The following is a 57,671-nucleotide window of genomic DNA, read 5'->3' as shown; positions in this document are numbered from 1 at the left end:
GCCCAGCACCACGCCCTCGATCTCGCGCAGCCCCTCGACGATCTCGTCGGCATGCGCGGTCGAGGTGGCCGCGATCGTGACGTCGATCCGCAGCTTCTCGTGGCCGGAGGCGGTCACGTCGAGACCGGTCACCGACCCGCCGGAGGACTCCACGGCCGTGGTGAGCTGGCTGACCGCGGTCCCGCTCGCGGGGACCTCCAGCCGGACCGTCATCGAGTACGAGACGCTGGGCGCCGTTGCCATGGCCGACTTCCTCTGCTTTCCCTAGCTTCATTGCTACGCGGCCGCGGCTGATGCCCCGGCAACGCCTTCCGATGGTCGCACCTACCTGCGGGTAGCAGGTAATGCGGTCATTTTGTTTTCGGAAAGTGTTTTCCACCATACGAGAACCGCAGGTGAAACAGAAGAGGCCCGTGGTACCCGGGGGCACCACGGACCTCTTCTTTGTATGTATCTACGTATTCAGTGACACCGGCCCGCCATGCTCGCCTCGCGGCAAGTGGTCGCTCGTAGCGACTAAGGTTGGGCCCGGGGGCTTGGATCGAGCCGGTGCCACCCCCAGGCTAACAAACCACCCCGGCAAGTGACTCCCCTGCCGCGTGTTGACTTCGGCTCAGTCCCCCAGCAGTGCGGGGACCCCGTCCGGACCGGGCTTGTCGCGCTCCCCGGACACGACCGTGAGCTGCTGTGTCGCACGCGTCAGCGCCACGTACAGCACCCGCAGGCCCGCCGGGGACTCCTCCGCGATCTCGGCCGGCGCCACGACGACCGTCGCGTCGTACTCCAGCCCCTTCGCCTCCAGGCTGCCGAGCGCCACCACGCGCTCGCCGAGCGGCGCGAGCCACGTGCGGGCCTGCGCGCGCCGGTGCATCGCGACGACGACGCCGACGGTGCCGTCCACGCGGTCCAGGAGGCGCTGCGCCTCCTCCCGGGTGGTCCGGGCGAGGTCGTTGTCCCGTACGACGGCACTGTGCTCATTGTCCGTTGTCACAAAACGCGGCTCCACACCCGTGGAGCGGACCGCGGCGGGCGACTCCATGCCGGGCATGGCGCGCTGAAGGACCTTGGCCGCGAGGGCGGCGATCTCCGCCGGGTTGCGGTAGTTCACGGTGAGCGTGAAGCGGCGGCGCGGGCGGGCGCCGAGGGCCTCGTCGCGGGCCGCGGCCGCCTCGTCCGGGTCGGTCCAGGAGGACTGCGCCGCGTCGCCGACGATCGTCCAGGTGGCGTGCCGGCCGCGGCGGCCGACCATCCGCCACTGCATGGGCGTGAGGTCCTGGGCCTCGTCGACGATGACGTGCGCGTACTCCGTGCGCTCCTGCGCGAGCCGCTCGGCCCGCTCCCACTGCGTCTCCTCGCGCCGCGGCATCAGCTCCTCCAAGCCGCTGAGCTGGTCCAGAGGGTCGTACTCGCGCTTGCGCCTGGGACGGGCCGGGGCGCCGAGCAGCGTCTGGAGCTCGTCGAGGAGCGCCACGTCGTGCACGGACAGCGGGCCGTTGCCGTCCGCGTCCAGGCGGCGCAGGGAGCGGGCCAGCTGGCGGGTCTCGCGCGGGTTCAGCACGCGGCGGGCCCAGCGGCCCAGGCGCTTGTCGTCGGCCATGGCGGCGAGCACCCGGCGGGGGGTGAGCTCGGGCCACCAGGCGTCGAGGAACTCGATGAAGTCGGTCTCGGTGGAGATGTCCTCGTCGAAGCCGGAGCGGAGCTCGGCGATCAGCTCCTGGTCGCCCCCGAAGGAGGACGCGGCTCTGCCGCGGCCGCTGGACTTGGACCACAGGGCGTCCAGGAGGAGCTTGCGGGCGCGGGGGCGCAGCAGGTTGACGGGGGCGGTGCCGCTGAGGACGTTGTGGCGGATGCGCTTGAGGTCTTCGGCGTCCAGCTCCACGCGCTGGCCGAAGGCGACCACGCGCAGGCGGGTGGGGGTCTCGGTCTCGCCGGGTGCGTTCTCCTCCTCCTCGCCGAAGGACAGCTGGCCGTCCTCGGCGGGGGCCGCCGGGGCGGGCGGCGCGTCCAGGGCGCCGCGCGCGGCGTGGCGCAGCACCTTGAGCATGCGGGAGGAGCCCTTGATGCGGGCGATGTTCGGTTCGTCGTACGTCGACGCCTCCGCGCCGTCGACCAGCGAGCCCACCGCGCGGATCGCGACCTGGCCCTCCTCGCCGAGGGAGGGCAGGACGCCCTCGGTGTACGCGACGAGCAGGGGCGTGGGGGACACGACGAGGATGCCGCCCGCGTACCGCCGCCGGTCCTGGTAGAGCAGGTACGCGGCGCGGTGCAGGGCCACGGCGGTCTTGCCGGTGCCGGGACCGCCGGAGACCTCCGTGACGGAGGCGGCGGGGGCGCGGATGACCATGTCCTGCTCGGCCTGGATGGACGACACGATGTCGCGCATGGTGTGGCTGCGGGCCTGCCCGAGCGCCGCCATCAGGGCGCCGTCGCCGATGACGGGCAGCGGGGCGCCGTCGAGGGTGGCGGTCAGCTCCGGGCGCATCAGGTCGTCCTCGACGCCGAGCACCTTGCGGCCCTTGGAGCGGATGACCCGGCGGCGTACGACGCGGCCCGGCTCCTTGGGCGTGGAGCGGTAGAACGGCGCGGCGGCCGGGGCGCGCCAGTCGATGACCAGCGGGGAGTAGTCGGAGTCGAGTACGCCGATGCGCCCGATGTGCAGGGTCTCGGCGATCTCCGCGGTGAGGTCGGGGCGTACCGCGTCCTCGGCCGGCTCCACCGAGGTGTACGCGCCGTCCGGGCCCTTCTCGCCGTCCCTGCCCAGGAGCAGGTCGATGCGTCCGAAGAGGAAGTCCTCGAACTCGTTGTTGAGCCGGTTGAGGTGGATTCCGGCGCGGAAGACCTGCGCGTCGCGCTCGGCGAGCGCGCCGGGCGTGCCGACCTGGCCGCGCTGGGCGGCGTCGTTCATGAGGAATTCCGCCTCGTGGATCTTCTCCTCCAGACGGCGGTACACCTGATCCAGATGATCCTGTTCCACACCGATCTCACGTGTCCGCGCCGACTCCTGGACAGAGGAGTCGGACACGGAATTCACGGAATCGACAGCGGCATCCTGCGCGGCCACCGAGGCCCCCTTCTGACGTGCTGCGGGCAGCCGTCAACCGTACGCGACGGGGGGCCGCGACCGCACCTGCCAGGAGCGGGGAATTGCGCTGGTCTGTCAGGCTTCGACCTCGACCAGGCGCTTTCCGTCGAAGGTCCGGACCTCGAAGTGGTCGATCTCGCTGCGGTTCATCGCCGCGCCGCCGTGGACGTACAGCGGGTTCTTCGCCGCCTTGTGGGTGCTGCCCGGGATGCCGTAGCCCCACGCGGGGACGGCCCAGGTCGTCACCGTTTCTTCCGCGCCGTCCTTCGAGACGGCGATCAGGCTGCACTTCAGCGGGCCCTTGACGTTCTTGAGCTCCAGGACGGTGTGGGTGCCCCAGCCCTTCTTCTCCAGGCCGACGGCCGCGCTGACCTTGGTCGTGGCGTCGGTCGCGGTGACCTTCTCCTCCATGTGGTGGAAGAAGGCGTCCTCGGCCGGGCTGGTGGGGTGGACCCCTCCCGCGACGTTGCCGGACGGGCCTCCCCTGCCGTCCTTGCCGCCCGTGCCGTCGCCGTCCGAGGTGGCCAGGAGGGTGACCGCGGGGCCGCCGACGGCCAGTACCGCGGCGGCCGCGACCAGGTAGAGCCCGCGGCGGCGGCTCCGCGCGCGGCCCGCCCCGACCTCGTCGGTCAGCCGGCCGAGGAGCTGGGGGCTGGGACCGGTCAACCGCGGCGGCGGGCCCGGGGATTCGGCCAGGGCCGCCATCATCGGCTCCAGGCCCGCGAAGTCGTCGAGCCGGGCGGCGCAGTGGTCGCAGCCGGCCAGGTGGGCCTCGAAGGCGGTGGCGTCCGCGTCGTCCAGGATGCCGAGCACGTACGCACCGACGGCGTCGTGCCCGGAGTGCCGGTCGTACGTCGTCATACCGTCACCCCTCGTTCCTCCAGCGCGAGCTTCATCGAACGCAGTGCGTAGAAGACCCGGGACCTGACGGTCCCGCTGGGTATGCCCAGCACTTCCGCCGCCTCGTTGACCGTACGCCCTCTGAAGTACGTCTCGACCAGCGCTTCCCGGTGGGCGGGGGTCAGATCGTCGAGCGCGTCGGAGAGCGTCATCAGCCACAGCGCCTTGTCGATCTCGTCCTCCGCGGGCATGACCTCCAGCGGCGACGGATCGACCTCCTGCGGCCGGGCCTGCCGGCTGCGGTGGTTGTCGATGACGATGCGGCGCGCGACCGTCACCAGCCAGGGGCGGACGGAGCCGGTGGCCCGGTTGAGCCGGCCGGCGTTCTTCCAGGCGCGGATGAGCGTCTCCTGCACGACGTCCTCGGCGCGCTGGCGGTCGCCGGCGACGAGGCGCAGTACGTAGGCGAGCAGCGGCCCGGCGTGCTCGTGGTAGAGCGCTCGCATCAACTCCTCTTCGGGGCCCGGCCGTTGGGCGCGTGGACGGTCGCTGCGATGTCGAGCCCTGTGCTGACGGCTATCGGCCACGGCCGCATCCTCGCGCACCCGAACCTCCCGGTCGAGACCCTGTGTGGCTCTCTCCCCCCTCACTACGCAGGCGTGCGGCGATCGACTCAACGTGATCCGGGGAAACTTTCGGCGCGCGCCGCCGCCAGGGCTCGGCGCCGGTGCCGGGCGACCCGTTCCCGGTTTCCGCACACCGCGCTGGAGCACCAGCGCCTGCGGCGGCCCCTGGACGTGTCCAGGTACAGGCGGCGGCAGCTGTCGCCCTCGCACTCGCGCAGGCGGGCGCGGGCCACGGGGTCGGTCAGCAGGTCCACCGCGTCGCGGGCGACGGCGGCGAGCAGGGCCGCGCGTTCGGGGGCGTCGCCGGCGAGCGCCCTGGCCCAGGCGCCGTCCGGGGTGCGGACGGCCCTGACGGCGGGGGGCGGGGCGGCGGCCAGCGTGTTGATGCGGTCGAGGGCGTGGGGGGCGGGGCGGCCCTCCAGCTCCGCGCGGGTCAATGCGGTGATGTGGGCGCGTACTTCGGTGAAGCCGTGGAGCCACTCGTCGTCCACGGCCTCCAGGGGCGCGTCGTGGGGTACGAGCCGTGTGCCCACCAGCCACTCCCGGAGGCACCGCGGGTGGTTCAGCCGCTCGGTGGGGTCCGGGCCTGTCGCCACCAGGTCCAGGCAGACCCGGCCGGAAACGAACCGCGATCCGCAGGTGTCCGTGTTCGTCGCCATGCGTCTGTCACCGCCTCGGGGTCACCGGTGGGCTCCCCCCAGAGTGCCCGGGGCCGCGGTCGGCCGGAACCCCTCCTACCGGTGCAGGATGCGCTGGAAGAGCCGGTGGTCGCGCCACTCGCCGTCGATGTGCAGGTAGTGGGGGGCGATGCCGATCTCCTCGAAGCCGTTCTTGGCCAGGACGCGTTGCGATGCGGCGTTGGTGAGGACGGTGCCGGCCTCGACGCGGTGCAGGCCGAGGTCGTCGCGGGCCGCGCGGCACACTTCGGCGACGGCGGCGGTGGCGAGGCCGCGGCCGGTGCGGGTGACGTCGGTCCAGTAGCCGAGGTTGGCGCTGCGGAAGGGGCCGAGGACGATGGTGGAGAGGGTGAGGCCGCCGATGACGGCCGCGCCCCCGGTGAGGATCCACGGCACGGTGCGCCCCTCCGCCAGCTGCGCGGACAGCCGGTCGGCCTGGCCCTCGGGGGTGTAGAAGGCGTCCGGGCGGTCCGGCTCCCAGGGACGCATGGACGCGCGGCTGCGGGCCAGGGCCTCGGCGAGGGGGCGGGCGTCGTCGGGGGTGGCGGGGCGCAGGACGGTGCCGTCGGCGAGGGGGCGGGGGGCGGGGCTCATGTCCGTACGGTAGGCGCGGCCGGGAGGGGGAGGGAGCGGCGGGGCGCCGGGGGTGGGGCGAGGGGTCGGTGGCGCGTCGGGGCGTCTCCTCGGGCGCCGGACGTCCGGGTACGGGGATTTCTTCGGGGTGGTCGCGTTCGACACCCTGCGGGGAGCACCCCGGCACGCCCCCTCCCGCCACCGCGGAGGCGACGCGGGGGGGCGAGGGCGCCCCTTATGCGGCAGGCGTTACGCGTCCGCGTACTTCGTGTCCGCCGCCGGGTCCAGCGCCAGGCGGTAGCCGCGCTTGACCACCGTCTGGATGAGGTTGGGTGCGCCGAGGGAGGTGCGCAGGCGGGCCATCGCCGTTTCCACGGCGTGTTCGTCGCGGCCGGAACCCGGCAGCGCCCGGAGGAGGTCCGCCCGGGAGACGACCCAGCCCGGGCGGCGGACCAGCGCCCGCAGCAGGGACATGCCCGCGGGCGGCACGGGGCGCAGCTCGCCGTCGACCACGACGGCGTGGCCGCGGATCTCGACGCTGCGGCCCGCGACCGGCAGGGTGCGGGTGCGGTTCGGGAGTTCGCGGCAGAGCAGCTGGACCAGGGGGCCGAGGCGGAAGCGCTCGGGCTGCACCGTGTCGATGCCGTGCGCCTGGAGGGGGAGGGCTGTCACCGGGCCCACGCAGGCCGACAGCACGTCGTGGCCGAGGGCCGCCAGGAGGCCGGGGAGCATGCCGCGTTCCTCGGCCCGGGAGAGGAGGGAAGCGACGGCGGGGGCGCTGGTGAAGGCCAGCGCGTCCACGCCGTGGCCCACCGTGGCGTCGATCAGGCGGTCGAGCGGCGTGATGTCCTCGGGCGGCATCCAGCGGTAGACCGGTACGCCGACGACTTCCGCGCCCCCGGCCCGCAGCGCCTCGACGAAGCCGGGCAGCGGTTCGCCGTGCAGCTGGATCGCGATGCGGCGGCCCTCCACGCCTTCGGCGAGGAGGCGGTCGAGGACCTCGGCCATGGACTCGGAGGTGGGCGACCACTCCTCGGTGAGGCCGGCGGCGCGGATGGCGCCCTTCACCTTGGGGCCGCGGGCGAGGAGTTCGACGCCCTGGAGACGGGACAGGAGGGCCTCGCCCAGGCCCCAGCCGTCCGCCGCCTCCACCCAGCCGCGGAAGCCGATGGCCGTGGTGGCGATCACCACGTCGGGCGCGTGGTCGACGAGCTGTTCGGTGAGGGTGAGGAGTTCGCTGTCGTCGGCGAGCGGCACGATCCGCAGGGCGGGGGCGTGCAGGACCGCCGCGCCCCGCCGCGTCAGCAGCGTGCCCAGCTCGTCGGCGCGCCGGGCGGCGGTGACGCCGACGGTGAAGCCCGCGAGCGGGCCGTGCTCTGGTTCGTGCGTGGTGTTCTTCACGGACATCACTACCCGGCTCCTGTGCTGGTGGTGCGGAGGGCCGAGCCTGTCAACACCACGTGACAGGCTCGGTTCCTTCGTATTTCCCGGCCGTTAACGGAGCCGCGCGGCTCACACCTCGGCGTAGGTGAGCTGCGGCTTCGCCGGTGCGGCGACCGGACGTCGAAGGTATACCGCCCAGGTGACCGTGAAGCACACGGCGTAGAAGGCGAGGAAGGCGGCGAAGGCCGCCGTGCCCGTTCCCGCCGTCTGGAAGGACTGGCGGAAGGCGAGGTTGATCGCCAGTCCGCCGAGCGCGCCGACCGCGCCGATCAGGCCCATGGCGGCCCCCGAGAGCCGCCGTCCGTACGCCGCGGCCGCCTCGCCCTCCATGCCCTTCGCCAGCGCCTTCGCCTGGAAGATCGCGGGGATCATCTTGTACGTCGAGCCGTTGCCGAGGCCGGTGAGGACGAAGAGCGCGGTGAAGCCGGTGAGGAAGACGGGGAGCGACGCGGTCGTGGAGGCGTAGACGACGACGGTTGTCGCGGCCGCCATCGCGGCGAAGTTCCACAGCGTGATGCGGGCGCCGCCGAAGCGGTCGGCGAGGGAGCCGCCGAGGGGCCGGATCAGGGAGCCGAGCAGCGGGCCGATGAAGGTGAGCGAGGCCGCCTGGAGCGGCGTACGGCCGAACTGGGTCTGGAGGACCAGGCCGAACGCGAAGCTGTAGCCGATGAAGGAGCCGAACGTCCCGACGTAGAGGAAAGCCATGATCCAGGTGTGCGGGTCGCGGACGGCCGCCTTCGCCGCCCCGGTGTCGTTGCGTACGGGCGCCAGGTTGTCCATCCGCAGCGCGGCCCCCACGGCCGCGAGGACGATCAGCGGGATGTACGCGCCGAGCAGGACACGGGGGTGGCCCGCCCCGGCCACGGCGATGACCAGCAGGCCGGCCAGTTGCACGACGGGGACGCCGATGTTGCCGCCGCCCGCGTTGAGGCCGAGCGCCCAGCCCTTCTTGCGGAGCGGGAAGAAGGAGTTGATGTTGGTCATGGAGGAGGCGAAGTTGCCGCCGCCGACGCCGGTGAGGGCCGCGACCACCATGAAGGTGGTGTACGAGGTGCCCGGCTCCATCACGGCGTACGCCGCGCCCGTGGGCAGCAGGAGCATCAGCGCGCTGAAGACGGTCCAGTTGCGGCCGCCGAAGCGGGCCACGGCGAAGGTGTAGGGAATGCGGGCGACCGCCCCGACGAGGGTGGCCGTGCCGATCAGGAAGAACTTGCCGGCCGGGTCGATGCCGTACTCCGGCCCCATGAAGAGCACCATGACGGACCACAGGGTCCAGATGGAGAACCCGATGTGCTCGGAGATGACGGAGAACAGCAGGTTGCGGCGGGCGATCCGCTCACCCGTCCGCTTCCAGAAGGTGTCGTCCTCGGGGTCCCACTGTTCGATCCACCGGCCTGCCATGACGTGCCTCCACGAGTGATCGGGTCGTGGAGGCGACGTTAGGCACCGCGGATTTCAGGCCCGTGCCCTGAGGTGACCGGCGCGCAACCTTGCTCTCACCCGGCTGTCATCGCTCCTGTGAGCGCTTCCCTCCCCGAAACGGATCGGGGCGCGCACGCCATGGCAGGCGGGCTGTCGTGTCACCTGTCGTCGAGCATCAGGGACAGGTCGGCCCCGGGAAGCCACCCGTCGGCGGGCAGGTCCAGCCAGCCGTGACGTTCCACGAGCCCGTCGATTGTTCTTCCGAGCACGTCGAAACCCTTGTGCCGCAGCCCCTTTCGCCACACGAGTGAGATGGGCGACAGCGGTACGGGCTCCACGATCGGCCGCAGCTCCATGCCGGGCACCGCAATGAATTCGGTGCTCGCCAGCACTGACCAGCGCCGCCTGCGGACGAACCGGACGAACTCCTCGGCGCCCTCGATCTCCGGGAACGGCGCCGCCACCTCGATGCCCCGCCCGGCGAAGAGCCGTACCGCCAGATCGGTCCACTCCGCGGTGGCCGGATTGCCCGCCCCCGCGTAGAGGGTCTCCCCCGCGAGCGCGTCCAGCGGCACCTCGTCCAGCGCGGCCAGCGGATGGTCCTCGCGGAGCAGTACGGCCATCCGCTCGAAGCGCACCGGCCGGTGTTCCAGCTGGTCGAGCACCGCCGGGTCGAGCCCGGCGACCCGTCCCGACGAGACGTCCAGCCTGCCGCCGAGGATCGCGGCCGCCGCGCCCGTCAGACCGCTGTGGAAGCGCGCGACGAACTCGACGTCGGGCGCGGCCGCCCGGGCCTCCTCCAGCACGTGGTGGGCGGTGCCGACCGGCGCGCCGACATCGACGACCAGCGGCCGCTCGTCGCGCGCCCGGACCCCGCCCAGTTCGTCGTACGCCGCCAGCACACGTCGTACGTAGGGCAGGAGCCGCTCGCCGTCCGCCGTCAGCGACACACGGCGGGTGGACCGTACGAACAGCTGGGAGCCCACCTCCCGCTCCAGGCGCCGGATGTCACGGCTCAGCGCCTGCTGGGCCACGTAGAGTCTGGCCGCCGCGCGGGTGAAGTGCAGGTCCTCGGCGACCGCCTCGAAGGCGCGCAGCAGACGGGGTTCGATGTCATGGGGCACGCCGCGAACTTACAACGCAGGTGCGTGAATCGGCGCCCGGAAGGTGTTGGACCGCCGGAGCCGCCCGCCGTGAAGATCGGCCCATGCCCCTCCATGAATCCCCTTCCCCTCTCCTGGCCGTGTCCGGCGACGTACTGATCGCCGCGCCCCGCCCCGGTCACTGCCCGTACGCACCGCGCCGCCGCGGACCCGGCCGCCTCTCCCCCTACCGCCGTCTCCTCGCCACCCCCGGCGCCCGCGCCTTCACCGCGGGCAATCTCCTCGCCCGCCTCCCGATGGGCATGTTCAGCGTGAGCGCGGTCATGATGATCGCCGGTTCGCGCGGCTCGTACGCCCTGGCGGGCGCGGTCACCGCCGTCGGCCTCGGCGTCACCGCACTCGTCGCGCCCTGGACGGCCCGGCTCGTCGACCGGTACGGCCAGGCCCGCGTCGCGGTGCCCGCCACCGCCGTCGCCGTGCTCGGCTCGCTCGCCCTGCTGCTCTGCGTCCGTTACGACGCACCCGACTGGACGCTCTTCGCCGCGTACGCCGCGACCGCCACCACCCCCAACACGGGCGGCATGTCCCGCGCCCGCTGGGCCCACCTGCACCGCGACGACCCGGCGGCCCGGCACACCGCGAACTCCTTCGAACAGGCCGCCGACGAGCTGTGCTTCATGCTCGGCCCGGTCGCCGCCGCCTTCCTCTGCTCGGCGCTCTTCCCCGAGGCCGGCACCCTGACCGGCGCGGTCCTCCTGATGACCGGTGTCCTGATCTTCGCCGCCCAGCGCGCCACGGAACCGCCCGTCGCCCCCCGCGCCAGGACCGTCCGCTCGCCTCTGCGTCTGCCCGGCGTCCCCGCCCTGCTGGCCGTCTTCTTCGCCACCGGCGTGGTCTTCGGCTCCATGGAGATCGTCACTCTCGCCTTCGCCGACGGCCTGGGCCACGGCGCGGCCGCGGGTCCGGTCCTCGCTCTCCAGGCGGCCGGATCGTGCGTGGCGGGTCTGCTGTACGGGTCCGCGCGCCCGGCAGCCGACCCGCACCGCCGCCTGCTCGTCTGCGTCGTGGCGATGACGGCCCTGATGTCCCTGCCGCTGCTCGCGGCCTCCACCGGCTCGCTGGTCACCGTCGCGGGCACCCTGCTACTGGCGGGCGCGGCCACCGCCCCGACGATGGTCACCGGTATGTCCCTGGTCCAACGCGTCCTCCCCGACAGCCAGTTGAACGAGGGCATGACCCTGGCCGTCACCGCGATCCTGGGCGGCATAGCGGCGGGCTCGGCCACCGGCGGCCGGCTCGCGGAGCACCTGTCCCCGGCCTCGGCCTACCTGACGCCGGTCACGGCCGCGGCCCTGGCCGCGGTCCTCTGCGCCGCACTGCGCCGCCCCCGGTAGGAGGAGGTAGCGTTCCGCGCCCCGAGCACGACGAAGGCCCCGCCGTCACAAGGACGGCGGGGCCTTCGCCTCACATGGGAATTGTGGAGATGGCGGGAATCGAACCCGCGTCCAACGGTGCGGAGACAGGGCTTCTCCGAGTGCAGTCCGCTGCGCTTTTCTCGGCCCCGGAGATCACACGGACAAGTCTCCGACGGGCTCAGTCACTGTTTGATTTCCCACCCGATCCCGTGACCGGACCGAGTGGTTTAGTTCCCTTGATGATGCCAGGATCCGGGTCGGGAACACCCCCGGGCTGACACTTCGCTAAGTCGCTACTTAGGCAGCGAGGGCGAAGGAATCGCGCTTGGAATCGGCGATTATTGGTTGCGACATATGGTTAACGAGATCATTGCCGCTTCCTCGACTCGCTTCCCCTGCCTCGACATCCGCTGTCGAAACCGATCATCCCCATGTTTTTTTATCAAGGTGGTACCGCGCCCCGAGGGGCACAGGTGCCATCGTACGTGAACAACGCACGACCGTGCCAGCCCATTCCTCCCGGCCGGCCGGCCCGTACCGGCGGGACCTCAGAGCCGCCCGCGCTCCCTGCGCTTCACCGCCGAGATCGCCCGGTTCGTCTCGCGCAGGTCCTGCTTCTCGCGCAGCGTCTGCCGCTTGTCGTACTCCTTCTTGCCCTTGGCCAGCGCGATCTCGATCTTGGCCCGGCCGTCCTTGAAGTACATCGCCAGGGGCACGATCGTGTGACCCGTCTCCTGCGACTTGCTCGCGAGCTTGTCGATCTCCGCCCGGTTCAGCAGCAGCTTGCGCTTGCGGCGCGCGGAGTGGTTGGTCCAGGTCCCCTGCGTGTACTCCGGTACGTGCACGTTGTGCAGCCACGCCTCGCCCCCGTCGAGCTGCACGAAGCCGTCCACCAGCGAGGCGCGCCCCTGCCGCAGGGACTTCACCTCGGTGCCGGTCAGGACCATGCCGGCCTCGTAGGTGTCGATGATGAGGTAGTCGTGTCGCGCCTTCTTGTTCTGCGCGATCATCTTGCGCCCTTTTTCCTTAGCCATAGTGCGGCCATTTTCGCACTACGATCCTCCCCCGAGGCCACTCAATACTGTCCGGGCCCGCTCCTCGGCCCGCTCGCTCACCACGAGGTCCGGGTTGATGCCCCGGCCGTCGACGCTGTGGCCCGCCGGGGTCCGGTAATGGCCGACGGTGAGCTCCGCCACGGACCCGTCGGGCAGCCGGCTCGGCATCTGGACCGAGCCCTTTCCGAACGTGCGCGAACCCACGGTCACCGCGCGGCCACGGTCCTGGAGCGCGCCCGTGACGAGCTCCGCCGCGCTCATGGTGCCGCCGTCGACGAGCGCCACGACGGGTCGGGCGGTGTCCCCGCCCGGCTCCGCGTAGAGCACGCGCTGCTCGCCGCGCATGTCGTACGTCGCGACCAGGCCGCCGTCGAGGAAGGCGGACGCGGCGGTGACGGCCTCGGCGACGAGCCCGCCGCCGTTGCCGCGCAGATCGAGGAGGACGCCGTGGCCCTCGGGCGCGGCGCGGACCGCGTCCCGCACCCGCTCGCCCGAGCCCTTGGTGAAGGACGCCACCTTGATCAGCGTGGCACCGCCGTCCGCGAGCGGCTCGACGGTGACGGCCTCGGTGGTGAGACGCGCGCGGCGCAGCGTCTCGCTCCACTCGCGCGCACCGCGCTCCAGGCCGAGGACGACGGAACTGCCCGCCCGCGCCGGGCCGTCGCCGCGCAGGAGCCCGACGACTTCGGCGACGGGGCGGTTCGCCACCGGACGGCCGTCGATCGTACGGAGCCGGTCGCCCTGCCTGACTCCGGCCCGCCCGGCGGGGCCGCCGGACTGCACCCCGGCCACCTCGATACGGCCGCCGTGCGCGCGCTCGACCGACAGCCCGACGCCCGTGTACTCGCCGTCGAGTGCCTGCGTGAACTCCTCGTACTCCGCCGGGTCGTACACCGTGCCCCACCGGTCCCCGCTGCGGCTGACGACCTCTTCGGCCGCCTCCTTGCCGGACTTGCCGTCGGCCATTGCCCGGGCCGCGGCGGCGGCCACCTCGTCGCGGTCGGCGGTCGCCGCGACCGAACGGGCGGGGAGGGAAGGGGACTTCGCGTCGTCGCGCTGCCAGCAGTCGGTGGCTGCGGCAGTGGCGAGTACGGCCGCGAAAACCAGTGTCAGGGCAGCCCCGCGGCGAATTCCACGGGGACGGAGGGTGACTTCCGGACCTGGCATGGCGCCGAGTCTAGGACAAACGAAAGGCGCCGTACGGTCGGTTGACCGCACGGCGCCCGGGGCTCATGTCACACCTTGAGGTACTTGCGCAGCGCCACGAACCCGGCGAGCGCGGGCATCAGCAGCGCGATCGCGAGCACCAGCGGCAGCTTGGCCAGCACCGCGTCCCAGCCGATGAAGTTGACGAGGTTGAGCTTTTCGGACAGCGCCAGGCCGTGGTCGATCAGGAAGTACCGGCCGACGAGCAGCATCCCGCAGGCGAGCACGCCGCCGATCAGGCCCGCGAACGCGGCCTCCATGATGAACGGCATCTGGATGTAGAAGCTGGACGCGCCGACGAGCCGCATGATGCCCGTCTCGCGCCGCCGGCTGAAGGCGGACACGCGCACGGTGTTGACGATCAGCATCAGCGCGATGACGAGCATCAGGGCCATCACGCAGAGTGCGGCCACGTTCATGCCGTTCATCAGCTCGAAGAGGTTGTCGAGGATGCCGCGCTGGTCCTCGACGGAGTGCACGCCGTCCCGGCCCGCGAACGCGGTCGCGACCACCTTGTACTTCTCCGGGTCGTCGAGCTTGACCCGGTAGGACTCCTGCATCTGGTCCGGGGTGATGGTGTCGGCCAGCGAGGTGTCCCCGAACTGCTCCTTGTAGTGCTTGAACGCCTGGTCGGCCGACTCGTAGTGGACGTCCTTGACGATGTCCATCTTGCCGAGGTCGTCCTTGACCTGCTTCTTCTGCTCTGCGGTGACCGCGCCCTTGTCGCACGTGGCGGCGGTCTCCGCGTCGTTCTTGTTGCAGAAGTAGATCGAGACGTTGACCTTGTCGTACCAGTAGCCCTTCATCGTGCTCACCTGCTCGCGCATGAGCAGGGCCCCGCCGAAGAGGGCGAGGGAGAGAGCGACGGAGATGACCACCGCGAAGGTCATGGTGAGGTTCCGGCGGAGACCGACGCCGATCTCCGACAGGACGAACTGGGCGCGCATGGCGTCCTTTCAGTGCTGGTAGCCGTAGACGCCGCGAGACTGGTCGCGCACGAGGCGGCCCTTCTCAAGTTCGATGACGCGCTTGCGCATCTGGTCGACGATCTGCTGGTCGTGGGTCGCCATCACCACAGTGGTGCCGGTGCGGTTGATGCGGTCCAGCAGCTTCATGATGCCGACGGAGGTCTGCGGGTCGAGATTGCCCGTCGGCTCGTCCGCGATCAGCAGCATCGGGCGGTTGACGAACGCCCGCGCGATCGCCACGCGCTGCTGCTCACCGCCGGAGAGTTCGCCGGGCATCCGGCTCTCCTTGCCACCGAGGCCGACGAGATCGAGGACCTGGGGTACGGACTTGCGGATCTCGCCGCGCGACTTGCCGATGACTTCCTGAGCGAACGCGACGTTCTCCCCGACGGTCTTGTTGGGGAGAAGGCGGAAGTCCTGGAAGACGGTGCCGAGCTGGCGCCGCATCTGCGGCACCTTCCAGTTGGACAGGCGCGCGAGGTCCTTGCCCAGGACGTGCACCATGCCGTGGCTGGCGCGCTCCTCACGCAGCAGCAGCCGCAGGAAGGTTGACTTGCCGGAGCCGGAAGAGCCCACGAGGAAGACGAATTCGCCCTTCTCGATCTCCAGGGAGACATCCCTGAGGGCGGGGCGGCTCTGCTTCGGGTAGGTCTTGGAGACGTTGTCGAATCGGATCACGGGTGCACCACGGTCGCCGGGAGTAGGTGAGCGTGACCATACGCGACGCGGGCGGGCGCGCGCAGTCGGCGTCCGGCGATGGCCGTTTTATCACGGATCGCTCACGGTCCGGCGGCCCCGGTGACCGGTCCTGAGCGGAACGTGGCGGCCGTGTTCCGGCGGGACGCGCCGGAACACGTGGGAGCTGGCACAGTGGAAGGGGGAACGGTCGCGTTTCCCTGAGCGTTGGGCGGAGAGAACGCGTACAGGCGGATCCGCCGCGCGGGAGGAGGAAAGCGCATGACCTATGACCGACTGGTGTGCGCGAACTGCGCGGCCCCGGTGAACCAGGGCCGCTGCCCGGTCTGCCGGGCCAACAGGGCGAGGATGCAGCAGGGGGGCGGCCCGCTGGGCGGGCTGAGCCCCGCGGCACTGGTGGCGCTCTTGGTGCTGCTGGTGACGGTGATGGCCCTGGTGGCGCACCGGACCGCGTAGAGCCCGACCGTACGGCCCGGGGCACCCGGAAGGGCCCCTGCCGCCCGCAATCGCCTCTACGGCCCCTCTGAGGGCCGGGTACGGACCAATGGAGAAGGGCCCGGAGCGCGCAGTGCGCTCCGGGCCCTTCTCGTACGCCTAGGTGGTTCAGGCGGTGGTGCGGCCGCCACCGACCAGGCGCGGCAGCATGCGGAAGCCGATGCCGCCGGCGATCATCGTCGCGGCGCCGATCAGCAGGAACGAGGTCTCGGCGGCGCCCGTCTCGGCGAGCTCCTCCTTGGCCTTGCCCTGTGCCACCGGCTGGGAGCCGGCGCTGTCGGTGTCGGTGTTGTCCTCGCACTCGGCACCGTCGAGGTCGAGGGTGCAGGTGCCGGCGTCGCCGTCACCGCCACCGGTCGCGGTGGTGCCGGCTTCTTCGCCGCCGGTCACGGAGCCACCGGTGGTGCTGCCACCGTTGCCACCGGTGGTGCTGCCACCGTTGCCACCGGTCACGGAGCCGCCGGTGGTGCTGCCGCCGTTGCCGCCGGTCACGGAGCCGCCGTTGCCGCCGTTCCCGTTACCGCCGTTGCCGTTGCCCCCGTTCCCGTTGCCACCGTTCCCGTTGCCACCGTTGCCGTTACCGCCATTGCCGTTGCCGCCGTTGCCACCCGGGTCGGACGGAACGTCCGGGTCACCGGGAGTGCCCGGGTCGGACGGGACATCCGGGTCACCGGGAGTGCCCGGGTCGGACGGGACATCCGGGTCGCCCGGAGTGCCCGGGTCGGACGGAACGTCCGGGTCACCGGGAGTGCCCGGGTCGGACGGGACATCCGGGTCGCCCGGAGTGCCCGGGTCGGACGGGACATCCGGGTCGCCCGGAGTACCCGGGTCCGCCGGAGTACCCGGGTCGGCCGGGGTGCCCGGGTCCGCCGGAGTGCCCGGGTCCGCCGGGGTGCCCGGGTCCGCCGGAGTGCCCGGATCGGCCGGGGTGCCCGGGTCGGCCGCGAGGGAGATGTCGAGGCCCTCCTGGTCAACACTGGCGTCGGCGCTCAGGCCGGCCACGTCGACACCGATCCCGACGGCCGAAGCGGCCCCCGCGGCAGTCAGCGAAGCACCTGCGGCGATCACCGCACCGGCCGCTATGCGCGCAACGCGGATCCGCGTCATCTTGGTCATCTGGTTGCTACCCCCAGTAGCTGAATTCGTCAGTGGAGCAGCGCACAGGGCGAGAGACACTGGGGGTCTGTGAATTCCCCCCGGTCACACACGCCCCAGAGATACGCATGCCGCGCGCCAGCTTTGCCACTTTTAAAGGGGGCGTCAAGGTCGTTGCGTGCGCAATGCCCGAAATAGAGGCAGTTGCCTGACATACAGGAGTGCGACTGTGACACAAAAGGCAACTGCCGCCTCAAGGGCGGCAGTTGCCGTATCGACAAAGCGAGTTTTACTTCTCCTGCTGCTTGCGCCAGCGAATTCCGGCTTCCAGGAAACCGTCGATCTCGCCGTCGAGAACCGCCTGCGGGTTGCCGACCTCGAACTCCGTACGCAGGTCCTTGACCATCTGGTAAGGGTGCAGGACGTACGAACGCATCTGGTTGCCCCAGGAGTTGCCGCCGTCGCCCTTGAGCGAGTCCATCAGCGCCTGCTCCTCCTGGCGGCGGCGCTCGAGGAGCTTCGCCTGGAGGACGTTCATAGCGCTCGCCTTGTTCTGGATCTGGGAGCGCTCGTTCTGACAGGAGACGACGATGCCGGTCGGAATGTGCGTCAGACGGACCGCGGAGTCCGTGGTGTTGACGCCCTGGCCGCCGGGACCGGACGCACGGTAGACGTCGACCCGCAGCTCGGACTCGTCGATCTCGATGTGGTCGGTCTTCTCGACGACCGGCAGCACCTCGACGCCCGCGAAGGAGGTCTGGCGGCGGCCCTGGTTGTCGAAGGGGGAGATGCGGACGAGGCGGTGGGTGCCCTGCTCCACGGAGAGCGTTCCGTAGGCGTACGGCACCTTGACGACGAAGGTCGCCGACTTGATGCCGGCCTCTTCGGCGTACGACGTCTCGTAGACCTCGGTGGCGTACCCGTGGCGCTCGGCCCAGCGCAGGTACATCCGCATCAGCCGCTCGGCGAAGTCGGAGGCGTCGACGCCACCGGCCTCGGCGCGGATGTTGACCAGGGCCTCGCGCTCGTCGTACTTGCCGGAGAGGAGCGTACGCACCTCCATCTCGTCCAGCGCCTTGCGGACCGCGATCAGCTCGGACTCCGCCTCCGCGAGGGTGTCGGCGTCGTCCTCGAGCTCGGCGAGCTCGAAGAGCACCGAGAGATCGTCGATCCGGCTGCGGAGGGCCTCGGTCTTGCGCAGCTCGGCCTGGAGGTGGGAGAGCTTGCTCGTGATCTTCTGCGCGGCGTCCGGGTCGTCCCACAGGGACGGGGCCGCGGCCTGCTCCTCGAGCACGGCGATATCGGCCCTCATCCTGTCGAGGTCCAGGACGGCCTCGATCGACCCCATGGTCGAGGAGAGGGACTTGAGCTCTTCGGATACATCGACGACTGCCACGGGTCCAGCGTAACGGCTGGGCGGCCGTACGTTCCCCTCGCCCGGGAGCGCAGGCCGCCCGCCCGTGCTACGGCTGTGACGGAGACGACTGCCTCGTGTCCTGCGGAGCGGGGTCCGGGCCGGTGCCCGTCGCCGCCAGCCAGCCGCCCACGCCTATCGCGGCGGCGACCAGGACCGCCGCACCGCCGAGCAGGAAGCGCCGCCTGCGGACGGCACCCGGCTTGTTGCGGGCGGAGCCGGGGCGGCGCTGGCCCGCGGCCCGGGGGGCGCGGGCCGTGCCGCGGGCGCCGCCCGCCAGCTCGTCGGGGGCGGGGACGCGCATGCTCGTATGGGTGTCGCGGTTGGAGTCCGGGGCCGATCCGGGCACCAGGGGGACGGCGCCGCGCCGGCGCGGCGCGGCGGGCGTGAGGGGCTGCCGGGACGGTTCGTCGTACGCCTCGTACTGCGTCTGCTCGTTCTCCGAGCCCGGCTCGTCCACGTCCAGCGGCGCCATTCCGGCGAGGAGGGGGAGCTGGTCGCGGAGGCGGGCGGAGAGCTCGGAGGCGCGCAGACGGGACGCGGGAGCCTTCGCCAGGCACTGGACGAGGAGCTGCCACAGCTCCTCGGGGATGCCGGGGAGGGGGACGACGGTCTCGGTGACGTGGCGGCGCAGTACGGCGCCGGGGTGGCCGCCGCCGAAGGGGGTGAAGCCCGCCAGCAGCTCGTACAGCACGGTCGCCAGGGCGTAGATGTCGACGGCGGCGCGGGGCGGCAGGCCCTCGACGATCTCGGGGGCGAGGTAGTCGGGCGTACCGATGATCTTCGTCGCGCGGGTGCGGCGCGGGGTGTCGATCAGCTTGGCGACGCCGAAGTCGGTCAGCAGCGCGGGGTGCGCGCCGCCGGGCCCGAGCGGGCCCTCCATGTCCAGGAGGATGTTCTCGGGCTTCACGTCGCGGTGGACGACGCCGGCGGCGTGCGCGGCGGCGAGCCCGTCGGCGACATCCGCGGCGATGGCGACGGCCGCCTCGGGCGCCAGGCGGCGCTCGCGGTCGAGCCGGGTGCGCAGGTCCGTACCGCGTACGAGGTCCATGACGAGCGCGAGGTCGTTGCCGTCGACGACGAGGTCGCGGACGGCGACGACTCTGGGGTGGTCGAGTCCCAGCAGCGCGGTGCGCTCCTGGACGAAGCGCCCGACGAGCTCCTGGTCGGACGCGAGGTCCTCGCGCAGGAGCTTGATGGCGACGGGACCCTCGGGTCCGTCGCCGAGCCACACCGTTCCGGCACTGCCCCGTCCAAGGATCTGGTGGGCCGTGTACCGGCTGCCGATTTTCCGTGCCAAGACTGCTCCCTCAGCGGCCGACGGTCGCCCCGAGGCTACGCGGGTACCGGGGCGTCCTGCGCGCCGTATGGCACCAACCTTCACTTCTGGGGGCGAAATACACCCCCAGAAGTCGATAAATCAACTGACTCGTCTCAACCGACTCGGCGTATTCAGTTGCCGGCGGAGCCGCCGAGGTCGTTGAAGAACTTCGTGACCTCGTCGATCACGTCGCCGATCTGGGCGAAGAAGCCCTTCGTCGTGCCGATCCAGTCCTGGAGCGGGGTCAGTTCCCAGACCAGCCAGGACGCCACGAACAGCAGGAGGAGCGTGAACAGGCAGCCCTTGAGGCAGCCGAGTCCCGGAATCCGCATCGGACTGGCGCTGCGGCGGCGCGGCTCACGGGGCTCGCGCGGCGGGCGCGGGGCCTGCGGGGCGGGCTGCTGGGGCGGCGCGTACCGCTGTTGCGGGGGTGGCGCCTGGGGCTGCTGGTGCTGCGGCGGGGGCGGCGGTGCGTACCGCTGCGGCTGCTGCTGGGGGCGCTGTTGCTGCTGACGCTGCGGGGGCCGCTGGGGCTGAGCCCGAGGGGGCTGATGGGGCGGCTGCTGCGGCTGGCGCTGGGGACGGCGGCGCAGCGGGTCCTGGCTCGGGTCGAGGTACTGGACCTGCGTCTGCTCGTTGCGGTCGCGGGCCGCGCGCAGCTGGTTCTGCCAGGGGTGCGGGTCCTCGGGGCCCGGGGCGCCGGGCGCGCCGTCGGGGCGCGGCGGTACCGGCGGCATGACGGCGGTGGGGTCGGCGGCGCCGTACTGGGGCCGAGGTGCGCCGGTCGACGGCAGGACGCTGGTCGCGGCGGCCGGATCGTACGACCCGGCGTTGCCCGGCAGCACCTGGGTCGGGTCGGCGGCGCCGGGAGCGTCGGGGACCGGCGCGGGGGCCGGGTCGGGCGCGAGCAGCGCGCCGACGCCCATGGCCGCCTCGACCTGCGCGGACGTCGAGTGCACGCCGACGCCGGCCGCGACGGTGCGCAGGGCGCGGGCGAGGTTCTCGGCGCTGGGCCGCTCGTCCGGTTCCTTGCGCAGGCAGCGCTCTATGACCGTCCACAGCGGTTCGGGGACGGTGGTGGGACGGCGGGGCTCCTCGCTCAGGTGCCGGTGGAGCACCTCCAGCGCCGTACCGCCCGCGAACGGCGGGCGCCCCGTGACCAGCTCGTACAGCAGGATGCCGGCGCCGTAGATGTCGACGGCGGACGTCTGCGGACGGCCCTCGGCCGACTCCGGGGCGACGTACGCCGGCGTACCGACGAATTCATGCGTCCTCGTCAGTCCCGGGGAGTCCGCGAGGCGCGCGATGCCGAAGTCGGTGAGCATCGGGTGCATCCGGCCGTCGCGCTCGTCGAGCAGGACGTTCGCGGGCTTGAGGTCGCGGTGGACGACGCCGTCGGCGTGGCTGGCGGCCAGGGCGTCCGCGATCTGCGCGGTGAGCAAAGAAGCCGCGACCGGCGAGAACGGACCGTTCTCGCGCAGATAACGGTGCAGGTCCGGTCCGTCGACGAGATCCATCACCAGAGCGAGCAGATCGCCCTCGACGACGAGGTCGCGGGTCCGCACGATGTTGGGGTGGGTGAGACGCAGCAGCACGGACCGCTCGCGCAGGAAGCGCATCACCACGTCCGCGTCGTTCGCGAGCTCCTCCTTGAGGACCTTGATCGCGACGGTCTCACCGGGCTGACCGGCCACGGCTGCCTCGGCGCCCGCGGTCTCACGCTGGCGGGCCCGCCAGACGGTGCCCGTGGCGCCGCGCCCGAGCGGCTCCTCGAGCAGGTATTTACTGCCGACCGGCCGCACGTATGTGCTCCCTGCTGCTCGTGGTTCTCCGTCGTCCCGGGCGTCCGGGCCCGTGGTTCCGACCCACTGTAATGCCGCCCGCCCGCCTCCGAACGGGGCACGGCCGGGCCGTGTTCGGAGGGAAGACGCCCGTACCGCACGGATGGTTGCCGAACGCGTGTGCCACACGCGTCACTGACGGTCCCAAGCCGGCACTTTTGCGTTCACAGTCGACCATTCAAGATCACTTGGAGGTGGGTGGCGGGCGTGTTGTCAGTGGCAGGTGCGAGGATGCCTGCAGCACGGACTGTGGGGTCGGGAGCCTCGCGCCACGTGCCGACCTGTACCGGACGACGCGTCCGTGCCGGGTGGGGGGAATCACAGGGCGCCACCCCTGCCGGGCACTTCGCGCAGAAGGGACCGCTGACGCGATGCAGATCCGGCTGACCGTCCTCGCGCCGCGCAGCGGCCAGAGCCCGCACGGCGCGCATGCCGGCGCCCAGGACCTCCAGGGCGCCCCGGCCACCGGGCGCGCCTGCGACGTATTCGTCACCGCGCCCGCCGGGACCGCGCTGGCCGCGGTCGCCTCCGGCCTGGCCGCAGCCGTCTCCGGCCCCGGTTCCGGCCCGGAGAGCACCGGCGCCGTGGTGGTCTACGCGGGGCGGGAGCGGCTCGACACGCAGCGCTGCGCGCTCGGCGAGCCGCCGCTGGTCGACGGAGCGGTGCTGTCCCTCTACGCACCGGCGCCCGAGGCCGACGCCCTCCCCGACCAGACACCGGACCCCCCGGCCCAGCTGCACATCGTGGCGGGCCCGGACGCCGGAGGCGTCCACCTCCTGCACAGCGGCCGGATCCGTATCGGCCGCTCCGCGGACGCGGACGTGCCGCTGGACGACCCGGACGTGTCACGGCTGCACTGCGCGGTGACCCTGGCGGAGGACGGCCGGGTCACGGTGGCGGACCTGGGCTCCACCAACGGCACCGTGCTGAACGGCGAGGAACTCACCGACCGCCCGGTCCCGCTCCCCGCGGGCGCGCTGCTGCGCGTCGGCGAGTCGGCCCTGCGCCTGGTCCCCGGCCACCACCCCCCGTCCCTCCCGACCACCCCGGACGGCGAGGGCCACCTCCGCGTGACCCGCGCCCCGGACGCCCCGCACCGCAGCGCACCGCCCTCACAGGGCCCCACCCCCGAGCAGCACCACCCGAGCCCCGCGCCCAGCGCTCCGACGTCCTACACGACCGGCACGGGCCGCGCCGCCCTCCCCGGCGGCCGCCGGGTCTCCGGCCGCACGGGCGCGGTGCCGGGAGGGGACGCGCCGGAGCGCTCCCCGCAGGATGTCGAACACCACACGCCCGAACACTCCGCGTACGCGGACGTTCGGCACCCGGGGAGGCGCCCCGGGGAAGCACCGGCCCCGGAGCCCCCGCGACCGGAAGCCGCAGCCCCCGGGGCGCAGCCCGGCCCGTGGAGCGCCCGCCCCGCAGGAGACGCCACCCACGGCGGCGGACCGCAGCCCGGCGGATCGCAGCCCGGCGCCGCGCGCCGGCGGGGCGGCATAGGGAACTGGGCCCGGCGGCTCACCGGGGGCCGGACGGAGCCCGTGGACGAGTACGCGCCCGCCGAGGCCACCCCCCTCGGGATGCCGCCGGCCGGCCCGGGCGCCGGCGCGGCCCCCTCCCCCGCCACCCGGCCCGACGCCTGGCCCGACCCCGCCTCGCTGCTGCTGACCGCGCTCGGCCCCGGCCCCCGGCTGTGGGAGCGCGACCCCGGGCACCCCGAGGCACTCGTCCTGCGGCTGGGCACCGCCGACCGGGCCGCGCCCGGCGGCGGACGCCCGCTGCCCGCCGTGCCGGTGACCGTGGGGCTCCGGGAGGTCGGCTCCCTGGGGCTCGCCGGGCCCCGGGCCCGGCTGGCCGGGCTGGCCAGGTCCGTCGTGGCACAGCTCGCCGCGCTGCACTCCCCCGCCGACCTCGAAATCGTCCTGATCAGCACGGACCGGGCGAGGCCGCTGGAGGAGCGGACCGCCGAGTGGGGCTGGCTCGGCTGGCTTCCGCACCTGCGCCCCGCCCACGGCCAGGACTGCCGGCTGCTCCTCGCCCACGACCGGGACCAGGCCACTGCCCGGATCGCCGAGCTGGTGCGCCGGACCGACGAGGAGCAGCAGGGCCCGGACCACGGGCCGTACACCGTGGTCGTCGTCGACGGCGATCCCGGGTCCGTGGGCCTGCGCGAGGCCACCGCCCGGCTCGCCGCCACCGGCGCGGCGTCCGGCATCCACCTCCTCTGCCTCGTCGAGACGGCCGCCGCGTCGCCCCTCTCCCCGGTCACCGCGACCTACGAGGCCGCCTGCGCCGCCTCGCCCGCGTTCCGCGAATGCGGCGCCGCCGCCCTGCTCAGCGGCGACGTGGCCACCGCGCTGCGGTTGCTGCGCACAGCGGGCGGCGAGCCCGTGGGACACGGCACGCTCGCCGCGGTGGACGCGGTGTCCGCCGCCTGGGCGGAGCGTTTCGCGCGGGCGCTCGCCCCGCTGCGTACGGACGGACCCGCCGTCGGCCGGCCCGGCCGCGCGGCCGCCCTCCCCGCGTCCTCCCGCCTCCTGGACGAGCTGGGCCTGGCCAGGGCCACCCCCGCCTCCCTCATGGCCCGCTGGGCGGCGGCCGCCGACGACGGCCAGGCGCCCGGCGCCACCCGCGCGTGGGCGGTGCTGGGGGCGGGCCCGCGCGGCCCGCTCTGCGTGGACCTGACCGCCGAGGGCCCGCACCTGCTCGTCGAGGGCCCGGCGGGCAGCGGCCGCACCGAGCTGCTGCGCTCCGTCGCGGCGTCCCTCGCGGCCGCGGCCCGCCCCGACCGCCTCGGCCTCGTCCTGGTCGACGGCGCCGGCGGCGAGCGCGGCGAGGGCCTGCGCGCCTGCACCGAACTCCCGCACGTCTCCACGCACCTCGTCGCCTCCGACCCCGTCCGCATGCGGGAGTTCGCCCAGGCCCTGGGCGCGGAGCTCAAACGCCGCCACGAGCTGCTCGGCTCCACCGGCTTCGCCGAGTGGCACGCGCACCGCGAGGTGTCGGGCCGCATGGTCGGCCAGCGCCGCCCCAGCGCCGCCGAGCTCCACGGCGACCTGGACTCGCCCCCCAGCGGCACGCTGCGCCTGCGGACCACCGCGTCCCGGGAGCGCCAGGCCCGCGCCGACACCGGGCCCTCACCCCTCCCCCGCCTCGTCGTCCTGGTCGACGACTTCGACGCGCTGGTCGCCCCCGCCCTCGGCAGTACGGGCCGGCCCGCGGCCGGTTCCGTCGTACGGGCCCTGGAAGCGGTGGCCAGGGACGGCGAGCGGCTGGGCGTCCACCTGGTGGTCACGTCCGCCAGACCCGACCGTACGGCGGACACCGAGCTCGCGCGCGGCGCGCGGCTGCGCGTGGTGCTGGACGCCCCGCCGTCCGCGCCCGCCCCCGAGGAGCCCGCACCGGGCCGCGGCGGCCTGCACCGCGCGGACGGCACCGTGACCCCGTTCCAGGGCGGCCGGGTCACCGGCCGCATTCCGCGTACGGCGACGCTGCGCCCCACCGTCGTTCCCCTGGAGTGGGAGCGGATGGGCGATCCGCCGGCCCGCCGCCCGGTGCGCGAACTGGGCAACGGGCCGACCGACCTCGCCCTGCTGGCCAGCGCCCTGGACCGGGCCGCCCGCACGGTCGACGCGACCCCGCTGCCGCCCCTCGGCACCCCCGGGGACTCCTGACCCAACGTCACAGGCCCATTACGATCACCCGGTTGACACGGAAGGCGCTATTGCCGGGGCCGACAGCCGGGCGTAGGACTGACCCACGGAACAGCTAGACCGGCATCGGCGCCAGCGGTTCTCTCAAGGCTGCGCCGGTCCGTACGCGCACAGGAGAGACGGGGCAGGCATGCGCACAACTCTTCGCACACCCAGGGGACGCAGGGCTCGGAGGGCTGCCCTGGCGATGATCGCCGCGAGCACGCTCGCCCTCACCGCCTGCGGTGGTGACAAGGAGAAGGACAAGAACGAGGGCTCCGCGGGAAACACGAAGGATTCCGCGGCCACCGTCGAACTGCCCGAACTGAACGGCGAAGAGGTCCAGGTCGCCGCCGTCTGGACGGGCCCCGAACAGGAGAACTTCACCAAGGTCCTCACCGAGTTCGAGAAGCGCACCGGCGCGAAGGTCACCTTCGTCCCGGCCCAGGACCCGATCGTCAACTTCCTCGGCACGAAGATCGCGGGCGGTTCACCGCCCGACGTGGCGATGCTGCCGCAGGTCGGCGCGCTCCAGCAGGCCGTCGAGCGCAAGTGGGCCAAGCCGGTCGACGCGGCGACCCAGGCGCAGCTGGACAAGAACTACTCACAGGGCTGGAAGGACATCGGCGCTGTCGACGGCAACCAGTACGGCGTGTACTTCAAGGCCGCCAACAAGTCCCTGATCTGGTACAACGCCCAGGCATTCGAGGACGCGGGCGCCCAGGAGCCGAAGACCTGGAAGGACTTCCTCTCCACCGCCGAGACGATCTCCGCCTCCGGTGTCCCCCCGGTCTCGGTGGGCGGCGCGGACGGCTGGACCCTCACGGACTGGTTCGAGAACATCTACCTCTCCCAGGCGGGCCCCGAGAAGTACGACCAGCTGGCCCAGCACGAGATCAAGTGGACGGACCCGTCCGTGAAGGACGCGCTGACCACGCTCGCCGAGCTGTTCGGCAAGAAGGAGCTCATCGCGGGCGGCCAGGACGGGGCCCTGCAGACCGAGTTCCCCGCGTCCGTCACCCAGACGTTCGCCGACGAGCCCAAGGCCGCGATGGTCTTCGAGGGCGACTTCGTCGCGATCAACATCGCGCAGACGAAGGCGGAGATCGGGACCGATGCCAAGGTGTTCCCGTTCCCCGCGGTGGGCGACGCGTCCCCCGTGGTGACCGGCGGCGACGCGGCCGTGGCGCTCAAGGACTCGAAGGGCGCCAAGGCGCTGCTGACCTTCCTCGCCTCGACGGACGCGGCGGAGATCTGGGCCCGGGCGGGCGGGTTCGTATCGCCCAACAAGGCCCTGGACGTGGCGGCGTACCCCAATGACGTGCAGCGCGACATCGCGAAGGCGCTGATCGCGGCGGGCGACGACTTCCGCTTCGACATGTCGGACCAGGCCCCGCAGTCGTTCGGCGGCACGCCGGGCAAGGGCGAGTGGAAGGCGCTCCAGGACTTCCTGAAGAATCCGAAGGACATCGCGGGGACCCAGCAGCGGCTGGAGTCCGACGCGGCCAAGGCCTACAAGAGCTGACGGGTTGACGCGATGACGTCAGCGACCGCGGGGGGCGCCGCGAAGGTCACGCCGCCCCCCGCCGGCAACGGCACACGCAAGAGCGTGACGGGCACGCGCACAGCGATGGCGGCCGGTTTCCTGCTGCCCGCGTTGGTGCTGCTCGGCGCGCTCGTGGTCTACCCGATCGGGTACTCGGTCTACCGGTCCTTCTTCGACCAGTCGGGCGACAGCTTCGCCGGCCTCGACAACTTCGTCGAGATCTTCACCGACGACACCATCCTGACCGCCGTCAAGAACAACGCGGTCTGGGTGGTCGTCGCCCCGGCCGTCTCGACCGCGCTGGGCCTGATATTCGCCGTACTCACCGAACGCATCCGCTGGGGTACGGCGTTCAAGCTGCTGGTCTTCATGCCGATGGCGATCTCGATGCTCGCGGCGGGCATCATCTTCCGGCTGGTGTACGAACAGAATCCGGAGCGCGGGGTCGCCAACGCCGTCGCGGTGAGCGTCCACGACGTGTTCTCCGAGTCGGCCGGCTTCCCGAAGGCGCGCCCGCTGCCCGTCCATCCGCTGAAGGCGGGCGGCGGCGGATCCTTCGTCACCAAGGAGCCGGTCAGGGCGGGCGAGCAGGTCCTCCTCCCCCTGGTCGGCGTACCGCCCGCCAAGATGCCGGGCGACGCCGAGCTCGCCGCGCCCGCCGGGGCGGCGGCCGGCAAGGTCACCGGCACCGCCTGGCTGGACTTCACGAGGGGCGGCGGCGGCAAGCCCAACACCATCGACCCCAAGGAGTTCGGCCTCAAGGGCATCACGGTCGAGGCGGTCAAGGACGGCAAGGTCGTCGACTCCGCCACGGCCGGCGCCGACGGCACCTTCACGCTCTCCGCGAAGGCCGACGGGGCCGAGCTGCGCCTGCCCGCCTCGAACTTCCGGGAGCCGTACAACGGCGTCGACTGGCTCGGTCCGAGCCTGGTGACCCCGGCCATCATCGGCTCCTACGTCTGGATGTGGGCGGGCTTCGCGATGGTGCTGATCGCGGCCGGGCTCGCGGGGCTGCCGCGCGAGCTGCTGGAGGCGGCCCGGGTCGACGGCGCCAACGAGTGGCAGGTGTTCCGCCGCATCACGGTCCCGCTGCTCGCGCCCGTCCTCGCGGTGGTGCTGGTCACCTTGATGATCAACGTGCTGAAGATCTTCGACCTGGTGTTCATCATCGCGCCGGGGTCGTCCCAGGACGACGCGAACGTGCTGGCACTCCAGCTCTACCGCTCGTCGTTCGGCACGGACGCGGATCCCGGCGTCGGCAGCGCCATCGCCGTACTGCTCCTGCTGCTGGTCGTCCCGGTGATGCTCTTCAACATCCGCCGGATGCGAAAGGAGAGCCGCCGATGACCCTCACGAGTACGAAACCCAAGCAGTCCCTCCCGGCACGGATCGCGGCGCGTGCGGGCGGCGGCGCGGTGCGGGTCTTCCTGATCCTGGTCGCGCTGTTCTGGCTGATGCCGACGATCGGGCTGCTCTTCTCGTCGCTGCGCAGCCCCACCGACATCGCGGAGACGGGCTGGTGGAAGGTCTTCTCCGCACCCTCCGACCTCACCCTCGACAACTACGCCGCCCTCCTCGACAACAACACCGTCATCGACTCCCTGCTCAGTACGATCATGATCACCGTCCCGTCGACCGTCCTGGTCGTGGTGATCGGCTCACTGGCCGGGTACGCCTTCGCGTGGATGGACTTCCCGGGCCGCGACTGGTGGTTCCTGGTGGTCGTCGGCCTGCTGGTGGTGCCCGTCCAGGTCGCCCTCGTGCCCGTGTCCGAACTCTTCGGCAAGATCGGCATCTTCGAGACCACGGCGGGCGTGGTCCTCTTCCACGTCGCCTTCGGCCTGCCCTTCGCGATCTTCCTGCTCCGCAACTTCTTCGCGGAGATCCCCAAGGAGCTGCTGGAGGCGGCGCGCCTCGACGGGGCGGGCGAGATCAGGCTGTTCACGCGCGTCGTGATGCCGCTCGGCGGCCCGGCCATCGCCTCGCTCGGCATCTTCCAGTTCCTCTGGGTCTGGAACGACATGCTGGTCGCGCTGATCTTCGCCGACTCGGCCAGCCCGCCGATCACGGTGGCGCTCCAGCGCCAGGTACGGCAGTTCGGCAACAACATCGACATCCTGGCGCCCGGCGCCTTCATCTCGATGATCATCCCGCTGATCGTCTTCTTCGCGTTCCAGCGGCAGTTCGTGTCCGGCGTCATGGCCGGCGCGGTGAAGTAGACATACCCGCACATCCGCACCCACCACGGCGGCCCGGTCCCCACGACCGGGCCGCCGTCCGGCATCTCGGCCGGGCAGGCAGGCACGAAGAACGGGTCCGCGAAGGACGTCGCCGCCGCCCACGCGGCGCGCACCAAGGCATAGGAACAGCCCGGGGTGGCTAAAGTGCGCGTTGATGACGACGCAGCAGATCGCGGCCACCGACGCGAACACCGCCCCCGGCTCCCCCAACCCCGCGGCCGCCGCGCGCCGCTGCGGCCGCAGGCTCGGTGCCGTCTGGGCCGCCACCCGCCTCGCCATGCTCGCCCTGCTCGCGCAGCCCCTCGGCTTCTTCCAGGTGGGCACGGTCAACGGCGAGGTCCACCAGATCTACCACCGCTGGTACGAGCAGCTCGCCCGGGGCGGCTTCCCCCTGGACGACGTCATGTGGCAGTACCCGCCCGGCGCGGCCCTGGTGATCCTCGGGCCGGGCGCCCTGCCCTGGCTCACCTACTTCCAGGCGTTCCTCGTCCTCACCCTGGCCGCCGACGCGCTGCTCGCCGTCGCCCTCGCGCGCGCGGGCCGGCGCCCCGGCCGCTCCACGGCCGGTGCCTGGATGTGGGTGTGCGCCCTGCCGCTGCTCCTGCACCTGCCTCTCGTCCGGTACGACGTCCAGGTCACCGCCCTCGCCGCACTGGCCCTCCTCTGCATGCACCGCCGTCCGCGCGTCGGCGGTGTGCTCGCCGGGCTCGGTGCGACGGTGAAGCTCTGGCCGGTCCTCGTCCTGCTGGGCGCCCCCCGCGGACGTACCACCCGCCACGCCTGGCTGTCCGCCGCCGCCGGCGCGGCGGCGCTCCTCGCCGTCCTCGCGTCCACCTTCTCGCACACCTTCGACTTCCTGCGCCAGCAGGGCAGCAGGGGCGTGCAGATCGAATCGGTCGCCGGCACCGTGCTGTCCCTGGCGCGGCCGGCCGGCTGGCCGGGCAAGGTCGAGTACCGGTACGGCGCCATGGAGTTCACCGGACCGTACGTCTCCTCCTTCGCCCACGCCTCCCTCCTCGCCACGGCCGCCGCCTTCTGCTGGCTGCTGCTGTGGCGCGTCAGGGCCCGCCGCTGGACACCGGCCACCCCCTTCGACGCCGCGCTGGCCGCCGTGCTGCTCTTCACCGTCACCAGCCGGGTGATCAGCCCGCAGTACCTGGTCTGGCTGCTCGGCCTGGCCGCCGTCTGCCTCACCTCGCGCGCCACCACCCAGCGCCCGGTCGCGGCACTGCTGCTGCCCGCGACCGCCGTGAGCACGCTCGCCTACCCGGTGCTGTACGACGACGTGGTGACGGGCACGCCGCTGGGGTGCGCGCTCATGGTCGTACGCAACGGCCTGCTCGTCGCGGCGGCCCTGCTGTCCTGCCGCAGGCTGTGGGCCTCCGCGACGAGCAGTGCGTTGCCGGGGCAGGGGTAGGCAGGGGTAGGAACAGGAAAAGGGGGCGCCCCGCACCGGACATACCGGTGCGGGGCGCCCCCTGCGTACCGATCGGACTGCGTACCGATCAGGCCGCGTACCGGTCAGACGCGCGTACGCAGCATCGTCCGCATCGTGCGCATGGCCACCGACAGGTTCGCCAGGTCGAACGCGTCCGATCCCCGGATCTCGTCCAGCGTGGTCCGCGCGCGGCCCAGGATCGCCGCGTTCTTCTCCTCCCACGCCTTGAAGCGCTCCTCAGGCGTCGAGGCCCCGTCGCCCACGGAGAGCACGTCCTGCGTCAGGCCGGCGTGCACCGCGTACAGGTCCTCGCGGATGGAGGCGCGGGCCATGGACTGCCAGCGGTCGGCCCGCGGCAGCTCGATGATCCGGTCCATCAGCTGGGTGATGGAGAGGCGGTCGGCGAGGTCGTAGTACACCTCGGCGACCTCCATCGGCGCCTTGCCGGTGCGCTCGGCGATCGCGACGATGTCGAGCGTCGGGAAGGCCGACGAGAACCCGGCCACCCGCAGCGCGAGCTCCTCGGGAACGCCCGCCGTCGTCAGCTCGTCCAGGATGGACTGGTACCACTCCAGGTCCGCGCCGCGCAGCAGCTTCGGCAGCTCGTCCCAGACCCGCGCCACACCGTCGCTGAAGAACTCGATGGTCTCGGCGAGCTCCAGCGGCTGCGGCCGGTTGCCCAGCAGCCAGCGCGTACCGCGCTCGACGAGACGGCGCGAGTGCAGCCGGATCCGGGTCTGGACGTCGGCCGCGACCTTGTTGTCGAGCGCCTCGACGGCGTCCCAGACGTCGCTGAGCCCGAAGATCGCGCGGGCCGAGAACTGCGCCCGTACGATCTCCTCGACCGACGCCCCGGTCTCCTCCCGCAGGCGGTGCAGGAAGGTCGAGCCACCGGCGTTGACGGTGTCGTTGACCAGCACCGTCGTGATGATCTCGCGGCGCAGCGCGTGCGCGTCGATCTGCTCGGGGAACTTCTCGCGCAGCGCTTCGGGGAAGTACGCGTGCAGCAGGCCCCGCAGGCACGGGTCGTCCGGCAGGCCGGTGTGGATCAGCTCGTCCGCCACCGTGATCTTGGTGTACGCCATCAGGACGGCGAGCTCCGGCTGGCTCAGGCCGCGGCCCGCGCTCAGCAGTTCGCGGATCTGCCGGTCGGTGGGCAGGAACTCCAGGGCGCGGTTCAGGTGCCCGTCGCGCTCCAGCCGGCGCATGAAGCGCTGGTGGGCGTGGAGCAGGGAGGGCGCCTGGGTGACGGCGTTGGCCAGCGCGGTGTTCTGCGCGTAGTTGTTGCGCAGGACGAGCGTGCCGACCTCGTCGGTCATCGTGGCGAGCAGCTTGTTGCGCTGCTTGACGGTCATGTCGCCGTCCGCGACCAGGCCGTTCAGCAGGATCTTGATGTTCACCTCGTGGTCGGAGGTGTCCACGCCCGCGCTGTTGTCGATGGCGTCGGTGTTGATCCGGCCGCCGCTGCGCGCGAACTCGATGCGGCCGAGCTGGGTCGCGCCCAGGTTGCCGCCCTCGCCGACGACCTTGACCCGCAGGTCCTCGCCGTTGACGCGGATGGCGTCGTTCGCCTTGTCGCCGACGTCGGCGTTCGACTCCGCCGAGGACTTGACGTACGTACCGATGCCGCCGTTCCACAGCAGGTCGACCGGCGCCTTGAGGATCGCCTTCATCAGATCGGCCGGGGTCATCTTGGTGACGCCCCGTTCGATGCCGAGCGCCTCGCGGATGTGCGCGTTGACCGGGATCGCCTTGGCGCTGCGCGGGTGGACGCCGCCGCCCGCGGACAGCAGCGAGGTGTCGTAGTCGGCCCACGAGGAGCGCGGCAGCTCGAACAAGCGGCGGCGCTCGGCGTACGAGGTGGCCGCGTCCGGGTTCGGGTCGATGAAGATGTGGCGGTGGTCGAAGGCCGCGACGAGGCGGATGTGCTCGGAGAGCAGCATGCCGTTGCCGAAGACGTCGCCGGACATGTCACCGACGCCGACGACCGTGAAGTCCTCGTTCTGGGTGTCGTGGCCGAGCTCGCGGAAGTGCCGCTTGACGGACTCCCAGGCGCCGCGGGCCGTGATGCCCATGCCCTTGTGGTCGTAACCGACCGAGCCGCCGGACGCGAAGGCGTCACCGAGCCAGAAGTTGTACGCGACCGCGATCTCGTTGGCGATGTCGGAGAAGGTCGCGGTGCCCTTGTCGGCGGCGACGACGAGGTACGTGTCGTCCTCGTCGTGGCGCACGACGTCCTTCGGCGGCACGACCTCGCCCGCCACCATGTTGTCGGTGATGTCGAGCAGCGCCGAGATGAAGGTCTTGTACGAGGCGATGCCCTCGGCCATCCACGCGTCGCGGTCGACGGACGGATCGGGGAGGTTCTTCGCGACGAAGCCGCCCTTGGCGCCGACCGGCACGATGACGGTGTTCTTCACCATCTGCGCCTTGACCAGGCCGAGCACCTCGGTACGGAAGTCCTCCCGCCGGTCCGACCAGCGCAGACCGCCGCGGGCGACCTTGCCGAAGCGCAGGTGGACGCCCTCGACGCGCGGCGAGTACACCCAGATCTCGAACGCCGGGCGGGGCGCGGGGAGGTCCGGGATGGCCTGCGGGTCGAACTTCATCGACACGTAGGAGTGCGGCTCGCCGGTCGCGGTCTTCTGGAAGAAGCTGGTGCGCAGCGTCGCCTTGATGACGGTCAGGAAGGACCGCAGGATCCGGTCCTCGTCGAGGGAGGCGACCTGGTCGAGCGCGCCGTCGAGCTCTTCGAGCAGCCCGTCGGTCAGCTCGGTGCCCGCGCTCTGGCGCTCCGGCGACATCCGCGCCTCGAAGAGCGAGATCAGCAGCCGGGTGGTGTGGACGTTGTTGCGGAGGGTGTCCTCCATGTAGTCCTGGCTGAAGGTCGACCCGGCCTGGCGCAGGTACTTCGCGTACGCGCGCAGCACCATCGCCTGGCGCCAGTTCAGGCCGGCGCTCAGGACGAGGGCGTTGAAGCCGTCGTTCTCGGCCTGCCCGGTCCACACGGCGGCGAAGGTGTCCTGGAAGCGCTCGCGCGCGTCGTCGGCGAGGTAGTCGCCGTTGCCGTTCGACTTGGGCATGCGCAGGCCGAAGTCGTAGATCCAGGCGTGCGTGCGGTCGGCGCAGCGCAGCTCGTACGGACGCTCGTCGACGACCTCGACGCCGAGCCGCTGGAGCACCGGCAGGACCGCGGACAGGGAGACCTGCTCGCCGATCCGGTAGATCTTGAAGCGGCGCTCGTTCGGTCCGGCGCCCACCGGCTCGTACAGGGACAGCGCGAAGCTGTTGCGGCCGTGCGTCAGCTGCTCCAGGTGGACCAGGTCGGCGACGGCGGCGCGCGGCGAGTGGTCGGCCTTGTAGCCCTCGGGGAAGGCGTGCCCGTAGCGGCGCAGCAGCTCGGCGGCGCGCTCCTCGCCGCACTCGGCGTTCAGGGCCTCGGAGAAGCCGTCGGCCCAGGAGCGGGCGGCCTCGACCAGGCGGGCCTCGATGCGCTCGGTGTCGGCGTCGGTGAGGTCGGGCAGCTCGGTGCCCGGCGGGACGCGGACGACGAAGTGCAGACGGGAGAGGATCGACTCGGTGTTCCAGGCGGTGAAGTCGACGCTGATGCCGCCGAGCTCCTCCTTGAGGATGTCGATGAGCCGCAGCCGCACCGCGGTGGTGTAGCGGTCGCGGGGCAGGTAGATCAGGGCCGAGTAGTAGCGCCCGTACTCGTCCTTGCGCAGGTACAGGCGCAGCCGGCGCCGCTCCTGGAGGTAGAGCACGCTCGTCACGATCGACGTCAGCTGGTCGACGGGCGTCTGGAAGAGCTCGTCGCGCGGGTACGTCTCCAGGATCTGGAGCAGGTCGCGGCCGTCGTGGCTGTTGGGCGAGAAGCCCGCCGTCTCCAGGACCTCGGCGACCTTGCGGCGGATGACGGGGACGCGGCGTACGGACTCGGTGTACGCGGCCGAGGAGAACAGTCCGAGGAAGCGGCGCTCGCCGACCACGTTGCCGTCGGCGTCGAACTTCTTCACGCCGACGTAGTCGAGGTAGCTGGGCCGGTGCACGGTCGAGCGGCTGTTGGCCTTCGTCAGTACGAGCAGCTTGTGCTCGCGGGCCTTGGCACGGGCGTCGGCGGGCAGCCGGCTGAAGGACGGGCTCACCGGGTGTGCCTCGTCACCGCTGTGGTGCGGGTCGGAGCGGAGGATGCCGAGTCCGGTGCCGGGGACGGCGGCGAGCGCGTCGTCGTCGGTCAGCTGGTACTCGCGGTAGCCGAGGAAGGTGAAGTGGTCGGCGGCCAGCCAGCGCAGCAGCTCGCGGGCCTCGTCGACCTCCTGGTCGCGCAGGTCGTCGGCGGTGGGCTCGCTCGGCAGCTCGTCGGCGATGCGCAGCGCGGAGTCGCGCATCTTCTCCCAGTCCTCGACGGCCTCGCGGACGTCGGACAGGACGCGCAGCAGGTCGGCGGTGATCTGCTTGAGGTCGGAGCGGTCGGTCTCACGGTCGATCTCGACGTGGATCCAGGACTCCACGCACGCGTCGTGCGGCAGCTCCTGATTGCCGACGCGCGCTCCGTCGGTGGGCAGGACCTCGATCAGCTTGCCGGCGACATCGCGCCGCACGGTGACCTGCGGGTGGATCACGACATGGATGCCGCGGCCCTGGCGGGACAGTTCGTTGGTGACCGAGTCGACCAGGAACGGCATGTCGTCGGTGACCACCTCGACGACGGAGTGGCTGCAGGTCCAGCCGTTCTCCTCGACGGTCGGGGTGTGGACCCGGACGCTGGCGGTGCCCTGCGGACGGCTCTCCGCCAGCCGGAAGTGCGAGAGGGCCGCGCCGAACACGTCGACCGGGTCGCGGTCGGCGAGGTCTTCGGGGGCCGTGTGCAGGTAGTAGCGCTGGAGGTACGCGAGGAGTGTGTCCCGGTCGGGAATGCCTTCGCTCGTGGACCCGGACGAAGGTTGCCCCCCGGCCGGGCTGTTCTCAGCTACCCGGGCCGCCCGTACGAGCAGCTCGGCCTTGGCTTCGTCCAGCTTGGTCTGCATGTCCTCTGGCTCCTGTCGCGCGCCATTGCGTGACGTAGGTGAAGAAAGATGGCACAACGCCACGACACGGAGTGTCCGATCGGGTCGACGCCATGCCGCGATGAGAGATACCCCACGACGTTACTGGCCATTTCTGACGGCCGGTCCGGGTTTCGGGGACCAGCGATCGCCCGGGCACGGTGGTGCTCCGGGCGGATGCCGGGGGCCTCACTGCCCCGAGGGCTATCGCGCTGATCACGGCACCAGGCTATCCCCCCGCACCGGGGCGCCGTCATGTCCGGTCGGTGTACAAAACCGGCCCGCAAGTTTGACACTCTGGACAGCGCAGCGCGCGCCACTTCGTGGCAGGCACCGCCCGGCGGTCCCTCGGCCGCCGGATCCGGCGGGGCGCCTTGGCAAACGCCGCCCGCCGGTGCAGGTTGAACCGGACGGCACGGCACAGGCCGCCCGAGGGGAGCACCCTGCCATGGCACCCAAGATCCTCATCGTCACCGGCGACGCAGCGGAGTCGCTGGAGGTCCTCTACCCGTACCAACGCCTGCGTGAGGAAGGGTACGACGTCCATATCGCCGCCCCGACCCGCAAGAAGCTCCAGTTCGTGGTCCACGACTTCGAGCCCGGCTTCGACACGTACACGGAGAAGCCCGGCTACACCTGGCCCGCCGATCTCGCATTCTCCGAGGTGGAAGCCGGCCAGTACGCCGCCGTGGTGATCCCCGGCGGGCGGGCACCGGAGTACCTGCGCAACGACCCGGAACTCCGCAAGATCCTCAAGGCGTTCTTCGACTCGGACAAGCCGGTGGCCCAGATCTGCCACGGCCCGCTCCTGACGGCGGCCGTCGACGGGCTCGCCGGCCGCCGGGTCACCGCGTATCCGGCCCTGGAACTCGACATGCAGTCCGCCGGGGCGACCTTCCAGGACGCCGAGACGGTGGTCGACGGCACCCTGGTCTCGGCCCGCGCGTGGCCGGACCACCCGAGCTGGATGCGTGAGTTCCTCACGGTGCTGCGCGCGAAGAGCCCGGTGACCTGAGCGCGCGGCGGGGCGGGACGCGCCGAAGCGGGGCGGCGCGAGCCCGAACCGGGGCGGTGGCGGTGCGGGGCAGGGCCGAGCAGGGGGCGCGCCCCTCACTCCATCCACCGCTCCGCCAGCGCCACCGCCTCCCCCAGGCTGTCCACCACCGGCACGCCGGCCGGCTCCAGACTGGCCCTGCTGTGCGAGCCCCCCGTATAGAGCACCGCCCGCGCCCCCACGTGCGCCGCCGCCACCGCGTCGTCGACCGCGTCGCCGATCACGACCACCTGCTGCGGCGTGACGCCGCCCAGCGCCGCGACATGGCGGGCCATGTGCGCGGCCTTGCTGCCGCCCGAAGGCCCGGTCCGCCCGTCGACCCGCACGAAGTGCCGCTCGATGCCGTACCCCCGCACCACCGGGAGCAGCTGCTCATGTCCGTACATGCTCAGCAGTGACTGGCTGCGGCCTGTCGACTGCCACTCCACCAGCAGTTCCTCGACGCCGTGCGTGAGCGCGCACACCACGCGCAGCTCGGTGTAATGCCGGTGGAAGGCCTCGTCCATGGCCAGCCACTCCGCGTCCGTCGGCAGCCGCCCCATCAGCCGCTCGTAGAAGCGGGGGATGGGCACGCAGTACAGCTCGCGGTACCGCTCCAGCGTGATCGGTTCGATCCCGATCTCCGCGAACGCCGCGTTCGTCGCGCCGATGACCGCACTGATGTCGTCGAGCAGCGTGCCGTTCCAGTCCCAGACGAGGTGCTTCGTCGTGTGCTTCCCCATTCCGAGAAGGTACCCACGGGGTACGACAACGCAGACATCCCGGCCGGGATCGGCGGGGCTCAACCGATCAGATGGGGGATCTCCTGCACCCCGTACCACAGCAGTTCGTGGTCCTCCGCCCCGTCCACCGTGAACTGCGCGTCGTCGTCCCCGTGGTCCGCCGCTCCCAGCGCCGCGGCCGCCGCCGTCACGTCCGCCTCCGCGTCGTCGGCGTCGACGTGCACCGCCGCGGCCTTCTTCAGCGACACCGCGGCGGCGATCCGCACCTCGCCGATCGCCGCGGCGTCCAGTCCCCGGTCCGGGTCGGCGACCGCGTCCCCGTCCGGTACGTCGACGGCCACGACGACCCGGCGCCGCGCGGCGCCCGGGTCCCCCGCCACCAGCCGCAGCGACGCGGCAGCGGCCCGGTTGAGCGCGGCGTACTCGAGCTCCTCGATGTCGTCCGAGACGTACCACTCGCGCAGCCCGGGGGTCACGGCGTAGGCGGCCAGCGGGCCGGGCCCCAGCTCGCCGGCCTTGTGCGCCTCAGCGAGACCGGAAAGGGTCAGGGGGACGTAGACGCGCATCGGCAGGCCGCTTTCGTAGTCGGGGACGGACTCAAGGATACGTACGGAGTCCCCCTTCGGGGTGGTGGTCCCCGGCTCCCGCGACGTCCACCCCGTGAGGCGTGTGCGGAGCGGTCACCGCCCCGGCACTGCTTCCCGTCACCCTGATAGGTGATTCGTCCGGCCGGCGTCCTTGCGCCCAGCGCTTCTTGCCGCCGCCCGCCCGTCCCCGTAGAAGAACACCAACAGAAGTTACCGCCCGGTATCGAAGCCGGGCCGGCAGAACGGGGGCACACAGATGAGCAAGGACAGGACCCGGCCGCACGGACGCCACGACCAGCGCGGACCCGGCGCTCCCGCCCTCAGGGCGAGGGCCCCCAGGACAGCGGCCGGCAGCCCCGCAGCCGGCACCCCCCACACCCCGTCCACCACCACGCCCGTCACGTCCACCAGGCCCGCCACACCCGCCACACCCGCGGCCCAGGCACTCCGGCACCGCCACCGCCGCCCCACCCCGCACGAACAGTTCGCCGAGCGCCTGCTGGCGGTGCTCAGCGGCCGGCGCCCCGTCCATTGGATGCTTGGGCACACCATCGGCGAGGCGTACGAGCAGCTCGTCCGGCTCGCGCCCACCACCCCGCTGCGCACGCGCGGCACGCTTCCCGTCGTACGCACCTGCGGCGGCTTCCATCCGCGTCCCGGCGTCGTCGAGGCCTTCGCGAGCATCGCGGCCGGCGAGCAGGTACGGGCGATGGCGTTCCGCCTGGAACAGGGCCGCGACCTGCGCTGGCGGTGCGCCGCCGTCGAACTGGGCGGCACACCGGCGGCGACCGCCGCCTGCACCCCCACGTGAACGCGGCGCAGACACGGCCGGGTCCGCGGCACAGCCCAGACGCGGCCGGGGCCGGACACCGCATCGATGTCCGGCCCCGGCCGTCATGCCGCGCAAGGCCGTACGGGCTGTACGCCCGTCCGCCTGCCCGCGCCTACTTCTTGCGGCGGCGCCCGCCGCCCTTCTGCGCCTTGCGCCGCTCGGCACGCGTCATGCCGTCCGACGCGGACCGGGCGGGCTCGTCCTCGTTGTCGAAGTCGCCCTCGACGACACCGCCCTCGCCGTCCACCGTGGGCGCGGAGAAGTGCAGCCGGTCGGGCCGCTGCGGGGCGTCGAGCCCCTTCGCCCGGATCTCCGGACGGCCGGCGCCGGCGGGCACCGCGTCCTCCTTGCCGAGCGACGGCTTCCGGGCCCCCGCCTGGTCGGGCACGGCCTGCACCGGAACCTCCTCGACCTGCTGCTCGACCTGGACCTCCAGGTTGAACAGGTAGCCGACGGACTCCTCCTTGATGCCGTCCATCATCGCGTTGAACATGTCGAAGCCCTCGCGCTGGTACTCGACCAGCGGGTCCTTCTGGGCCATCGCGCGCAGGCCGATGCCCTCCTGGAGATAGTCCATCTCGTAGAGGTGCTCGCGCCACTTGCGGTCCAGGACGGACAGCACCACGCGCCGCTCCAGCTCCCGCATGACCTCGGAGCCGAGCTGCGCCTCACGCTCGGCGTACTGCTCGTAGATGTCGTCCTTGATGGACTCGGCGATGAACTCGGCGGTGATGCCCGCCCGGTCGCCCGCCGCGTCCTCCAGCTCCTCGACGGTGACCTTCACCGGGTAGAGCTGCTTGAACGCGCCCCACAGCCGGTCGAGGTCCCACTCCTCGGCGAAGCCCTCGACGGTCTCCGCCTGGATGTACGCGTCGATGGTGTCGTCCATGAAGTGACGGATCTGGTCCTGCAGATCCTCACCCTCGAGCACCCGGCGCCGCTCGCCGTAGATGACCTCGCGCTGCCGGTTGAGCACCTCGTCGTACTTCAGGACGTTCTTGCGGGCCTCGAAGTTCTGCTGCTCGACCTGCGACTGGGCGGACGCGATGGCCCGCGTCACCATCTTGTTCTCGATCGGCACGTCGTCCGGCACGTTGGCCATCGCCATCACGCGCTCGACCATCGCGGCCTTGAACAGGCGCATCAGGTCGTCACCCAGCGACAGGTAGAACCGCGACTCGCCCGGGTCGCCCTGACGGCCGGAGCGGCCGCGCAGCTGGTTGTCGATACGGCGTGACTCGTGCCGCTCGGTGCCCAGCACGTAGAGACCGCCGAGCGCCTTGACCTCTTCGAACTCGGCCTTGACGGCCAGCTCGGCGTTCTCCAGCGCGGCGGGCAGGGCCGCGGCCCACTCCTCGATGTGCTCCTCCGGGTCGAGGCCGCGCTGGCGCAGCTCCGCCTCGGCGAGGTCGTCCGGATTTCCGCCGAGCTTGATGTCCGTACCGCGTCCCGCCATGTTCGTGGCGACGGTGACGGCGCCCTTGCGGCCGGCCTGGGCGACGATCGACGCCTCACGGTCGTGCTGCTTGGCGTTGAGGACCTCGTGCTGGACACCGCGCTTGGAGAGCTGCTGCGAGAGGTACTCCGACTTCTCCACGGAAGTGGTGCCGACCAGGATCGGCTGCCCCTTCTCGTGCTTCTCCACGATGTCGTCGACGACCGCGGCGAACTTCGCGACCTCGGTGCGGTAGATCAGGTCGGACTGGTCGGCACGGACCATCGGCCGGTTCGTCGGGATCGGCACGACGCCCAGCTTGTAGATCTGGTGGAACTCGGCGGCCTCGGTCATGGCCGTACCGGTCATGCCGGAGAGCTTGTCGTAGAGGCGGAAGAAGTTCTGCAGGGTGATCGTGGCGAGGGTCTGGTTCTCGTCCTTGATGTCCACCCCTTCCTTCGCCTCGATCGCCTGGTGCATGCCCTCGTTGTAGCGGCGGCCGGCGAGGATACGGCCGGTGTGCTCGTCGACGATCATGACTTCGCCGTCGATGACGACGTAGTCCTTGTCCTTCTTGAACAGTTCCTTGGCCTTGATGGCGTTGTTCAGATACCCGACGAGCGGCGTGTTGACCGACTCGTACAGGTTGTCGATGCCCAGCCAGTCCTCGACCTTGGCGACGCCGGACTCGTGGATGGCGACCGTGCGCTTCTTCTCGTCGACCTCGTAGTCGCCGGTCTCCTCGATGCCCTTGAGCGGGTTGCCCGGCTCGCCCTTCTTCAGGCGGACGACGAGCTTGGCGAAGTCGCCGTACCACTTGGTGGCCTGGTCGGCCGGGCCCGAGATGATCAGCGGCGTACGGGCCTCGTCGACCAGGATCGAGTCGACCTCGTCGACGATCGCGAAATTGTGACCGCGCTGGACGAGCTCGTCCTTCGACCACGCCATGTTGTCGCGCAGGTAATCGAAGCCGAATTCGTTGTTCGTGCCGTACGTGACGTCGCAGGCGTACATCTCACGGCGCTGCGCGGGCGACATATTGGCAAGAATGCAGCCCACCTCGAGGCCGAGGAATTTGTGCACCCGGCCCATCATCTCGGAGTCGCGCTCGGCCAGGTAGTCGTTCACCGTGATCAGGTGGACGCCCTTGCCGGACAGCGCGTTCAGATACGCGGGGAGCGTACCGACGAGGGTCTTGCCCTCACCGGTCTTCATCTCGGCGACATAACCGAGATGCAGGGCGGCGCCACCCATCATCTGGACGTCGTAATGGCGCTGGCCGAGAACGCGCTTCGCCGCCTCGCGAACGGTCGCGAACGCCTCGGGGAGCAGGTCGTCCAGGCTCTCGCCGTCGGCGTACCGCTGCTTGTACTCATCGGTGAGCGCCCGCAACTCGGCGTCGGAGAGGTGGACGAAGTCCTCTTCGATGGAGTTGACCTGGTCCGCGATGCGGTGCAGTTTGCGCAGGATCTTGCCTTCGCCTGCACGCATGAGCTTGTTGAAGACGGACACTGAGGCTGGTCTCCTTGCCGGTCGGGCCTGTGCACTGGGTCGTATGTGGACTCTGGCGCGGGCACGGCAGGTGGTCCCCACCGCAACGGCCATCGTAAGCGAGGACCCCGCCACGCCGGGAGGTCCGCTCGCAGGAAGGCCCACTGTCACCCGCAAAGAGAACGGACAGGGGGCCCGGAAGGTGCCGGGCCGTCCCGAAAAGGTCTGGCGCGCCCCGCCCGCCGCGCCGAGAATCGGCCGATGGAGCCCACCACTGTCACTACCGAGCGTCTGCTGCTGCGCCCTTTCGAGCCCGCCGACACCGAGGCCGTCTTCCGGGCCTGCCAGGATCCCGGCATCCAGCGCTGGACGTCGATTCCCTCACCGTACGAACGGGAGCACGCGGAGGGCTTCACCGGCCGGATCGTGCCCGACGGCTGGCGCTACGGCACGGCGTACACCTTCGCGGCGCTCACCCAGGACGGCGGGGAACTGGTGGCGGCGCTGTCGTCGATCACGCGGGGTGAGGGCACCGCGGAAGTCGGGTACTGGGTGGCGGAGCCGCACCGCGGCCGCGGCTACGCCACGGAGGCGGTGCGGGCCCTCGCCCACTGGGCCTTCACCACGGCCGACGTGGAACGCCTGGAGTGGCGCGCCGAGGTCGGCAACGACGCGTCGCGCGCGGTGGCCGAGAAGGCCGGTTTCGTCATCGAGGGCATCCAGCGCTCCGGCATCGCGAACAAGGGCGTACGCCGCGACGGCTGGATCGGCGCGCTGCTCCCCTCCGACATCGGACTGCCCACGGGCCGCCCGTACCTGCCCGCCAGGACCTGATTTCCCCACGGTCCGGGCCCTGTTGTCAGTGACGGCCCTTAGGGTGCGGCCATGACCAGTCTGCTGCCGCCCACAGCCTCCCTGTCCGCCGACGAAGCCCGCAGGATCGCTCTGCGCGCCCAGGGGTTCCTGGGCGCGCCGGACCGGCGGGGCGGGGTCCGCGGCGTGCTGCGGCACCTGGGTGCGGTGCAGCTCGACACGATCTCCGTGCTGGCCCGCTCCCACGAACTGATCGCGTACGCCCGCCTCGGCGCCGTGGGCCGGGCGGCCGTGGAGGACGCCTACTGGACCGGCGGTCATGCCTTCGAGTACTGGTCGCACGCCGCCTGCATCCTGCCCATCGAGGAATGGCCGCACTTCGCCTTCCGCCGCCGCGCCTACCGCGACCGCCCGCAGTGGCACCACGACCTGCCGGACGGCGCGTACGACGCGGTGATCAAGCAGCTGCGCGCCGAAGGCCCGCTCACCGCGACCGAGTTGGGCGGCGCGAAGAACGGCGGGGAGTGGTGGGACTGGTCGGCGTCGAAGGTGGCCGTCGAGCGTGCGCTGATGTACGGCGAGGTGGTGTGCACCGAGCGGCGCGGCTGGAAGCGGGTCTACGACCTCGCCGAGCGCGCCGTCCCGGACGCCGTCCGCCACGACGACCTCGATGACACCGAGTGCCTTCGCCGTCTCGTGCGGCTGGCCGGGCAGTCGCTCGGCGTCGGTACGCGCGCCGACATCGCGGACTACCACCGCCTCAAGGGCGAGCAGGTCGAGGCCGTGATCGCCGAGTCGGGGCTGGTTCCGGTCGAGGTCGAGGGCTGGACCAAGCCCGCCTGGGCGGACCCCGAGGCCCTGGCGAGCACCCCGCTCGGCCGCCACCGCACGACGCTGCTGTCGCCCTTCGACTCGCTCGTCTGGGACCGTCCTCGCACCGAACGCATCTTCGGCTTCACGCACCGCCTGGAGGCGTACGTCCCCAAACCGAAACGAATTCACGGGTACTTCGCGATGCCCCTGCTCGCGGGCGGCCGGCTGCTGGGCCGGGTCGACCCGGCGCGCGAGGGCAGGACCCTGGTGGCGCGCCAGGTCTCCCTGGAGAGCCGGAAGGCGGCGGCGCCGATGGCCCGGGCCCTGGTCGAGGCGGCGGAGTGGGTCGGCTGCACGGACGTACGGCTGGAGCGCGTCGGTACACCGGACCTGCGCGCCGCGCTGACCGCCGAACTGGCCCGCCTCATCTGATCTCGAGGATTTTCTCCCGCATCGCGTAGACAACCGCCTCCATCCTGGAGTGCAGCTGCAGCTTCTCCAGGATGTTCCGGACATGGTTCTTCACGGTGTTCTCGGAGATGAACAACTCCTTGGCGATGTCGCGGTTGTTCATGCCGGTCGCGACCAGCTTGAGGACCTCGAGCTCCCGGTCGGTCAGCCGCGGCGCCGGGACGAGCCGTCGCTCGTCGGTGCGCTGGATCATCGACTTGAACTCCGTGAGGAGCTTGGACGCCATCGACGGGCTGATCTGGGACTGGCCGTCGGCCACCGCACGGATCGCGGTGGCCACCTCGTCCGTGGAGATCTCCTTGAGGAGATACCCCGTCGCACCCGCCTTGATCGCGTCGTAGAGGTCCGCCTCCTCGTCGCTGATCGTCAGCATGATGATCTTCGCGCTGGGAGCCACTTCCTTGATCGAGGTACAGGCCTCGATGCCACCGCGCTTGGGCATCCGTACGTCCATCAGCACGATGTCGGGCAACAGATCGGCGGCCTTGTCCACGGCCTCCGCCCCGTCACCGGCCTCGCCGACGACCTGGATGTCCTCCTCCTGCGCCAGGACGATCTCCAGCCCCCGGCGGAACAGGGCGTGGTCGTCCACGACCAGCACCCTGATGGGCTCCTTGCGCGACCCTCCGGCGTCCGTGTCGAGACCGTCGGATCCGTCGGCATCCTCCATGCCGGACCCGCCGTGCACCGGACCGAAGCTGTCCGCCATCGTTCCTCCCCCTGAAGGCCGTGGCCCGAAATTCATGAGCTGCCCCAACCACAGTGTGCAGAGCACCGATTGGCTTGCGACGCCATGATTTCATGCCCGGACGACGCAGCGGTGGTCCTTCGGTCGCACGATGGTGCCCCCGGGTGCGCACAGGCGTTCCAGGGGCACCACCACAGAGGGGTACGGCACGCTGCCCGCGCTGGTTCAGCGTGCCCGGCGGATCACCCGCCGAGCGCACCGCCGGCGCCGCCCACCTCGGCTTCGGCCAAAGCGTCCGTCGTCAGATGGATGACACCGTAGTCGTAGGCGTGCCGCCGGTAGACGACACTGGGCTCCTTCGTCTCGGAGTCGACGAAGAGGTAGAAGTCGTGCCCGACCAGCTCCATCTCGTAGAGCGCCTGGTCGAGCGTCATCGGTGCCGCGACGTGGGTCTTCTCGCGGACCACCAGCGGTCCTTCGCCCTGCACTTCGAGCGGGCCGATCCTGGTGGTGGGGATGGCGGGCGCCGCCTCCTCGGTGACGAGCGTCCCGTTGCCGTTGAGGGCTGCGGCGTCCGGCACCACCGTACCGACCTCGGCGGCCGACAGCCTGCCGTTGCCACGGCGCGTGTGACGCTTGTCGTGCTGCTTGCGCAGCCGTGCCTCCAGCTTCCCCGTGGCGAGGTCCAGCGCCGCGTACGGGTCAGCGGCCGATGCCTCGGCCCGGATCACCGGACCACGCGAGTGAAGCGTGATCTCCACCCGGTCGGAACGGTCGGCCTGCCGCGGGTTGGGCTCCTTGGACACCTCGACGTCCAGGCTGATCACCTTGCCGTCGAGCTTCTGGATCTTGTCCAGCTTCAGCTTCTCGGCCACGTGCTTGCGGAACCTCTCGGGCACCTCGGTCTTGCGGCCCTTGACGACGATGTCCACGCAGAACTCCGTTCCCGGATAGCCCCGCTTCAGCGGCGGGGCGTCTCCCTTTCGCACCAGGTTCCGGTGCTCACCGGAACCTCGGACTTGGTGACTTTCACCTCCTCCTCCCCAGTCGACAAGGTCTCCACCCCATCGACTTCGGGCTGAAGAGAAAACCCGAAGCGCAGCCGTCCACATGAACCAGTGAGGCGCAAGCTCTGCTTTCCTCACAACCGAACATAGCTCGCTCGGACGCATGTCGGCACCCGCTACCGGTGCGTACCTCCGATCAAGTGCTTTTCTTCCGTCACCACCTGCAACGATCCGAGTTCCCCCTCAGTTCCGGTTCATTCCGAAGGAGAGCGCCGGTGCCGCGACCACAGCCGCGCTCAGCTGGCCGGATGCGGAAACCAGCCGTTCCTGGGTGGCACTCAGTGCACGGGCCGCCTCCGCGAGCGAAGCTCCCGTTGTCATGAGATCGTCCACCAGTACGGCCCGGCCGCCCTCCAGCAGCCGGTTGCCCCCGGCGGCCACTTCCAGGGCCCCCGCCAGGTTCGCGCCGCGCTCCCGGGCACTCAGGCCCGCCTGGTCGGACACCGCACGCCGCTGTCTGAGGACCGCGAGCACCCGGGCCGGCACCCCGGCGCGCCGCAGCTCACCCGCAGCCGCCAGCGCGATCCGGCGTGCCGGATCGTGCCCGCGCGCCCTGACCGCCCCGGGCGCGGACGGCACGGGTACGAGCAGCAGCGGCTCCGCCGCCCCGGCCGGTGAACCGGCCGCCGCACCCCGTACCGCGCCCGCCAGTGCGACGCCCAGCGGCCCGGCCAGCCCCAGCACGCCCCGCTCCTTGTGCCCGAGCAGCACGGCCCGTACCGCGTCCTCGTAGGGAGCGGCGGCGTGGACCACCGGCAGTCCCGGCGGCTCGGGACACGGGCGCACCCGGCGCGCACCCGCGCCGTACAGCGCTTGCCCGCACTCAGCGCACAGCAGCGTCCGCGGCCTGCCGCAGCCGCCGCACGCGACCGGCAGCACCAGGCCGGAGATCTCCCGCCACCACCCGCGCATGACACCCACACTGCCGGTCCGCGCCCGCGCCAGCCACCCCTGTGGAAAACCCTGAAGCCCCAGAAGGCCCAGAAGACCCGGAAGGACCGGCAGCCAGGAACCCGCGTCTGCACCCGCACACGCACCCGGTGCGGAAGCGGGCCCGGCGCCGGCTAACCCGGGTAGACCGGGGACGATCCCTTGCTGACCACGGTCTTCCAGTTGGCACCGGGCGGCAACCGCACAATGCCGTCCTCCAGCGAGTGCGCCAGCAGCGGCAGCCGGTCGTCGTCCGCCGAGGCGACCGCCGTCACCCGGTTCGCACCCGGCACCGACTGGGCGTCCGACGTCGAACCGTCCGTCTGCAGATACCGCAGTTGCTGCACCCCGCCGGACTCGCGGCCGACCACCACCAGACGGCTGCGGCCGGCCCAGGACACGGCCGTCACCTCCTCCATCTGCGGGGCGATGGGCCGCAGGTCGGCGACGGACACTTCCGGCTCGTCAGCGGGCCCGTGCCGCTCGACCCGGCCGAGCTTCAAGGTCGTCCGGCCGTCCTGCGAGACCAGCAGCGCGATCCGTACGCCGTCCGCCGACACCTTCAGAGCTTCGATACGAGCCCCGTCGAGGCCGTCGACGACCTTGACCTCCTCCGGCTCGCCCTCGCCGCCCGCCAGCCGCAGCAGCCGCGGCTGGCGGGGGTCCCGGTCGGCCACCCACAGGTCGCCCCGGCCGTCCCAGCTCGGCGCCGAGAGGCGGTCCGTCTTCTCCCTGGCACTGCTGGTCAGCACCGGCTCCCGCGGCTCGCCGTCCGAGACGACGGACGCCACATACAGCGAACGCGCGTCCTGCGAGACCCCCGCCGCACGCCGTTCGTCGCGCGCCACCGCGACCGCGCCGAGCTGCCGCTCGCCGTTGCCGAAGGGGCCCGGCACGGGATCGGCCTCATCGTCGGCGTCGGCGTTCTCGGTGTTTGCCACCATCCGTACGAGACGGTGCTTGGTGTCGAGGAAGTACTGGTAGTCGGGGCTCCCCGAAGCACGTTCGGGAGCGAAGTCCTGCGCCTGGTCACCGCCGAGCACGCACAGCGTCGAGCCGTCCGACCGCTGCAGCTCCACCTGACCGGCCCGGTACGACGTCAGGTTCCGCACGGTGAACAGCAGTTGGGCCGCCATCTCCCTGCACCGCTTCTGGCCGACGTTGGACGCCTTCGTGTTGAGCGGCACCTTGAGAGCGTTGCGGTCGTCGAACACCAGCGACTTGGTGCCCTCCTTCAGCTTCAGCGCCGTACCCGTGGGAAAACTGGAGTTCACCACCGGCTTCAGCCAGTTGGTCGGGCCGCTCAGCAGCGCCTCGACCGTCTGCGTCACCGGGTCCATCTGGGTCTGCGGGTCCATGCGCTTGCGCACATAGACCGGGTCCGCGACCAGCCACGGGTGGGCGGCCCCGGTCCGCTCGGACGACGTACCCGAGGCGAAGTAGTACTTGTTGACAGAGCTGTAGATGCGCTCGAAGTCCGACTCACCGAGCACCAGGCCCTGCGGCAGGCCGTCGATGCGCCACTCCTGGCCGTCCGGGCCGCCCTGCCTGCTGAGATGGATCGTTTCCCGGTACTCGCGATTGACCGGCCGGTACGCGCGCTGCCCGTTCACCTCGGCGATCTCCGTGCCGGTCAGCGCGTACGTGTAGACCCCGCCCTCTCGGTCACTGGCCCGCTGGTCCTGGGGCACCGGTCCGTCGGCCAGCACCGTGACCCGGCTCGGGTTCCACTTCTCGGACGCCTTCTTCGTCAGGTACTTGCGGGCCGTGGCGAACTGCGGGTCGTCGCCCGTCATCGCCTCCAGGAACCCCTCGACGATCTCGTTGGGCTGCGCCCCGTCCCTCGGGGCCATCCCGTACACCCGCACCTGCGAGTCGCCGCGCGGAGAAGCATCCACAGCCTCCACGTCACCGCTGTCCGGCATGGACGCACAGCCGGCCAGCAGCAGCCCGCCGCACCCCAGCAGCACCGGCGTACGGGGCACCCGCCACCGGCCGCCGCGTCCTCGCTCAGTGCCCACGGGTGATGTCCTTCCGCTCCGCCTGCGATGAACTGTCGCCGTCGCCCGCCGGGCGCGCCACCACCCGGGCCCCACTGCCCGGCAGCGCCGTCGGGTCCGCCGTGGGCGCCGCACGCGACGCCGCCGGAAGCGGCGACCGCTCGGCGCCCGGCTGGGCGGGCACGGTCGAGAGCCGGTGCGCGCCGCTGTCCGGCCTGCCCGGCCCGTTCCCCGCGATCCGGCTGTCCGCCTCCGCGCGCTCGCGCCCACGCCGCGAATCCTCGGGCTCCAGCGGAATCGGCGAACCGCGCAGCGACTCGTCCGCCGTACGCGGCAGGGTCAGCCGGAACTGCGATCCGCCACCCGGCTCTCCCCACGCCTGCAGCCAGCCGCCGTGCAGCCGCGCGTCCTCGACGGCGATGGACAGCCCGAGGCCGGTCCCGCCGGTGGTGCGCGCCCGCGCCGGATCGGCCCGCCAGAACCGGTTGAAGACCCGCGTCGCCTCCCCCGGCTTGAGCCCGACGCCGTAGTCACGGACCGCCACGGCGACCGCCCCGCCCGCGGCGCCCAGCCGGACCACGACGTCCCGGCCCTCACCGTGCTCGACGGCGTTGACCACGAGATTGCGCAGTACGCGCTCCACCCGCCGGGCATCGGCCTCGGCGACGACGGGCTGTTCGTCACCGGTCACCCGTATCCGGCTGCCCTTGCGCTCGGCCAGCGGCTCGGCGCCCTCGATGACCCGGCGTACGACCTCACGCAGGTCTATCGGCTCGGCCTCCAGAGCCGCCGCGCCCGCGTCGAACCGGCTGATCTCCAGCAGGTCGGCGAGCAGCGACTCGAACCGGTCCAGCTGCCCGGCGAGCAGCTCCGCGGAGCGCGCCGTCACCGGATCAAAATCAGCCCGCGCCTCATGAATGACATCGGCGGCCATCCGTACGGTCGTCAGCGGCGTGCGCAGCTCGTGCGAGACGTCCGAGACGAAGCGCCGCTGCAACCGGGACAGCTCCTCCAGCTGCTGGATCTTGACCTGCAAATTCTGCGCCATCTTGTTGAAGGCCTCGCCGAGCCGGGCGATGTCGTCTTCGCCCGTGACCTTCATACGCTCCTGGAGCCGGCCGGCGGACAGCCGCTCGGCGACCCCCGCGGCCATGCGCACGGGCGTGACGACCTGCCGCACGACCAGCCACGCGATGCCGCCGAACAGGACGACGACGAACACTCCCGCGGTGGCGAGCGTGGTCTTCACCAGGCTCAGCGACTCCTCCTCCTGCGTCAGCGGGAAGAGGTAGTAGAGCTGGTAGGGCTGGCCGCTGTTGTCGTTCAGCTGCTTGCCGATGACCAGGCCCGGCTCGGGATCCTGCGCGTCCGTGTACGTGATCCGGACAAAGGCCTTGTACGCCTTGCCGGTCCCTTCGTCGATCGCGTCCCGCAGCTTCTGCGGCACGCTCGCACTCTGGTTCACGCCGCCCGAGGCACGGGGCCCCCGGTTGATGGAACTCTCGTCGTCCGAGTCGGCGCTCAGCGCCACCACGTGGAAGGCCTGCCGGCCGCCACTGGCCAGCTGCTCGACCAGCTCGGTCCGCCAGTTGGTGGAGTTGCGGGCGGCGGCCCGGATCTCCGAGCTGTCGCCGGCCCCCGCACCCGTTCCCGCGACGGTACGGGCCTTCTCCTCCGCCACATCGAATCCACCGGCCGCCTGGCTCTGGGCGGCCTCCTGCTTCGCGTCGAGCAGGCCGTTGCGCACCTGCCACATCACGACGAAACCGAGCAGCAGCACCACACCGAGCGACATCAGCAGCGAACCGACGACCACGCGCAGCTGGATGTTCCGCCGCCACAGCCGCAGGGAGGGCAGCAACGGCCGGCGCACCCAGCGCGCGAAGAGCCGCAGCGCGGGTCCGCTCTGCAGAAAACGGCCCCCCCTGGACATGGGCATCCCTCGCCGAGGACCGGCAGCCCGCCCCGTACGGACTCCCGGCTCCCCGGGCATCGGAGCAGCGCTGCCTCGGGTCATGTCAGCTCGGTCCGGCCTTGTAGCCGACCCCGCGGACGGTCACGACGATCTCCGGCCGCTCGGGGTCCTTCTCGACCTTCGAGCGCAGCCGCTGAACATGGACATTGACCAGCCGGGTGTCCGCGGCATGGCGGTATCCCCACACCTGCTCCAGCAGCACCTCGCGGGTGAACACCTGCCACGGCTTGCGGGCGAGCGCGACCAGCAGGTCGAACTCGAGCGGGGTCAGGGCGATGGACTGCCCCTCCCGCTTCACGGAATGACCGGCCACGTCAATGACCAGGTCCCCGATCGCCAGCTGTTCCGGCGCCGGCTCCTCCGACCTCCTCAGTCGCGCCCTGATACGGGCGACGAGCTCCTTGGGCTTGAACGGCTTGACGATGTAGTCGTCAGCACCGGACTCCAGCCCGACGACCACATCTACGGTGTCGCTCTTGGCGGTGAGCATCACGATCGGCACCCCGGACTCGGCCCGGATCAGCCGGCAGACTTCGATGCCGTCCCGTCCGGGCAGCATGAGATCCAGCAGCACCAGGTCGGGTTTGGCCTCCCTGAATGCGGCAAGTGCCTTGTCGCCATCCGCTACGAACGACGGTTCAAATCCTTCACCACGCAGCACAATGCCGAGCATCTCGGCCAGTGCGGTGTCGTCGTCGACGACAAGGACGCGTCCCTTCATAAACGACATCATCCCATTAGCTAATCGTTACCTGGCGTGACCTGGCACACAGCTCCTCCAGACCGGCCCCTGTGACCGGGGAAATCGCACCCTGCTCCGTGACGATCGCGGTCACCAGCTCCGGCGGCGTTACGTCGAAGGCCGGGTTGTACGCCTGTGTTCCCAACGGCGCCACGGGCATCCCGGCCCCCACACCGGCATCGGAACCGGCCACCGCAATCAGCGGCACGGTGAACTCTGTCACCTCCTGCCCCGACCGCTGCTCCACCTCGATGGACGCACCGTCCCGGGTGCCGAGATCCACGGTCGTCACAGGTGCGACGACAATGAACGGTACGTGGTGGTACTTGGCCAGCACCGCGAGCGGATAGCTCCCCACCTTGTTCGCCACCGAACCGTCGGCGGCGATCCGGTCCGCCCCGATCAGTACGGCGTCCACCTCACCCGCTGCGAACAGCGAACCCGCCGCGTTGTCCGTGAGCAGCGTGTACGCCATCCCGTTGCGGGCCGCCTCGTACGTCGTGAGCCTGGCTCCCTGCAGCAGCGGGCGGGTCTCGTCGACCCACAGCCGCCGCAGCCTGCCCGTCCGGTGCGCCGCCAGCGCCACCGCGAACGCCGTGCCCTCACCGCCCGAGACCAGCGCCCCGGTGTTGCAGTGGGTCAGGATCCGGTGCCCGCCTCCTGGCAGCAGCTCGTCCAGCAGAGCCAGCCCGTGCTCCGCCATCCGCACGCTGGCCTCGGCGTCGGCCCGGTGCAGTTCCCGTGCCGCGGCCAGTGCGGACGCCGCCGCCGCCTCGGTGCCCGCCCCCCTCCCGACGGCCGCCCGGTAGGCCTCCGCCGCGAGCCGCACGCCGTACCCGAGATTCACCGCGGTGGGCCGCGCCCGCTGCAGCAGCGCCACGGCCTCGTCCACGTCGTACCCCCGCGCGGCGGCCAGGGCCACGCCGTAGGCACCGGCGAGGCCCAGCAGTGGCGCCCCGCGGACAGCGAGCGTCTGGATGGCCTGCACCAGGGCAGGCACATCCGTACAGACCAGCTCGACCTCCTCGGCGGGCAGCCGCGTCTGGTCGAGCAGCACCAGCACGGGCCCCTCGGGCGGCTCCTCCCAGCGCAGCGAAGGGAGCGCGGGCGGCTTGGCGCCCGCTGGGAATTGCGCGTCCTGATCAGCCATCTGCCCAGTCTGCCGGTGAGGCACCGACAATTGAAGGTGCAAAGGAGATACGGGGCCCGGCCCGCCGACCGGTCCCCATGACACGATGGCTGTCGACCTGCCGCCGCGACCGCGGACGGGCACCGTGAAGGAGCGACAATGAACGACTCTCCGGGCTGGGCCTCGCCCGGATCTGCCCCCTCCGACGACCAGCAGCCTGGCGTTCCCCGGCCCGCCGAGCCGGCCGACCAGGGCGACGCCGCGTCGAAGTGGTCCAAGGCGCAGCCGCCGGCCGGCCAGTGGTCCGCGCCCAGTGCCCCCGAGGGGCCTCCGACCCCTCCGCAGCAACCCGCGCCGAACTGGGGTGGCAGGCCCCAGGGAGGCGGCTGGGGAGGCCCGCCCCCCGCCGCCAAGCCGGGAGTGATCCCACTGCGCCCGCTCGGGGTCGGCGAGATCCTCGACGGAGCGGTGTCGACACTGCGCGCCCACTGGCGCACCGTCCTCGGCATCACGGTCACCGTCGCCGTGATCACGCAGGTCTGCGACGTCCTGATCCAGCGCTACCTGCTTCCCGAGCCGGCCCAGGTCGACCCGGACGCCACACCGTCCGAGGCTCTGAGCCAGTCCCTCGACGCGATGCAAGCCACCTTGGTCGGCGCGTTCCCCTCGTTCGTGATCACCCTCATCGCCACGCTCTTCACCACGGCGCTGCTCACCATGGTGGTCAGCCGCTCCGTACTCGGCCGCCCCGTAACGCTCTCCGACGCCTGGCACGAGGCCAAGCCCCGGCTGCCGCAGCTGCTCGGCCTGACCCTGCTGCTCACCGCCATGGCCGTCGGCATCATGGCGGTCGGCATCGTGCCCGGAGTCCTGCTGGGGTCCGAAGCGGGCATCGTGCTGTCGCTGCTGGGCGGTCTCGCGGCTTTCGTCGTCACTCTGTGGCTGATGATCCGCTTCAGCCTCGCCTCCCCGGCGCTGATGCTGGAGCGGCAGGGCATCATGAAGTCCCTGTCGCGATCCGCCAAGCTGATCAGCGGCGCCTGGTGGCGCGTCTTCGGCATCCTCCTGCTCACAGGCCTGTTGACCCTCATCGTGTCGATGATCATCGCCGTACCGTTCGGCCTCATCGCCTACGCCGCGGACGACGGCCTGGGCGGACTGCTCACCGGGCAGGCGCCCGAGTTCGGCTGGCCCTTCCTGATCATCACCGGCATCGGCGCAGTGATCGCCGCCTCGATCACCTATCCGATCTCCGCCGGCGTGAGCGTCCTGCTCTACGTGGACCAGCGCATCCGCCGTGAGGCTCTCGACCTCGAACTCGCCCGCGCCGCAGGCGTCCCCGGCTACGGCCCCCAGCAGCCCACCGACACCACACCCGGGGGCTGATGCGGTGTCCACGGCGGGGGGCAGGACAGCGGCGCGCCTCCGGGCTCGCGCAAGCGACGACGTACCGGTGGACACTCCACGCGTCCCGGCCCGCGAGGCCGCGGAGCGTGAACTGTCCAGGCCGCTGTACCACGAGAACGACCCGAATCTCCTCGAACGCGCCATCGACCGCTTCTGGGAATGGGTCAACGACCTGTTCACCGCCGCTTCTGGAGCCACGCCCGGGGGCGCGGTCGGGCTCGTGGTCGTCGTCGTGCTCGTCGTGCTCCTCGCCGTCGTCCTGTGGCTGCGCCTCGGCACCCCGCAGCGCACACCTTCGGCCGGAGGCACGCTGTTCGAGGAAGGCCCGCGCAGCGCGGCGGAGCACCGCGCCGCCGCAGAGACACACGCCGCCGCGCACCGCTGGAACCAGGCCGTCCAGGAGTGCATGCGAGCCGTCGTGCGCTCCCTGGAGGAGCGGGTCCTCCTCGATCCGCGCCCCGGCCGTACCGCGGACGAGGCCGCGGCGGAAGCCGGACGTTCCCTGCCCGGCCACGCCGACCGGCTGCGCGCCGCCGCCCGCGAGTTCGACGACGTCACATACGGCGGCCGCACCGCCGACGAGCAGGCGTACCAGCGCCTGAGTGAACTCGACTCCGACCTCCGGCGCACGAAGCCGCTGCTCGACGCCACGGCCCAGGGAGCTGCCGAATGACCGGAGCTCCCCCTCTCTCCACATCGACCGCCCTCACCGCCCGCCAGCTCTGGACGCGCACCCGCGGTCTCCTCCTGGGAGCGGTCGTCGTCCTGGTCGCCGGGATCGCCATCGCCGCCGCACGCTCCGGTGACCAGCACGGCAGTCTCGATCCCCGCTCCGCGGACCCCAACGGCAGCCGCGCCGTCGCCGAACTCCTTACAGCCCGCGGTGTCACCACCCGCGTGGTCACCACCCTCGACAAAGCCACGAGCGCGGCAGCACCCGACACCACTCTCCTGGTGACGACCCCCGATCTCCTGACACCCCACCAGCAGAGGCAACTCCGCACCGCGGTAGAGGGCTCCGGCGCCCGCACCGTCCTCCTCACCCCGGGCAGCCCTTCCGTCTCCACCCTCGCACCGGGCGTACGCGCCGCGGCCCGCACCGCCGTGTCGGCGCGCTCCCCCCAGTGCTCGCTGCCCGCCGCGCTCCGCGCCGGCGACGCCGACACCGGCGGAATCCGCTACACCGCCGAGGCTCCCGGCAGCGACGCCTGCTACCTCAGCGACGACCTCCCCACCGTTCTCCGCGTCCCTGCCCCAGCAGGCGGCGACACCGTCCTGCTGGGCGCGCCGGACATGCTCTACAACGACCGCCTCGACAAGCAGGGCAACGCCTCGCTCACCCTTCAACTCCTCGGTTCCCGGCCTCACCTCGTCTGGTACCTCCCCTCGCTCGGCGACGCCTCGGCCACCGACGGCGGCAGAAGCAGCTTCTACGACCTGGTCCCTCCGGGCTGGCTCTGGGCAACACTCCAACTCGCCCTCGCCGCCGTGCTCACCGCCGTCTGGCGAGCCCGTCGACTCGGTCCCCTCGTCACCGAACAGCTCCCTGTAGCCGTCCGGGCCTCCGAAACCGCCGAGGGCCGCGCCCGCCTCTACCGCAGAGCCAACGCCCGCGACCGCGCGGCCTGGGCCCTGCGCTCGGCCACCCGCACCCGGCTGGCCCCCCTCCTCGGCGTGCCCCTCTCCCGGGCCCACGCCTCCGACGTCCTGATCCCAGCCGTCTCCGCCCACCTGCCGACGACCGGCCGGGACCTCCCGGCGCTTCTCTTCGGCACCGCACCCCCCGACGACGCCGGCCTCATCCGCCTGGCAGACGAACTCGACGCCCTCGAAAGAGAGGTACGCGCTTCATGAGCGCCCAGCCCGCAGAGAACCCGGACAGCGCCCGAGCCTCGCTCGAAGCCCTGCGCACCGAGATCGCAAAGGCCGTGGTCGGCCAGGATCCCGCTGTCACCGGACTCGTCGTAGCCCTCCTCTGCCGAGGCCATGTCCTGCTCGAAGGAGTCCCCGGAGTGGCCAAGACACTGCTCGTCCGCGCGCTCGCGGCCTCCCTCGAACTGGACACGAAACGCGTCCAGTTCACCCCCGACCTCATGCCCAGCGACGTCACGGGCTCCCTGGTCTACGACGCCCGCACCGCCGAGTTCTCCTTCCAGCCCGGCCCTGTCTTCACCAACCTCCTGCTCGCGGACGAAATCAACCGCACGCCTCCCAAGACCCAGGCATCTCTCCTGGAGGCGATGGAGGAGCGACAGGTCACGGTCGACGGCACACCCCGTCCTCTGCCCGATCCCTTCCTGGTAGCCGCGACCCAGAACCCCGTCGAGTACGAGGGCACTTACCCCCTCCCCGAGGCCCAGCTGGACCGCTTCCTCCTCAAGCTCACGGTTCCGCTCCCGTCCCGCGAGGACGAGATCGGCGTCCTGACCCGCCACGCAGAGGGCTTCAACCCCCGTGACCTGCACGCTGCGGGCCTACGCCCGGCAGCCGGCCCCGCCGACCTGGAGGCGGCCCGTGCCGCCGTGGCCAAGACCTCCGTCTCCACGGAGATCACCGGCTATGTCGTGGATATCTGTCGAGCCACCCGTGAATCCCCCTCGCTCACTCTCGGCGTCTCCCCGCGAGGCGCCACCGCCCTGCTCTCCACCGCTCGGGCCTGGGCCTGGCTCACCGGCCGGGACTATGTCATTCCCGATGATGTGAAAGCCTTGGCTCTCCCGACCTTGCGCCACCGCATTCAGCTCCGGCCCGAGGCCGAGATGGAAGGAGTCACCGCAGACTCCGTCATCACCGCGATCCTCGCCCACGTCCCCGTCCCCCGCTGAGGCGATGACTGTGGCCCTCACCGGACGAACCGCACTCCTCGCGGCCCTCGGCTCGATCCCCATCGGCGTCCTCGCGCCGAACTGGTCCGGGGTCCTCGCCGTGAACGCTCCCCTCACGCTCGCAATTCTGTGCGACTACGCCCTGGCCGCGCCAGTGCGAAAGCTTCGTTTCACCCGAAGTGGTGATACGTCAGTTCGACTGGGTGACGGTGCTCAGATCCAGCTGACCGTCACCAACCCCTCGGGCCGTCCCCTACGCGGTCAGCTCCGCGACGCCTGGCCGCCCAGCAGCTGGCCCACGGGCACCGAGCAGACAGCGTCACGTCACGAACTGGCGGTCCCTGCCGGCGAGCGCCGTCGTCTCACCACCACTCTCCGGCCCACCCGCCGTGGCGACCGCCAAGCAGAACGGATCACCGTCCGCTCGTTCGGCCCCCTCGGCCTCGCAGCCCGCCAAGGCACCCATCGAGTCCCTTGGACGGTCCGCGCCCTGCCCCCCTTCGCAAGCCGGAAGCACCTTCCCTCCAAGCTGGCCCGTCTGCGCGAACTCGATGGTCGCACCAGCGTCCTGACACGCGGAGAAGGAACCGAATTCGACAGCCTTCGCGACTACGTGCCCGGTGACGACACCCGCTCCATCGACTGGCGCGCCACCGCCCGGCAGAACACCGTCGCCGTGCGCACGTGGCGCCCGGAACGCGACCGCCACATCCTTCTCGTCCTCGACACCGGCCGCACGTCGGCCGGTCGCGTCGGCGACGTACCGCGCCTGGACGCTTCGATGGACGCAGCTCTTCTCCTCGCGGCTCTCGCCTCGCGGGCGGGAGACCGAGTGGACCTGCTGGCCTACGACCGCCGTACTCGCGCTCAAGTCCAGGGCCGTACCGCAGGTGACGTTCTGCCCGCGCTAGTCAGTGCCCTGGCTCCCCTGGAGTCCGCGCTGGTGGAAACCGACGCCCGGGGCCTCAGCGCAATGGCGCTGGCCAACGCCCCCCGGCGCTCTCTAATCGTGCTGCTCACCAGCTTGGACGCAGGACCGGTCGAGGAAGGCCTCCTCCCCGTCCTCCCGCAGCTCACCCAGCGCCACACCGTTGTGGTGGCCTCAGTGGCAGATCCTCACATCGAGCAGATGACAACCGGTCGTGGCACAGCGGACGCGGTCTACGAAGCTGCCGCCGGCACACAGGCTCAGCAGCAACGCCGCCGCACAGCAGAAAAGCTCATCCGCCACAACGTCACCGTCGTTGACGCCTCCCCCGATGACCTGGCCCCGGCCCTCGCCGATGCCTACCTCACGCTGAAGGCAGCAGGCCGCCTGTAAAGACACCAAACAAGGAAAAGCTCCGCCGACGGGCGGCAGGGCCCGGAATGCAGGAAAGCCCCGCACCATGAATGGTGCGGGGCTTTCCCACAATGATTGTTCGGCGGTGTCCTACTCTCCCACAGGGTCCCCCCTG

At 71.6% G+C, this 57,671-nt stretch carries 44 protein-coding genes and 1 other RNA gene (1 of these 45 running past the window's edge); 16 read left to right on the top strand and 29 right to left on the bottom strand.

Annotated elements, in window-relative coordinates; all coding sequences use genetic code 11:
• The 9 genes from ACWDZ4_RS24035 to ACWDZ4_RS23995 all read right to left on the bottom strand — a co-directional run.
• Nucleotides 1-243, bottom strand: the start of a protein-coding gene (locus ACWDZ4_RS24035; protein ID WP_451510452.1) for a malic enzyme-like NAD(P)-binding protein. It extends 1,191 nt beyond the left edge of the window; 243 of the gene's 1,434 nt are visible here — the first part of the coding sequence; its start codon is at nucleotides 241-243; its stop codon lies beyond the left edge, outside the window.
• A gap of 370 nt (nucleotides 244-613) precedes the next feature.
• On the bottom strand, nucleotides 614-3,061 hold the full coding sequence (locus tag ACWDZ4_RS24030) for a HelD family protein (protein ID WP_451510451.1): 2,448 nt from the start codon (nucleotides 3,059-3,061) through the stop codon (nucleotides 614-616).
• A 96-nt stretch (nucleotides 3,062-3,157) separates the two neighbouring features.
• Nucleotides 3,158-3,943, bottom strand: coding sequence for an anti-sigma factor family protein (locus tag ACWDZ4_RS24025; RefSeq protein ID WP_451510450.1), 786 nt, complete (start codon nucleotides 3,941-3,943; stop codon nucleotides 3,158-3,160).
• On the bottom strand, nucleotides 3,940-4,527 hold the full coding sequence (locus ACWDZ4_RS24020) for a sigma-70 family RNA polymerase sigma factor (RefSeq protein WP_451510449.1): 588 nt from the start codon (nucleotides 4,525-4,527) through the stop codon (nucleotides 3,940-3,942). Before ACWDZ4_RS24020 ends, ACWDZ4_RS24025 begins: the two co-directional genes overlap by 4 nt.
• Before the next feature lie 68 nt (nucleotides 4,528-4,595).
• Nucleotides 4,596-5,207, bottom strand: coding sequence for a CGNR zinc finger domain-containing protein (locus ACWDZ4_RS24015; RefSeq protein ID WP_451510448.1), 612 nt, complete (start codon nucleotides 5,205-5,207; stop codon nucleotides 4,596-4,598).
• A 75-nt stretch (nucleotides 5,208-5,282) separates the two neighbouring features.
• The gene (locus ACWDZ4_RS24010) at nucleotides 5,283-5,819 is read right to left on the bottom strand and encodes a GNAT family N-acetyltransferase (RefSeq protein ID WP_451510447.1); all 537 of its coding nucleotides are present in this window, start codon (nucleotides 5,817-5,819) and stop codon (nucleotides 5,283-5,285) included.
• Nucleotides 5,820-6,047: 228 nt separating this feature from the next.
• Nucleotides 6,048-7,205, bottom strand: coding sequence for a uroporphyrinogen-III synthase (locus tag ACWDZ4_RS24005; RefSeq protein ID WP_451510446.1), 1,158 nt, complete (start codon nucleotides 7,203-7,205; stop codon nucleotides 6,048-6,050).
• A gap of 105 nt (nucleotides 7,206-7,310) precedes the next feature.
• The gene (locus tag ACWDZ4_RS24000) at nucleotides 7,311-8,642 is read right to left on the bottom strand and encodes an MFS transporter (RefSeq protein WP_451510445.1); all 1,332 of its coding nucleotides are present in this window, start codon (nucleotides 8,640-8,642) and stop codon (nucleotides 7,311-7,313) included.
• A gap of 179 nt (nucleotides 8,643-8,821) precedes the next feature.
• Nucleotides 8,822-9,787: a LysR family transcriptional regulator gene (locus ACWDZ4_RS23995; RefSeq protein WP_451510444.1), complete on the bottom strand. Its 966-nt coding sequence runs from the start codon at nucleotides 9,785-9,787 to the stop codon at nucleotides 8,822-8,824.
• An 83-nt stretch (nucleotides 9,788-9,870) separates the two neighbouring features.
• On the opposite strand from ACWDZ4_RS23995, the gene ACWDZ4_RS23990 reads away from it, so the two are divergent.
• Nucleotides 9,871-11,160 carry an MFS transporter gene (locus ACWDZ4_RS23990; protein ID WP_451510443.1) on the top strand — a complete coding sequence of 430 codons (1,290 nt, stop codon included), beginning with the start codon at nucleotides 9,871-9,873 and terminating at the stop codon, nucleotides 11,158-11,160.
• A gap of 81 nt (nucleotides 11,161-11,241) precedes the next feature.
• Here the strand turns inward: ACWDZ4_RS23990 and ssrA are convergent.
• From ssrA to ftsE, 5 genes are all read right to left on the bottom strand, one after another.
• Nucleotides 11,242-11,612, bottom strand: a transfer-messenger RNA (tmRNA) gene (gene ssrA, locus ACWDZ4_RS23985).
• Nucleotides 11,613-11,729: 117 nt separating this feature from the next.
• Nucleotides 11,730-12,215 carry an SsrA-binding protein SmpB gene (gene smpB / locus ACWDZ4_RS23980; protein WP_093800617.1) on the bottom strand — a complete coding sequence of 162 codons (486 nt, stop codon included), beginning with the start codon at nucleotides 12,213-12,215 and terminating at the stop codon, nucleotides 11,730-11,732.
• A gap of 18 nt (nucleotides 12,216-12,233) precedes the next feature.
• Nucleotides 12,234-13,403 (bottom strand): S41 family peptidase, encoded by a 1,170-nt coding sequence (locus ACWDZ4_RS23975; RefSeq protein WP_451510442.1) that lies wholly within the window; start codon nucleotides 13,401-13,403, stop codon nucleotides 12,234-12,236.
• A 68-nt stretch (nucleotides 13,404-13,471) separates the two neighbouring features.
• Nucleotides 13,472-14,389, bottom strand: a complete 918-nt coding sequence (ftsX, locus tag ACWDZ4_RS23970) for a permease-like cell division protein FtsX (RefSeq protein WP_344497758.1) — start codon at nucleotides 14,387-14,389, stop codon at nucleotides 13,472-13,474.
• 9 nt (nucleotides 14,390-14,398) lie between these two features.
• Nucleotides 14,399-15,088, bottom strand: coding sequence for a cell division ATP-binding protein FtsE (gene ftsE / locus ACWDZ4_RS23965; protein WP_451510441.1), 690 nt, complete (start codon nucleotides 15,086-15,088; stop codon nucleotides 14,399-14,401).
• A 279-nt stretch (nucleotides 15,089-15,367) separates the two neighbouring features.
• Here ftsE and ACWDZ4_RS23960 point away from each other — a divergent pair, with 279 nt between their 5' ends.
• On the top strand, nucleotides 15,368-15,562 hold the full coding sequence (locus tag ACWDZ4_RS23960; protein ID WP_451510440.1) for a hypothetical protein: 195 nt from the start codon (nucleotides 15,368-15,370) through the stop codon (nucleotides 15,560-15,562).
• Nucleotides 15,563-15,709: 147 nt separating this feature from the next.
• Here ACWDZ4_RS23960 and ACWDZ4_RS23955 read toward each other — a convergent pair whose 3' ends face one another.
• The 4 genes from ACWDZ4_RS23955 to ACWDZ4_RS23940 form a co-directional block, all read right to left on the bottom strand.
• Nucleotides 15,710-16,717: a hypothetical protein gene (locus ACWDZ4_RS23955; RefSeq protein WP_451510439.1), complete on the bottom strand. Its 1,008-nt coding sequence runs from the start codon at nucleotides 16,715-16,717 to the stop codon at nucleotides 15,710-15,712.
• Nucleotides 16,718-16,985: 268 nt separating this feature from the next.
• Nucleotides 16,986-18,092, bottom strand: a complete 1,107-nt coding sequence (gene prfB, locus ACWDZ4_RS23950) for a peptide chain release factor 2 (protein WP_451510438.1) — start codon at nucleotides 18,090-18,092, stop codon at nucleotides 16,986-16,988.
• 67 nt (nucleotides 18,093-18,159) lie between these two features.
• The gene (locus ACWDZ4_RS23945; RefSeq protein ID WP_451510437.1) at nucleotides 18,160-19,410 is read right to left on the bottom strand and encodes a serine/threonine-protein kinase; all 1,251 of its coding nucleotides are present in this window, start codon (nucleotides 19,408-19,410) and stop codon (nucleotides 18,160-18,162) included.
• Between the two features lie 152 nt (nucleotides 19,411-19,562).
• Nucleotides 19,563-21,233 carry a protein kinase domain-containing protein gene (locus ACWDZ4_RS23940; protein WP_451510436.1) on the bottom strand — a complete coding sequence of 557 codons (1,671 nt, stop codon included), beginning with the start codon at nucleotides 21,231-21,233 and terminating at the stop codon, nucleotides 19,563-19,565.
• A gap of 410 nt (nucleotides 21,234-21,643) precedes the next feature.
• On the opposite strand from ACWDZ4_RS23940, the gene ACWDZ4_RS23935 reads away from it, so the two are divergent.
• The 5 genes from ACWDZ4_RS23935 (at nucleotide 21,644) to ACWDZ4_RS23915 (ending at nucleotide 30,167) form a co-directional block, all read left to right on the top strand.
• Entirely contained in the window at nucleotides 21,644-24,946 is a 3,303-nt protein-coding gene (locus ACWDZ4_RS23935; protein WP_451510435.1) for an FtsK/SpoIIIE domain-containing protein, read from the top strand.
• Between the two features lie 169 nt (nucleotides 24,947-25,115).
• Entirely contained in the window at nucleotides 25,116-26,489 is a 1,374-nt protein-coding gene (locus ACWDZ4_RS23930; RefSeq protein ID WP_451510434.1) for an ABC transporter substrate-binding protein, read from the top strand.
• A gap of 84 nt (nucleotides 26,490-26,573) precedes the next feature.
• Nucleotides 26,574-27,857 carry a carbohydrate ABC transporter permease gene (locus tag ACWDZ4_RS23925; protein WP_451510498.1) on the top strand — a complete coding sequence of 428 codons (1,284 nt, stop codon included), beginning with the start codon at nucleotides 26,574-26,576 and terminating at the stop codon, nucleotides 27,855-27,857.
• Nucleotides 27,854-28,729, top strand: a complete 876-nt coding sequence (locus ACWDZ4_RS23920; RefSeq protein WP_451510433.1) for a carbohydrate ABC transporter permease — start codon at nucleotides 27,854-27,856, stop codon at nucleotides 28,727-28,729. The genes ACWDZ4_RS23925 and ACWDZ4_RS23920 overlap by 4 nt, the downstream gene beginning before the upstream one ends.
• 175 nt (nucleotides 28,730-28,904) lie before the next feature.
• Complete coding sequence (locus tag ACWDZ4_RS23915; protein WP_451510432.1) at nucleotides 28,905-30,167, top strand: glycosyltransferase 87 family protein; 1,263 nt, start codon at nucleotides 28,905-28,907, stop codon at nucleotides 30,165-30,167.
• A gap of 104 nt (nucleotides 30,168-30,271) precedes the next feature.
• On the opposite strand, the gene ACWDZ4_RS23910 is transcribed toward ACWDZ4_RS23915, so the two are convergent.
• Nucleotides 30,272-35,215: an NAD-glutamate dehydrogenase gene (locus tag ACWDZ4_RS23910; RefSeq protein ID WP_451510431.1), complete on the bottom strand. Its 4,944-nt coding sequence runs from the start codon at nucleotides 35,213-35,215 to the stop codon at nucleotides 30,272-30,274.
• 466 nt (nucleotides 35,216-35,681) lie between these two features.
• Here ACWDZ4_RS23910 and ACWDZ4_RS23905 point away from each other — a divergent pair, with 466 nt between their 5' ends.
• Complete coding sequence (locus ACWDZ4_RS23905; protein WP_451510430.1) at nucleotides 35,682-36,248, top strand: DJ-1/PfpI family protein; 567 nt, start codon at nucleotides 35,682-35,684, stop codon at nucleotides 36,246-36,248.
• Nucleotides 36,249-36,343: 95 nt separating this feature from the next.
• Here the strand turns inward: ACWDZ4_RS23905 and ACWDZ4_RS23900 are convergent, their stop codons facing one another.
• Together ACWDZ4_RS23900 and ACWDZ4_RS23895 are read right to left on the bottom strand one after the other, a co-directional pair.
• Nucleotides 36,344-37,009 (bottom strand): HAD family hydrolase, encoded by a 666-nt coding sequence (locus tag ACWDZ4_RS23900; protein WP_451510429.1) that lies wholly within the window; start codon nucleotides 37,007-37,009, stop codon nucleotides 36,344-36,346.
• A 59-nt stretch (nucleotides 37,010-37,068) separates the two neighbouring features.
• Nucleotides 37,069-37,575: a DUF6912 family protein gene (locus tag ACWDZ4_RS23895; protein ID WP_451510428.1), complete on the bottom strand. Its 507-nt coding sequence runs from the start codon at nucleotides 37,573-37,575 to the stop codon at nucleotides 37,069-37,071.
• Nucleotides 37,576-37,852: 277 nt separating this feature from the next.
• Here ACWDZ4_RS23895 and ACWDZ4_RS23890 point away from each other — a divergent pair, with 277 nt between their 5' ends.
• Complete coding sequence (locus tag ACWDZ4_RS23890; RefSeq protein WP_451510427.1) at nucleotides 37,853-38,407, top strand: Rv3235 family protein; 555 nt, start codon at nucleotides 37,853-37,855, stop codon at nucleotides 38,405-38,407.
• Between the two features lie 133 nt (nucleotides 38,408-38,540).
• Here the strand turns inward: ACWDZ4_RS23890 and secA are convergent, their stop codons facing one another.
• Nucleotides 38,541-41,375 carry a preprotein translocase subunit SecA gene (gene secA / locus ACWDZ4_RS23885; protein ID WP_451510426.1) on the bottom strand — a complete coding sequence of 945 codons (2,835 nt, stop codon included), beginning with the start codon at nucleotides 41,373-41,375 and terminating at the stop codon, nucleotides 38,541-38,543.
• Nucleotides 41,376-41,615: 240 nt separating this feature from the next.
• Between secA and ACWDZ4_RS23880 the strand changes: the two genes are divergently transcribed.
• Both ACWDZ4_RS23880 and ACWDZ4_RS23875 read left to right on the top strand, forming a co-directional pair.
• Complete coding sequence (locus ACWDZ4_RS23880; protein ID WP_451510425.1) at nucleotides 41,616-42,188, top strand: GNAT family N-acetyltransferase; 573 nt, start codon at nucleotides 41,616-41,618, stop codon at nucleotides 42,186-42,188.
• A gap of 51 nt (nucleotides 42,189-42,239) precedes the next feature.
• Nucleotides 42,240-43,412: a winged helix-turn-helix domain-containing protein gene (locus ACWDZ4_RS23875; RefSeq protein ID WP_451510424.1), complete on the top strand. Its 1,173-nt coding sequence runs from the start codon at nucleotides 42,240-42,242 to the stop codon at nucleotides 43,410-43,412.
• Here the strand turns inward: ACWDZ4_RS23875 and ACWDZ4_RS23870 are convergent.
• The 7 genes from ACWDZ4_RS23870 to mtnA all read right to left on the bottom strand — a co-directional run bounded on the left by ACWDZ4_RS23870 (nucleotide 43,405) and on the right by mtnA (nucleotide 52,003).
• Nucleotides 43,405-44,160, bottom strand: a complete 756-nt coding sequence (locus ACWDZ4_RS23870) for a response regulator transcription factor (RefSeq protein WP_344498970.1) — start codon at nucleotides 44,158-44,160, stop codon at nucleotides 43,405-43,407. The two genes, ACWDZ4_RS23875 and ACWDZ4_RS23870, sit on opposite strands and share 8 nt — an antisense overlap.
• Nucleotides 44,161-44,381: 221 nt before the next feature.
• Nucleotides 44,382-45,071, bottom strand: coding sequence for a ribosome hibernation-promoting factor, HPF/YfiA family (gene hpf / locus ACWDZ4_RS23865; protein WP_451510497.1), 690 nt, complete (start codon nucleotides 45,069-45,071; stop codon nucleotides 44,382-44,384).
• A 318-nt stretch (nucleotides 45,072-45,389) separates the two neighbouring features.
• Nucleotides 45,390-46,118 carry a ComF family protein gene (locus ACWDZ4_RS23860; protein ID WP_451510423.1) on the bottom strand — a complete coding sequence of 243 codons (729 nt, stop codon included), beginning with the start codon at nucleotides 46,116-46,118 and terminating at the stop codon, nucleotides 45,390-45,392.
• Nucleotides 46,119-46,270: 152 nt separating this feature from the next.
• On the bottom strand, nucleotides 46,271-48,157 hold the full coding sequence (locus ACWDZ4_RS23855) for an LpqB family beta-propeller domain-containing protein (protein ID WP_451510422.1): 1,887 nt from the start codon (nucleotides 48,155-48,157) through the stop codon (nucleotides 46,271-46,273).
• Nucleotides 48,147-50,153, bottom strand: coding sequence for an MtrAB system histidine kinase MtrB (gene mtrB / locus ACWDZ4_RS23850; protein WP_451510421.1), 2,007 nt, complete (start codon nucleotides 50,151-50,153; stop codon nucleotides 48,147-48,149). The genes ACWDZ4_RS23855 and mtrB overlap by 11 nt, the downstream gene beginning before the upstream one ends.
• Nucleotide 50,154: 1 nt before the next feature.
• The gene (mtrA, locus tag ACWDZ4_RS23845; RefSeq protein WP_187281934.1) at nucleotides 50,155-50,844 is read right to left on the bottom strand and encodes a two-component system response regulator MtrA; all 690 of its coding nucleotides are present in this window, start codon (nucleotides 50,842-50,844) and stop codon (nucleotides 50,155-50,157) included.
• Between the two features lie 4 nt (nucleotides 50,845-50,848).
• Complete coding sequence (gene mtnA / locus ACWDZ4_RS23840; RefSeq protein WP_451510420.1) at nucleotides 50,849-52,003, bottom strand: S-methyl-5-thioribose-1-phosphate isomerase; 1,155 nt, start codon at nucleotides 52,001-52,003, stop codon at nucleotides 50,849-50,851.
• A 138-nt stretch (nucleotides 52,004-52,141) separates the two neighbouring features.
• On the opposite strand from mtnA, the gene ACWDZ4_RS23835 reads away from it, so the two are divergent.
• Genes ACWDZ4_RS23835 through ACWDZ4_RS23815 form a run of 5 tightly spaced genes read left to right on the top strand, consistent with a single transcriptional unit; the run spans nucleotide 52,142 to nucleotide 57,535 of the window.
• Nucleotides 52,142-53,368, top strand: coding sequence for a DUF7544 domain-containing protein (locus ACWDZ4_RS23835; RefSeq protein WP_451510419.1), 1,227 nt, complete (start codon nucleotides 52,142-52,144; stop codon nucleotides 53,366-53,368).
• A 4-nt stretch (nucleotides 53,369-53,372) separates the two neighbouring features.
• Nucleotides 53,373-54,062 carry a DUF4129 domain-containing protein gene (locus ACWDZ4_RS23830; protein ID WP_451510418.1) on the top strand — a complete coding sequence of 230 codons (690 nt, stop codon included), beginning with the start codon at nucleotides 53,373-53,375 and terminating at the stop codon, nucleotides 54,060-54,062.
• Nucleotides 54,059-55,243 (top strand): DUF4350 domain-containing protein, encoded by a 1,185-nt coding sequence (locus ACWDZ4_RS23825; protein ID WP_451510417.1) that lies wholly within the window; start codon nucleotides 54,059-54,061, stop codon nucleotides 55,241-55,243. Before ACWDZ4_RS23830 ends, ACWDZ4_RS23825 begins: the two co-directional genes overlap by 4 nt.
• On the top strand, nucleotides 55,240-56,214 hold the full coding sequence (locus tag ACWDZ4_RS23820) for an AAA family ATPase (RefSeq protein ID WP_451510416.1): 975 nt from the start codon (nucleotides 55,240-55,242) through the stop codon (nucleotides 56,212-56,214). The genes ACWDZ4_RS23825 and ACWDZ4_RS23820 overlap by 4 nt, the downstream gene beginning before the upstream one ends.
• A gap of 10 nt (nucleotides 56,215-56,224) precedes the next feature.
• Nucleotides 56,225-57,535 (top strand): DUF58 domain-containing protein, encoded by a 1,311-nt coding sequence (locus tag ACWDZ4_RS23815; RefSeq protein WP_451510496.1) that lies wholly within the window; start codon nucleotides 56,225-56,227, stop codon nucleotides 57,533-57,535.
• Nucleotides 57,536-57,671: the final 136 nt, after the last annotated feature.

The sequence above is a fragment of the Streptomyces sp. NPDC003016 genome (assembly GCF_053591455.1).
Note: the sequence above shows the minus strand (reverse complement) of the source record. Positions and strands in the feature narration are given on the sequence as shown.

Excerpts from the sequence above, each read along its gene's own strand:
- ACWDZ4_RS23955 (WP_451510439.1), bottom strand. The coding sequence starts at position 16,717 with ATGACCAAGATGACGCGGATCCGCGTTGCGCGCATAGCGGCCGGTGCG.
- ACWDZ4_RS23875 (WP_451510424.1), top strand. The coding sequence starts at position 42,240 with ATGACCAGTCTGCTGCCGCCCACAGCCTCCCTGTCCGCCGACGAAGCC.
- ACWDZ4_RS23835 (WP_451510419.1), top strand. The coding sequence starts at position 52,142 with ATGAACGACTCTCCGGGCTGGGCCTCGCCCGGATCTGCCCCCTCCGAC.
- ACWDZ4_RS23880 (WP_451510425.1), top strand. The coding sequence starts at position 41,616 with ATGGAGCCCACCACTGTCACTACCGAGCGTCTGCTGCTGCGCCCTTTC.
- ACWDZ4_RS23820 (WP_451510416.1), top strand. The coding sequence starts at position 55,240 with ATGAGCGCCCAGCCCGCAGAGAACCCGGACAGCGCCCGAGCCTCGCTC.
- ACWDZ4_RS23890 (WP_451510427.1), top strand. The coding sequence starts at position 37,853 with ATGAGCAAGGACAGGACCCGGCCGCACGGACGCCACGACCAGCGCGGA.
- smpB (WP_093800617.1), bottom strand. The coding sequence starts at position 12,215 with ATGGCTAAGGAAAAAGGGCGCAAGATGATCGCGCAGAACAAGAAGGCG.
- ftsX (WP_344497758.1), bottom strand. The coding sequence starts at position 14,389 with ATGCGCGCCCAGTTCGTCCTGTCGGAGATCGGCGTCGGTCTCCGCCGG.
- ACWDZ4_RS24005 (WP_451510446.1), bottom strand. The coding sequence starts at position 7,205 with ATGTCCGTGAAGAACACCACGCACGAACCAGAGCACGGCCCGCTCGCG.
- ACWDZ4_RS23935 (WP_451510435.1), top strand. The coding sequence starts at position 21,644 with ATGCAGATCCGGCTGACCGTCCTCGCGCCGCGCAGCGGCCAGAGCCCG.
- ACWDZ4_RS23825 (WP_451510417.1), top strand. The coding sequence starts at position 54,059 with ATGACCGGAGCTCCCCCTCTCTCCACATCGACCGCCCTCACCGCCCGC.
- ACWDZ4_RS23920 (WP_451510433.1), top strand. The coding sequence starts at position 27,854 with ATGACCCTCACGAGTACGAAACCCAAGCAGTCCCTCCCGGCACGGATC.
- mtrB (WP_451510421.1), bottom strand. The coding sequence starts at position 50,153 with ATGACCCGAGGCAGCGCTGCTCCGATGCCCGGGGAGCCGGGAGTCCGT.
- ACWDZ4_RS24015 (WP_451510448.1), bottom strand. The coding sequence starts at position 5,207 with ATGGCGACGAACACGGACACCTGCGGATCGCGGTTCGTTTCCGGCCGG.
- ACWDZ4_RS23900 (WP_451510429.1), bottom strand. The coding sequence starts at position 37,009 with ATGGGGAAGCACACGACGAAGCACCTCGTCTGGGACTGGAACGGCACG.
- ACWDZ4_RS23870 (WP_344498970.1), bottom strand. The coding sequence starts at position 44,160 with ATGGCGGACAGCTTCGGTCCGGTGCACGGCGGGTCCGGCATGGAGGAT.
- ACWDZ4_RS23905 (WP_451510430.1), top strand. The coding sequence starts at position 35,682 with ATGGCACCCAAGATCCTCATCGTCACCGGCGACGCAGCGGAGTCGCTG.
- ACWDZ4_RS23910 (WP_451510431.1), bottom strand. The coding sequence starts at position 35,215 with ATGCAGACCAAGCTGGACGAAGCCAAGGCCGAGCTGCTCGTACGGGCG.
- ACWDZ4_RS23990 (WP_451510443.1), top strand. The coding sequence starts at position 9,871 with ATGCCCCTCCATGAATCCCCTTCCCCTCTCCTGGCCGTGTCCGGCGAC.
- ACWDZ4_RS24025 (WP_451510450.1), bottom strand. The coding sequence starts at position 3,943 with ATGACGACGTACGACCGGCACTCCGGGCACGACGCCGTCGGTGCGTAC.
- ACWDZ4_RS23895 (WP_451510428.1), bottom strand. The coding sequence starts at position 37,575 with ATGCGCGTCTACGTCCCCCTGACCCTTTCCGGTCTCGCTGAGGCGCAC.
- ACWDZ4_RS23960 (WP_451510440.1), top strand. The coding sequence starts at position 15,368 with ATGACCTATGACCGACTGGTGTGCGCGAACTGCGCGGCCCCGGTGAAC.
- ACWDZ4_RS23915 (WP_451510432.1), top strand. The coding sequence starts at position 28,905 with ATGACGACGCAGCAGATCGCGGCCACCGACGCGAACACCGCCCCCGGC.
- ACWDZ4_RS23975 (WP_451510442.1), bottom strand. The coding sequence starts at position 13,403 with ATGCCAGGTCCGGAAGTCACCCTCCGTCCCCGTGGAATTCGCCGCGGG.
- mtrA (WP_187281934.1), bottom strand. The coding sequence starts at position 50,844 with ATGATGTCGTTTATGAAGGGACGCGTCCTTGTCGTCGACGACGACACC.
- mtnA (WP_451510420.1), bottom strand. The coding sequence starts at position 52,003 with ATGGCTGATCAGGACGCGCAATTCCCAGCGGGCGCCAAGCCGCCCGCG.
- ACWDZ4_RS23860 (WP_451510423.1), bottom strand. The coding sequence starts at position 46,118 with ATGCGCGGGTGGTGGCGGGAGATCTCCGGCCTGGTGCTGCCGGTCGCG.
- ACWDZ4_RS24000 (WP_451510445.1), bottom strand. The coding sequence starts at position 8,642 with ATGGCAGGCCGGTGGATCGAACAGTGGGACCCCGAGGACGACACCTTC.
- ACWDZ4_RS23930 (WP_451510434.1), top strand. The coding sequence starts at position 25,116 with ATGCGCACAACTCTTCGCACACCCAGGGGACGCAGGGCTCGGAGGGCT.
- ACWDZ4_RS24010 (WP_451510447.1), bottom strand. The coding sequence starts at position 5,819 with ATGAGCCCCGCCCCCCGCCCCCTCGCCGACGGCACCGTCCTGCGCCCC.